The 57,671-nt window shown below is 55.9% G+C and carries 50 protein-coding genes and 1 pseudogene (2 of these 51 only partly in view); 24 read left to right on the top strand and 27 right to left on the bottom strand.

Annotated elements, in window-relative coordinates; translation table 11 throughout:
* Together araJ and ETG88_RS09470 are read right to left on the bottom strand one after the other, a co-directional pair.
* Positions 1-55, bottom strand: partial view of an MFS transporter AraJ gene (gene araJ, locus ETG88_RS09475; protein ID WP_100780105.1) — the 5' portion only. Its footprint begins 1,121 nt before the window's first position; the window shows 55 of its 1,176 coding nt (coding positions 1-55); its start codon is at positions 53-55; the stop codon falls past the left edge of the window.
* A 120-nt stretch (positions 56-175) separates the two neighbouring features.
* Positions 176-817 carry a Qnr family pentapeptide repeat protein gene (locus ETG88_RS09470; RefSeq protein ID WP_100780104.1) on the bottom strand — a complete coding sequence of 214 codons (642 nt, stop codon included), beginning with the start codon at positions 815-817 and terminating at the stop codon, positions 176-178.
* Between the two features lie 143 nt (positions 818-960).
* Here ETG88_RS09470 and ppk2 point away from each other — a divergent pair, with 143 nt between their 5' ends.
* The gene (gene ppk2 / locus ETG88_RS09465; RefSeq protein ID WP_129035276.1) at positions 961-1,779 is read left to right on the top strand and encodes a polyphosphate kinase 2; all 819 of its coding nucleotides are present in this window, start codon (positions 961-963) and stop codon (positions 1,777-1,779) included.
* A gap of 84 nt (positions 1,780-1,863) precedes the next feature.
* Here ppk2 and fdnI read toward each other — a convergent pair whose 3' ends face one another.
* Genes fdnI through fdnG form a run of 3 tightly spaced genes read right to left on the bottom strand, consistent with a single transcriptional unit; the run spans position 1,864 to position 6,456 of the window.
* Positions 1,864-2,520 (bottom strand): formate dehydrogenase-N subunit gamma, encoded by a 657-nt coding sequence (fdnI, locus tag ETG88_RS09460; RefSeq protein WP_100780102.1) that lies wholly within the window; start codon positions 2,518-2,520, stop codon positions 1,864-1,866.
* Positions 2,513-3,397, bottom strand: a complete 885-nt coding sequence (gene fdxH, locus ETG88_RS09455; protein ID WP_100780101.1) for a formate dehydrogenase subunit beta — start codon at positions 3,395-3,397, stop codon at positions 2,513-2,515. Before fdxH ends, fdnI begins: the two co-directional genes overlap by 8 nt.
* An 11-nt stretch (positions 3,398-3,408) precedes the next feature.
* Positions 3,409-6,456: a formate dehydrogenase-N subunit alpha gene (gene fdnG / locus ETG88_RS09450; RefSeq protein ID WP_149044971.1), complete on the bottom strand. Its 3,048-nt coding sequence runs from the start codon at positions 6,454-6,456 to the stop codon at positions 3,409-3,411.
* Positions 6,457-6,678: 222 nt separating this feature from the next.
* On the opposite strand from fdnG, the gene yddG reads away from it, so the two are divergent.
* From yddG to ETG88_RS09430, 3 genes are all read left to right on the top strand, one after another.
* Positions 6,679-7,557 (top strand): aromatic amino acid DMT transporter YddG, encoded by an 879-nt coding sequence (gene yddG, locus ETG88_RS09440; protein WP_129035274.1) that lies wholly within the window; start codon positions 6,679-6,681, stop codon positions 7,555-7,557.
* Between the two features lie 623 nt (positions 7,558-8,180).
* Entirely contained in the window at positions 8,181-9,254 is a 1,074-nt protein-coding gene (gene ompC / locus ETG88_RS09435; protein ID WP_100780096.1) for a porin OmpC, read from the top strand.
* A gap of 79 nt (positions 9,255-9,333) precedes the next feature.
* A complete protein-coding gene (locus ETG88_RS09430) occupies positions 9,334-9,774 on the top strand; it encodes a GFA family protein (RefSeq protein WP_100780095.1) in 441 nt (146 codons plus the stop codon).
* Here the strand turns inward: ETG88_RS09430 and ETG88_RS09425 are convergent.
* The gene (locus ETG88_RS09425) at positions 9,764-10,702 is read right to left on the bottom strand and encodes a LysR substrate-binding domain-containing protein (RefSeq protein WP_102103761.1); all 939 of its coding nucleotides are present in this window, start codon (positions 10,700-10,702) and stop codon (positions 9,764-9,766) included. The genes ETG88_RS09430 and ETG88_RS09425 overlap by 11 nt on opposite strands.
* A 171-nt stretch (positions 10,703-10,873) precedes the next feature.
* Here ETG88_RS09425 and ETG88_RS09420 point away from each other — a divergent pair, with 171 nt between their 5' ends.
* The 9 genes from ETG88_RS09420 (at position 10,874) to ETG88_RS09380 (ending at position 18,955) form a co-directional block, all read left to right on the top strand.
* Positions 10,874-11,824, top strand: coding sequence for a branched-chain amino acid ABC transporter permease (locus ETG88_RS09420; protein WP_129035273.1), 951 nt, complete (start codon positions 10,874-10,876; stop codon positions 11,822-11,824).
* A gap of 8 nt (positions 11,825-11,832) precedes the next feature.
* A complete protein-coding gene (locus ETG88_RS09415) occupies positions 11,833-12,939 on the top strand; it encodes a branched-chain amino acid ABC transporter permease (protein WP_129035272.1) in 1,107 nt (368 codons plus the stop codon).
* Positions 12,936-13,703, top strand: coding sequence for an ABC transporter ATP-binding protein (locus tag ETG88_RS09410; RefSeq protein WP_129035271.1), 768 nt, complete (start codon positions 12,936-12,938; stop codon positions 13,701-13,703). Before ETG88_RS09415 ends, ETG88_RS09410 begins: the two co-directional genes overlap by 4 nt.
* Positions 13,696-14,415 (top strand): ABC transporter ATP-binding protein, encoded by a 720-nt coding sequence (locus ETG88_RS09405; protein ID WP_129035270.1) that lies wholly within the window; start codon positions 13,696-13,698, stop codon positions 14,413-14,415. The genes ETG88_RS09410 and ETG88_RS09405 overlap by 8 nt, the downstream gene beginning before the upstream one ends.
* 27 nt (positions 14,416-14,442) lie before the next feature.
* Positions 14,443-15,600 carry a branched-chain amino acid ABC transporter substrate-binding protein gene (locus ETG88_RS09400; RefSeq protein ID WP_129035269.1) on the top strand — a complete coding sequence of 386 codons (1,158 nt, stop codon included), beginning with the start codon at positions 14,443-14,445 and terminating at the stop codon, positions 15,598-15,600.
* Positions 15,601-15,617: 17 nt separating this feature from the next.
* Positions 15,618-16,100 (top strand): L-2-amino-thiazoline-4-carboxylic acid hydrolase, encoded by a 483-nt coding sequence (locus ETG88_RS09395; RefSeq protein WP_100780087.1) that lies wholly within the window; start codon positions 15,618-15,620, stop codon positions 16,098-16,100.
* Positions 16,097-17,323: a Zn-dependent hydrolase gene (locus ETG88_RS09390; protein WP_129035268.1), complete on the top strand. Its 1,227-nt coding sequence runs from the start codon at positions 16,097-16,099 to the stop codon at positions 17,321-17,323. Before ETG88_RS09395 ends, ETG88_RS09390 begins: the two co-directional genes overlap by 4 nt.
* A gap of 257 nt (positions 17,324-17,580) precedes the next feature.
* Positions 17,581-18,066: an Hcp family type VI secretion system effector gene (locus tag ETG88_RS09385; protein ID WP_129035267.1), complete on the top strand. Its 486-nt coding sequence runs from the start codon at positions 17,581-17,583 to the stop codon at positions 18,064-18,066.
* 7 nt (positions 18,067-18,073) lie between these two features.
* The gene (locus ETG88_RS09380; RefSeq protein ID WP_129035266.1) at positions 18,074-18,955 is read left to right on the top strand and encodes a hypothetical protein; all 882 of its coding nucleotides are present in this window, start codon (positions 18,074-18,076) and stop codon (positions 18,953-18,955) included.
* Between the two features lie 1,631 nt (positions 18,956-20,586).
* Here the strand turns inward: ETG88_RS09380 and ETG88_RS09375 are convergent.
* The gene (locus ETG88_RS09375; RefSeq protein WP_129035265.1) at positions 20,587-22,074 is read right to left on the bottom strand and encodes an MFS transporter; all 1,488 of its coding nucleotides are present in this window, start codon (positions 22,072-22,074) and stop codon (positions 20,587-20,589) included.
* 115 nt (positions 22,075-22,189) lie between these two features.
* Here ETG88_RS09375 and ETG88_RS09370 point away from each other — a divergent pair, with 115 nt between their 5' ends.
* The 6 genes from ETG88_RS09370 (at position 22,190) to narI (ending at position 31,082) form a co-directional block, all read left to right on the top strand.
* Positions 22,190-22,756, top strand: coding sequence for a TetR family transcriptional regulator (locus ETG88_RS09370; RefSeq protein WP_107703521.1), 567 nt, complete (start codon positions 22,190-22,192; stop codon positions 22,754-22,756).
* Positions 22,757-22,967: 211 nt separating this feature from the next.
* A complete protein-coding gene (locus tag ETG88_RS09365; RefSeq protein ID WP_107703520.1) occupies positions 22,968-24,359 on the top strand; it encodes a NarK family nitrate/nitrite MFS transporter in 1,392 nt (463 codons plus the stop codon).
* Positions 24,360-24,428: 69 nt separating this feature from the next.
* A complete protein-coding gene (locus tag ETG88_RS09360) occupies positions 24,429-28,169 on the top strand; it encodes a nitrate reductase subunit alpha (protein ID WP_129035264.1) in 3,741 nt (1,246 codons plus the stop codon).
* Positions 28,166-29,710: a nitrate reductase subunit beta gene (gene narH, locus ETG88_RS09355; protein ID WP_129035263.1), complete on the top strand. Its 1,545-nt coding sequence runs from the start codon at positions 28,166-28,168 to the stop codon at positions 29,708-29,710. Before ETG88_RS09360 ends, narH begins: the two co-directional genes overlap by 4 nt.
* Complete coding sequence (gene narW, locus ETG88_RS09350) at positions 29,710-30,405, top strand: nitrate reductase molybdenum cofactor assembly chaperone (protein ID WP_129035262.1); 696 nt, start codon at positions 29,710-29,712, stop codon at positions 30,403-30,405. The genes narH and narW overlap by 1 nt, the downstream gene beginning before the upstream one ends.
* A complete protein-coding gene (gene narI / locus ETG88_RS09345) occupies positions 30,402-31,082 on the top strand; it encodes a respiratory nitrate reductase subunit gamma (RefSeq protein WP_129035261.1) in 681 nt (226 codons plus the stop codon). Before narW ends, narI begins: the two co-directional genes overlap by 4 nt.
* A gap of 37 nt (positions 31,083-31,119) precedes the next feature.
* Here the strand turns inward: narI and ETG88_RS09340 are convergent, their stop codons facing one another.
* The 7 genes from ETG88_RS09340 to ETG88_RS09315 all read right to left on the bottom strand — a co-directional run bounded on the left by ETG88_RS09340 (position 31,120) and on the right by ETG88_RS09315 (position 39,127).
* Positions 31,120-33,519, bottom strand: a complete 2,400-nt coding sequence (locus ETG88_RS09340) for an autotransporter family protein (protein WP_164971787.1) — start codon at positions 33,517-33,519, stop codon at positions 31,120-31,122.
* 101 nt (positions 33,520-33,620) lie between these two features.
* On the bottom strand, positions 33,621-34,322 hold the full coding sequence (locus ETG88_RS09335) for a LysR substrate-binding domain-containing protein (protein ID WP_252152563.1): 702 nt from the start codon (positions 34,320-34,322) through the stop codon (positions 33,621-33,623).
* Positions 34,323-34,329: 7 nt separating this feature from the next.
* The gene (locus tag ETG88_RS22445; RefSeq protein ID WP_252152562.1) at positions 34,330-34,533 is read right to left on the bottom strand and encodes a helix-turn-helix domain-containing protein; all 204 of its coding nucleotides are present in this window, start codon (positions 34,531-34,533) and stop codon (positions 34,330-34,332) included.
* A 323-nt stretch (positions 34,534-34,856) separates the two neighbouring features.
* On the bottom strand, positions 34,857-35,702 hold the full coding sequence (nhoA, locus tag ETG88_RS09330; protein ID WP_100780069.1) for an N-hydroxyarylamine O-acetyltransferase: 846 nt from the start codon (positions 35,700-35,702) through the stop codon (positions 34,857-34,859).
* Positions 35,703-35,774: 72 nt separating this feature from the next.
* Positions 35,775-37,430: an ABC transporter permease gene (locus ETG88_RS09325; protein WP_129035259.1), complete on the bottom strand. Its 1,656-nt coding sequence runs from the start codon at positions 37,428-37,430 to the stop codon at positions 35,775-35,777.
* 39 nt (positions 37,431-37,469) lie between these two features.
* The gene (locus ETG88_RS09320) at positions 37,470-38,438 is read right to left on the bottom strand and encodes an ABC transporter substrate-binding protein (protein ID WP_100780067.1); all 969 of its coding nucleotides are present in this window, start codon (positions 38,436-38,438) and stop codon (positions 37,470-37,472) included.
* A complete protein-coding gene (locus ETG88_RS09315) occupies positions 38,435-39,127 on the bottom strand; it encodes an ABC transporter ATP-binding protein (RefSeq protein WP_107703511.1) in 693 nt (230 codons plus the stop codon). The genes ETG88_RS09320 and ETG88_RS09315 overlap by 4 nt, the downstream gene beginning before the upstream one ends.
* A gap of 137 nt (positions 39,128-39,264) precedes the next feature.
* Between ETG88_RS09315 and ETG88_RS09310 the strand changes: the two genes are divergently transcribed.
* Positions 39,265-39,837 (top strand): flavin reductase family protein, encoded by a 573-nt coding sequence (locus tag ETG88_RS09310; RefSeq protein ID WP_129035258.1) that lies wholly within the window; start codon positions 39,265-39,267, stop codon positions 39,835-39,837.
* Positions 39,838-39,898: 61 nt separating this feature from the next.
* Here the strand turns inward: ETG88_RS09310 and fusA are convergent, their stop codons facing one another.
* The gene (gene fusA, locus ETG88_RS09305; protein ID WP_107703509.1) at positions 39,899-42,001 is read right to left on the bottom strand and encodes an elongation factor G; all 2,103 of its coding nucleotides are present in this window, start codon (positions 41,999-42,001) and stop codon (positions 39,899-39,901) included.
* Between the two features lie 160 nt (positions 42,002-42,161).
* Here fusA and ETG88_RS09300 point away from each other — a divergent pair, with 160 nt between their 5' ends.
* A complete protein-coding gene (locus ETG88_RS09300; RefSeq protein ID WP_123427826.1) occupies positions 42,162-42,464 on the top strand; it encodes an ArsR/SmtB family transcription factor in 303 nt (100 codons plus the stop codon).
* A gap of 42 nt (positions 42,465-42,506) precedes the next feature.
* Here ETG88_RS09300 and pptA read toward each other — a convergent pair whose 3' ends face one another.
* From pptA to ETG88_RS09250, 9 genes and pseudogenes are all read right to left on the bottom strand, one after another.
* Positions 42,507-42,737 (bottom strand): tautomerase PptA, encoded by a 231-nt coding sequence (gene pptA, locus ETG88_RS09295; protein ID WP_012017474.1) that lies wholly within the window; start codon positions 42,735-42,737, stop codon positions 42,507-42,509.
* 34 nt (positions 42,738-42,771) lie between these two features.
* Positions 42,772-43,389 (bottom strand): glutathione S-transferase family protein, encoded by a 618-nt coding sequence (locus ETG88_RS09290; RefSeq protein WP_123427822.1) that lies wholly within the window; start codon positions 43,387-43,389, stop codon positions 42,772-42,774.
* Between the two features lie 37 nt (positions 43,390-43,426).
* Positions 43,427-44,314, bottom strand: coding sequence for a transporter substrate-binding domain-containing protein (locus ETG88_RS09285; RefSeq protein WP_129035257.1), 888 nt, complete (start codon positions 44,312-44,314; stop codon positions 43,427-43,429).
* A gap of 9 nt (positions 44,315-44,323) precedes the next feature.
* Positions 44,324-45,097, bottom strand: a complete 774-nt coding sequence (locus ETG88_RS09280; RefSeq protein ID WP_100780060.1) for an amino acid ABC transporter ATP-binding protein — start codon at positions 45,095-45,097, stop codon at positions 44,324-44,326.
* Entirely contained in the window at positions 45,081-46,004 is a 924-nt protein-coding gene (locus ETG88_RS09275; RefSeq protein WP_129035256.1) for an amino acid ABC transporter permease, read from the bottom strand. The genes ETG88_RS09280 and ETG88_RS09275 overlap by 17 nt, the downstream gene beginning before the upstream one ends.
* Positions 46,005-46,013: 9 nt before the next feature.
* Complete coding sequence (locus ETG88_RS09270; protein ID WP_129035255.1) at positions 46,014-46,523, bottom strand: GNAT family N-acetyltransferase; 510 nt, start codon at positions 46,521-46,523, stop codon at positions 46,014-46,016.
* Positions 46,524-46,532: 9 nt separating this feature from the next.
* Positions 46,533-48,795 (bottom strand): annotated as a pseudogene (locus ETG88_RS22440) (NtaA/DmoA family FMN-dependent monooxygenase).
* Between the two features lie 16 nt (positions 48,796-48,811).
* Positions 48,812-49,933, bottom strand: coding sequence for a M20 peptidase aminoacylase family protein (locus ETG88_RS09255; protein ID WP_129035252.1), 1,122 nt, complete (start codon positions 49,931-49,933; stop codon positions 48,812-48,814).
* Positions 49,930-50,931, bottom strand: coding sequence for an LLM class flavin-dependent oxidoreductase (locus ETG88_RS09250; RefSeq protein WP_129035251.1), 1,002 nt, complete (start codon positions 50,929-50,931; stop codon positions 49,930-49,932). Before ETG88_RS09250 ends, ETG88_RS09255 begins: the two co-directional genes overlap by 4 nt.
* Positions 50,932-51,387: 456 nt before the next feature.
* Between ETG88_RS09250 and ETG88_RS09245 the strand changes: the two genes are divergently transcribed.
* Positions 51,388-52,923, top strand: a complete 1,536-nt coding sequence (locus tag ETG88_RS09245) for a methyl-accepting chemotaxis protein (protein WP_129035250.1) — start codon at positions 51,388-51,390, stop codon at positions 52,921-52,923.
* Here the strand turns inward: ETG88_RS09245 and ETG88_RS09240 are convergent.
* On the bottom strand, positions 52,920-53,318 hold the full coding sequence (locus tag ETG88_RS09240) for a (R)-mandelonitrile lyase (protein ID WP_129035249.1): 399 nt from the start codon (positions 53,316-53,318) through the stop codon (positions 52,920-52,922). The two genes, ETG88_RS09245 and ETG88_RS09240, sit on opposite strands and share 4 nt — an antisense overlap.
* 111 nt (positions 53,319-53,429) lie before the next feature.
* On the opposite strand from ETG88_RS09240, the gene ETG88_RS09235 reads away from it, so the two are divergent.
* Entirely contained in the window at positions 53,430-54,320 is an 891-nt protein-coding gene (locus ETG88_RS09235) for a LysR family transcriptional regulator (RefSeq protein WP_129035248.1), read from the top strand.
* Position 54,321: 1 nt separating this feature from the next.
* Here ETG88_RS09235 and ETG88_RS09230 read toward each other — a convergent pair whose 3' ends face one another.
* Complete coding sequence (locus ETG88_RS09230) at positions 54,322-55,305, bottom strand: aldo/keto reductase (protein ID WP_129035247.1); 984 nt, start codon at positions 55,303-55,305, stop codon at positions 54,322-54,324.
* Positions 55,306-55,734: 429 nt separating this feature from the next.
* On the opposite strand from ETG88_RS09230, the gene ansP reads away from it, so the two are divergent.
* Positions 55,735-57,231: an L-asparagine permease gene (gene ansP / locus ETG88_RS09225; protein WP_129035246.1), complete on the top strand. Its 1,497-nt coding sequence runs from the start codon at positions 55,735-55,737 to the stop codon at positions 57,229-57,231.
* A gap of 117 nt (positions 57,232-57,348) precedes the next feature.
* Here ansP and yncE read toward each other — a convergent pair whose 3' ends face one another.
* Positions 57,349-57,671, bottom strand: the end of a protein-coding gene (yncE, locus tag ETG88_RS09220) for a 7-bladed beta-propeller protein YncE (protein WP_102103788.1). The gene runs 739 nt beyond the window's last position; 323 of the gene's 1,062 nt are visible here — the last part of the coding sequence; its start codon lies off the right edge, out of view; the stop codon is at positions 57,349-57,351.

The following is a 57,671-nucleotide window of genomic DNA, read 5'->3' as shown; positions in this document are numbered from 1 at the left end:
CGGCCATGCCCAGTCCAAAAGTGCCCAGCGCCAGTGAAAAAACGGTTTTTTTCATACCACAGCCATTTGTTAAAAATTTGCAACAGCCATTATTGAACAAACTGGTATGGTGAGCCAGTTCCAATTGGCGCTCTGACACGTTAATCCATTCATTCGGTCTGGCTTGTGAATATCCTTAACCGATAATCGCGACGCCCAGGCGTTCCATAATTTGCGCAACCTGATAGCTGTCGAGCTTCACCCCTTGCAAATCGACGCCGCGCACGTCCAGATCGCCGAGTTCAGAATTGGTCAGATCGCAATGAGTGACGTTAACCGCCCGCCAGTCGAATGACGAAAACTCCCCGCCCGACAGATCGGAGCCGCTAAACGTTGCACCGAGGATCTGCGCGCCGTTCCAGCGGTTTTCCCACAGCTCGCATTTTTCGAGCACCACTTTGGAAAAGTTGGCGTAGCTGAGGTTGCTTTTGGTGATGTACGCGCTGCAAAACCAGCTGCGGGAGGTGATCATGTTCATAAAGCTGGTGCCGCGAAAGTCTGCGCCCTGCGCGCGGCACTCGCGGATTTCAATCCCCAGCGCGCTGGCGTTCCTGAAGTCTGCCATCGTTAAATCGCAATTTTTGAAAATGGCGTCTTTCAGCGTGGCGCGAGAAAAATTCCCGCCCTGCTGGCTTTCGCGATCGTAAAACTGACAGCCGATAAACTCCGTGCCGGTCAGATCGACGCCGGAAAAGTCGCAGTGGCGAAATGTCCCGTTCTCAATTTTCTCGCCCGTAAACTGGTTTTTGCCAATTCTTACCCCGTCCAGCGTCAACATTTTACGACCACCTGTGTTTATATACAGTAATGCCGTATTCTAACCCGATCCCATGGTGTTGTGTAAATAATTCCCGCGAGGATTTGCGAGCACGATTACACTTCAAAGTGTTCTTACCCTCCCTTCTGTCGAAGAGGATTGCCATGGGAAACATCAAGAAAGCAAAAAGCCCGGCGGAAAATGTGAAACGCGAACCGCTGAAAGAGAAGGAATACGAAAAGGAGCTGCGGCGTCTGCACGTTGAGCTGGTCAAGCTCCAGCAGTGGGTCGTCAGTAAAGGGCTAAAAGTCTGCGTGGTGTTTGAAGGCCGCGACGGTGCAGGCAAAGGCGGAACGATTAAAGCCATCACCGAGCGCGTCAGCCCCCGGGTGTTTCGCGTCGTTGCGCTGCCCGCGCCGACAGAGAAAGAGAAAAGTCAGCTCTATTTCCAGCGCTACGTGCCGCATCTTCCCTCGGCGGGAGAAATCGTGATTTTCGATCGCAGCTGGTACAACCGTGCGGGCGTTGAACGCGTCATGGGTTTTTGTACGCCTGAACAGGTGCAAAAGTTTCTGGATGGCACGCCGACCATGGAACGGGCGATGGTGGATGCGGGGATCATTCTGATCAAATACTGGCTCGAAGTGACGCCCAAAGAGCAGGAGCGCCGCCTGCGGGATCGTATTGATGACGGGCGCAAAACCTGGAAGCTGTCACCGATGGACATCAAATCGTTCAAACTGTGGGATAAATACACCGAAGCGCGCGATGCGATGTTTGCCGCCACCGATACCGCCTGGGCGCCGTGGTTTGTCGCTCGTTCTGAGGATAAAAAACGGGTGCGACTGAATGTCATCTCGCATTTGCTGTCGCAAATCCCCTACAAAACCCTGCCCGTTGAGCCGGTAAAACTGCCGAAGCGTAAAGTGGGTAAAGTAAAACCGACGGATTATCCGTTCCGCTATATTGCGGAGCGGTTCTGAAAAGCGCCCGGGGCAACCGATAAAACACCTGCCCCAGGACGGCACAAACCCAGCGCCGCCGGCAAATTCCGACGGCGCATGAGGTTACTTCATCCCTTCCGTGCTCTCTTTTTTCGCCTCCAGTCTTTCGACATCACGATACCAGCGCGGATGGTGTTTTTGCGCCCAGCGGCGGCTTACCTTCCCTTCGATCATCCCTTTAATCGATCCTTTCACCCAGAAAGCCATATACATATGAATCAGGATGGCATGGATCAGAATGATGGCGACGGTTGCATGGATCAGCAGGCTGTAGCGAATCACCTGAATCGGGAAATAATGGGCAAAATAGGGACGCCAGATAATCACCCCGGTCACCAGCAGCACAAAAATCATGCTCATGATGGTCCAGAACATCATTTTCTGTCCGGCGTTGTACTTGCCCACTTTCGCGACTTTGTGCTCGTTGCCTTTCAGCACTTCGACAATCCCTTTCACCCACGGAATATCCTGCTTATCCGGGATGTTGTGATGCACAAAGCGCACGAACATAAACATCAGCACCACGAAAATCAGCACGCCAAAGAACGGGTGCAGAATACGGCCCATCTGCGGCGTCCCGAAGGTTTCCGTCAGCCACTGCAGCGTCGGGAAGAAGAAAGAGATCCCGGACACCGCCACCAGAAAGAAGCAAATGACCACCGTCCAGTGACAGGCGCGGTCGACAAACTTGGTGCGCACAATCATCTTCGACTTACTCATGATGTTCATCCTCGTCGTCATCCACCTCTTTGTTTGGCCCGATACCGATGTAGTGATAAATCAAACCGGCAAAGGTGGCGATAAATCCGGCCGCCGCGAGCGGTTTGAGCGCCCCTTTCCACAGGTTGATGGAGGTATCAATCGCCGGATCTTTAGGCAGATTGTGATACAGCTCTGGCTGGTCGTTGTGATGCAGAACGTACATCACATGCGTCCCGCCGACGCCCTGCGGGTTGTAAATCCCCGCGTGGTCATATCCGCGTGCTTTGAGCTTATCGACGCGTTCCTGCGCCACCTCGAGCATCTCTTTCTTGGTACCGAAATGAATTGCCCCGGTCGGACAGGTTTTCACGCAGGCAGGCTCCTGCCCGACGCTGACCCGATCCACACAGAGGGTGCATTTGTATACCCGGTTATCCTCTTTGTTCAGACGCGGCACGTTGAACGGACAGCCGGCGATACAGTAGCCGCAGCCGATGCAGTTATCCTGCTGAAAATCGACGATCCCGTTGGCGTACTGAATAATCGCCCCGGCGGACGGGCATGCCTTCAGGCAGCCCGGGTCCTCGCAGTGCATACAGCCGTCTTTACGAATCAACCACTCCAGCTTGCCGTTCTGATCGGTTTCGCTAAAACGCATTACCGTCCAGGATTTGGCGCTGAGATCCGCCGGATTATCGTAAACGCCCACGCAGTGCCCGACGTCATCGCGGATGTCGTTCCACTCCGAACAGGCCACCTGGCAGGCTTTGCAGCCCACGCAGGAAGAGACATCAATCAGCTTGGCGACTTCCGCTTTATAGTCCCGCGCACGGGGCGCGGGAGTCATGCCGTTGGTCGCGGAGCGTTTGATAATGTCTTGTGTTTCCATAGCCATTGAATCGCTCCTTACGCTTTCTCGATGTTGACCAGAAACGCTTTATATTCCGGCGTTTGCGAGTTGGAATCGCCGACGTTTGGCGTCAGGGTGTTGGCGAGATAGCCTTTTTGCGCCACCCCCTCAAAGCCCCAGTGCAGCGGAATGCCCACGGTCTCGACCTGCTGGCCGTTGACGTGCAACGTCTGCAGACGACGCGTAACCACCGCCACCGCGCGAATAAAGCCGCGTTTGCTGCTCACCTTCACGCGATCGCCGTTGGTGATGCCTTTCGAGCGCGCCAGGGTTTCACTGATTTCGACAAACTGTTCCGGCTGCGCGATGGCGTTGAGCCGCGCGTGTTTGGTCCAGGTGTGGAAATGCTCGGTCAGACGATAGGTGGTCCCGACGTACGGGAACTTATCTTTCTTACCCAGGCGCAGCGCGTCGTCTTCATACAGGCGAACCACCGGGCTGGAAACCACGTTCGGATGCAGCGGGTTGGTGCCGAGCGGCGTCTCCATCGGCTCGTAGTGCTCCGGGAACGGCCCTTCTGCCAGCTTATCGAGCGCAAACAGACGCCCCAGCCCTTCTGGCTGCATGATAAACGGCCCGGTCGCACTGCCCGGCGGCGCGGTGTTGAAGTCCGGGATATCGTTCCCCGCCCACTTCGTGCCGTTCCACGCGATCAGCTTGCGTTTCGGATCCCACGGCTTGCCGTTGATATCCGCCGATGCACGGTTGTAAAGCACGCGACGGTTGAGCGGCCACGCCCAGGCCCAGCCGAGCGTATTGCCCAGTCCTGACGGATCGGCGTTATCGCGGTTGGCCATCTGGTTGCCCTGCTCGGTCCAGCTTCCTGTGTAGATCCAGCAGGAGGAGGCCGTTGAACCGTCATCGCGCAGCAGCGCAAAGCTGTTCAGCAGCTGACCTTTTTTCGCCAGCAGATTGCCGTTGGCGTCATACAGATCTTCCAGCGCATAACCGTTGTTCTCTTTCGCGACCTCTTCCGATTCCGGATGGTCCGGCTGCTTGTAATCCCAGCGCATTTTCAGCAGCGGTATCGCCCCTTTACCACCCATTTGGGCGTACATCTCGCGCAGACGATGGTAAATACCGGCCAGAATTTCGCCGTCATTACGCGCTTCGCCCGGTGCATCCTGGCCTTTCCAGTGCCACTGCAGCCAGCGGCCAGAGTTGGCGATGGAGCCATCTTCTTCCGCGAAACAGGTCGACGGCAGACGGAAGACTTCGGTCTGAATCGACGCGGTGTCAACGTCGTTCATCTCGCCGTGGTTCTGCCAGAAGTTGGAGGTTTCCGTCACCAGCGGATCGATCACCACCATGTACTTCAGCTTACTGAGGCTGCGCACGACCTTGTTTTTGTCCGGGAAAGAGGCCACCGGGTTAAAGCCCTGGCAGATGTAGCCTGTGACGTTGCCCTTATCCATCATGTTGAAATACTTGATGACGTCGTAGGCCTGGTCCCATTTCGGCAACCACTCAAAGCCCCAGTCGTTCTCTTTCTGCGCCGCATCCCCGTAGAAAGACTTCATCAGGCTGACGAAGAACTTCGGATAGTTGCTCCAGTAGTTCACCTGCTCCGGCAGTGTCGCTTTTGGCGTGTTGGCCGCGAGATAGGTCTGCAGATCGGTCTGTTTTTCCGACGGCAGCGTCAGATAGCCGCTCAGGCTGGTGGAGAGCAGCCCCAGATCGGTTAGCCCCTGAATATTGGAGTGTCCGCGCAAGGCATTCACGCCGCCGCCCGCCATCCCCATGTTGCCGAGCAACAGCTGGATCATCGCCATGGTACGGATGTTCTGCGCACCAACGGTGTGCTGCGTCCAGCCCAGCGCATACAGGAACGTGGTGGTGCGCTCGGCCGCACTGGTCGAGGCCAGCACTTCACACACTTTCAGGAAGTCCGCTTTCGGCGTTCCGCAGATGTTTTCCACCACGTCCGGCGTGTAGCGAGAAACGTGCTGTTTCAGCAAGTTCCACACGCAGCGCGGATCGGTCAGGGTTTCATCGCGTTTCGCAAAACCGTTTTCATCGAACTGATAGTTCCAGGAGGATTTGTCGTACTGACGTTTTTCTGCGTCATAGCCGCTGAAAAGCCCGTCATCAAAGGCAAAATCGTCCCGCACCAGCAGATTCGCGTTGGTGTAGTGTTTAACGTATTCGGCGTTGATCTTGTTGTTTTCAATCAGATACAGCAGCACGCCAGACAGGAACGTGATGTCCGTACCGGAACGAATCGGCGCATAGATATCCGCCACCGATGCCGTACGCGTAAAGCGCGGATCGACGACGATCAGCGTCGCATCATTGTTATTTTTCGCTTCCATCGCCCAGCGGAATCCCACTGGATGAGCTTCAGCGGCGTTACCGCCCATCACCACCACGACGTTGGCGTTTTTGATATCAACCCAGTGGTTGGTCATCGCACCGCGACCAAATGTTGGAGCAAGACTTGCTACCGTTGGTCCGTGTCAGACGCGCGCCTGGTTATCGACGGCCAGCATGCCAAGTGAGCGCACAAATTTTTGCGTCAGCATGCCGGTTTCATTACTTGCCGCAGATGCGCAGAGCATCCCGGTGGAGAGCCAGCGGTTCACGGTGACGCCCTGCTCGTTCTTTTCAACGAAATTGGCGTCACGGTCGTCTTTCATTAATTTGGCGATGCGGGTAAAGGCATCGTCCCAGGAGATGCGCTGCCATTTATCAGAGCCAGGCGCGCGGTATTCCGGGTAACGCAGGCGGTTGTCGCTGTGAACATAATCCAGCAGGCCTGCGCCTTTCGGGCAAAGTGCCCCACGGCTCACCGGATGATCCGGATCCCCTTCAATATGGTAAATCGCTTCTTTGGCGTTTTTCGCGCCATCGCCCAGGCTATACATCAATAGCCCGCATCCCACGGAGCAGTATGTGCAGGTGTTACGGATCTCTTTGGCGCGCAGCAGTTTATAGTTACGCGACTGAGCCAGCGCGAGTTTAGGCATAAAGCCCAACGCAGCAGCTGTTGTTCCGGCCATACCGCCCGCGCAGATTTTAAAAAACTTTCTGCGGCTGACGTCCATTGCTGTCCTCGTTATCTGTAGGAGACTTCGCGCCGCAAACTAGCAGCAAAGCCCCTGATTTTTTTGCGTCAAATCAATCTCCTCAATCTTCGCCCCCTAAATAGTCCGCTCTGGCGGCTTTGCTTAACCCTTTGGGATTAGCGGTTTGTAGATTGATTCGCGAAAACGCGGGAAACAGTGCTATAAATTTGCCCCTGAATTTCGTTGGCGTTTGGGAAAGCAATGGACAGAAAAAGAGCAACATTGATTGGGCTGGCCGCGATTGTGCTGTGGAGCACCATGGTGGGATTAATTCGCGGCGTGAGCGAAGGACTGGGGCCTGTCGGTGGTGCGGCAATGATCTACACCCTCAGCGGTTTACTCTGTTTAGTCACCGTGGGATTCCCGACTATCAGACGCTTCTCACCGCGCTATCTTATTGCCGGCAGCGTGCTGTTTGTGAGCTATGAAATATGTCTTGCCCTTTCGCTGGGCTACGCCAGTACCCGTCATCAGGCTATCGAAGTGGGGATGGTGAATTATCTCTGGCCGAGCCTGACGATTGTGTTTGCCATTTTGTTCAATGGGCAGAAATCGACTCTGTGGATTGTGCCGGGATTATTGCTGGCCTTGCTCGGTGTCTGCTGGGTATTAGGCGGTGAGAAGGGTCTGCATATCGACGAAATAACCGCCAATGTGATCTCTAACCCGCTGAGCTATGGGCTGGCGTTTGCCGGCGCGTTTATCTGGGCGGCATACTGCACTGTCACCAGCAAATACGCTAAAGGGCAGAACGGGATTACGCTGTTCGTGTTACTCACCGCGCTGGCGCTGTGGCTGAAATATCTGTTCAGCGATCAGCCGGAAATGATATTCAGCGTGCCGGTGCTGATCAAACTGCTCATGTGCGGAATTGCCCTCGGATTTGGCTATGCGGCGTGGAATATCGGCATTCTGCATGGCAATGTTTCTGTGCTCGCCACCGTCTCTTATTTCACCCCGGTGCTGTCCGCGGCGCTGGCGGCTGTTCTGCTTAACGCCCCGCTCTCTTTTTCCTTCTGGCAAGGGGCGCTGATGGTCTGCGCAGGCTCGCTGCTGTGCTGGTACGCCACCCGAAAATAATTCCATTCAGGGGGAAATCTCCCCCTTCTGTTTTATCTGCATAAATAAAATGTGATCTTGCGTCAGAATATCTATTTTTCACATAGTGTTTACATTTAAACTCTGTTTATATTCCCCGCGCTCGTAACGTCTTCTTACATTCTTATTGACATAAACTGACACCCACCCGGGATTAATAAATGCCTATTAATCGCCCAGGATATAGCCGAACACGCAATAGTTTATGACTGAATATTTCAGTAATGCTCGCCTGTTCTCACAGCAAATGCCTCGTAACTGTTTGATTCTTCGTTATCACCCTTCATTAAATTGCGGTAATTCATCTATAATTACGGTTAATTCCGCAATGAAATTAAAACCATAGATAATTATATTGGCAATAACTATAAATATTAGAAAATACTCAATTACCGAATAATAAATAATCAAATCTGCGGAATATTGGCCGTTTTATCAGACACCGGTCACACTAATTGAAATTATCAGCAATAAATTGAAACTTATTATTGAAATGCGGCTACAACATTTCTAAAAATAGCATGCCATTGACGAACGACCTCGTTTAGAAATCGTTTATTAATGGCTCAGGAAATGCCCAAAAGAAAATTATAAGGATTATTAAAATGAAACTTAAATTAGTTGCAGTGGCAGTGACTACTCTGTTGGCAGCAGGCGCGGTAAACGCGGCTGAAGTCTTTAACAAAGACGGTAACAAACTGGATCTGTACGGTAAAGTAACAGGTCTGCACTACTTCTCTGACGACGCTGGCAACGACGGCGACAAAACTTACGTGCGTCTGGGCTTCAAAGGCGAAACTCAGATCAACGACCAGATGACGGGTTACGGTCAGTGGGAATATGAGTTCAAAGGCAACAACGACGAATCCAACGGCGACAAAGGCAACAAAACTCGTCTGGCGTTCGCGGGCCTGAAATTCAACGAATTTGGTTCTTTCGACTACGGTCGTAACTACGGCGTAGCCTACGACATCGGCGCATGGACCGACGTTCTGCCAGAATACGGCGGAGACACCTGGACTCAGACTGACGGCTTCATGACTGGCCGTACTACCGGTGTTGCAACCTACCGTAACGCAGACTTCTTCGGTCTGGTTGATGGTCTGAACTTTGCTGCACAGTACCAGGGTAAAAACGACGACCGTGATATCACCACCGCGAACGGCGATGGCTGGGGTCTGTCTTCTACCTATGAAATCGACGGTTTCGGCGTGGGTGCGACCTATGCGAAATCTGACCGTACTGACAACCAGGTTCGCGCTGCAAGCAACCTGAACGCAGGCGGCGAAAACGCAGAAGTTTGGGCTGCTGGCCTGAAATACGATGCGAACAACATCTACCTGGCAACCACCTACTCTGAAACCCGCAACATGACCAACTTCGGTGACGGTTACATTGCGAACAAAACTCAGAACTTCGAAGCGGTTGCTCAGTACCAGTTCGACTTCGGTCTGCGTCCTTCCCTGGCATACCTGCAGTCCAAAGGTAAGGACATCGGTTCTTACGGTGACCAGGATCTGGTGAAATACATTGAAGTGGGTACCGTTTACTACTTCAACAAAAACATGTCCACCTACGTTGACTACAAAATCAACCTGGTTGACGACAATGCCTTCACCAAAGCTGCTGGTGTGAGCACTGACAACATCGTTGCACTGGGTCTGACTTACCAGTTCTAAGTGTTTGTCTGTTAAAAAAGCCAGCCCTCGTGGCTGGCTTTTTTTATCGCAGTCCACTGGCGTGATAAAGGAGTACGCCATGCACCTCTATACCGGACGCTGCCTGTGTGGAATGAGCCACTTTAGCGTCAACATCGAGGCCCTCGACGTCTATGCCTGTCACTGTACGATGTGTCAGAAATGGTCGGGGGGCATCGCGATGTATCTGGAAACTCAGGGCGAACCCATCGTGGAAGACGGTTCGATCTCCCCTTCGCACTTCTCGTCGTCTGTGCGCGGCGAACGCTGGTTCTGCCCCGGCTGCGGCTGCCCGCTGTGGTTTGAGCTTACCCCCACTGGCCGCTATTTTGTCCCCTGGACGCTGCTTGAGCTGAGTGAAGATGAACGCCGTCGCCTGGTTCTGGCCGCCGAGATCTACACCGAAACGCAGCCTGCATTCTGGCGTCTCACCGGACAATACGCCCGATTCAGTGGCACCGAGATCGAAGCGCTGGACAAAAACTGCTCGTTTACACCGTAGCGCTGACCGCCGCGCGCCTGAGCCAGGCTTGCAGCAACTTGCCATCTTCGGTCATATCCGAATCCTGACGGACGCACAGGTAATAATCGCGCCCGTCATCGATTGGCGCATCAAAGATTTTCACCAGCTCGCCGCTCTCAAGATAGGGCGCGATCAGCGGCTCGCGCATCAATGCGCAGCCCAGTCCGGCCTGCACACCCGCCAGCGTCAGTAAGCCATCTTCAAACAGCGGGCCGCTCTTGCGCGCAGGCCGTTTAACGCCCTGCTGGATAAACCACTGCTGCCAGGTGCTGCGCTCTTCATCGTGCAGCAGGGGCATCTGGAGCAGCTGTTCCGGCGTATCCATATGGCCGTGAACGCGTAAAAACGCCCGGCTGCACACCGGCACCATCTGGCCTGAAATCAGTTTTTCACTCTGATACCCCGCCCACTGGCCGTTACCAAAACGAATCGACATATCCGACGCATCGCTCAGATAGTTGCGATGGTTGGCATACACCACGTTAATTTCCGTCTGCGGATTGGCGCGCATAAACGCAGGCAGGCGCGGAATAAACCAGCCCATGCCGAACAGCGGAATCAGGCTGATGGTCACCTGACGGGTCTGGGCCTGCTCAACCAGGTGCTCCGTCGCCTGACGCAGCACGTTGAACGCCGCACGAATAGAGCGGTAATAGTCGCGTCCCTGCTGGCTCAGGACCAGCCTGCGCCCCTGGCGCTCTGTGAGCGGCATTTGCAGATACCCTTCCAGCACCTTGAGCTGATGGCTAACGGCAGACGGCGAGATCGCCATCTCCTGCGCGGCCAGCGTCACGCTCCCCAGCCGGGCAATCGCCTCAAAGGCCCGCACGGCACGCAGGGGTGGATCGTTCGCCAGACGGCTTTCGGCATAAGCTGGCAGCAGCAGTGATTGTTCTGTTTTATTCATATGATGATTTTAGGGCCGTAATTTCGCTCAGATGACGTTTCACTATTCTCTTTAAAATCATCGCGATAAATCAATCTCGAATTATCATAAGAAATAATATATGCGTATTTTACAATTTAATTCAATTATTGGATGTTACCCGCTGAAAGAGCAATCTGTCGGGTAATAACGTTGGACACACTGATACAACAACTGATTAATGGCGTGATGCTGGGCAGCATCTACGCGCTGATCGCGCTGGGCTATACCATGGTGTATGGCATTTTGCGCATCATTAACTTTGCCCACGGCGACATTTTGATGGTCGGCGCGCTTACCACGCTGTCGGCCCTGAACGCGCTGAACAGCACCTTCCCGCATATGCCACAGCTGCTACAGCTCGGATTCGCGCTGGTTGTCGCCATGGCGGTCTGCGCCATGCTGGCGATGGCTGTGGAGCGCTTCGCCTATCGACGCCTGCGCAACGCGCCGCGTCTGGCACCGCTGATCTCCGGGATCGGCGTTTCGGTGTTGCTGCAAACCGTGGCGATGATTATCTGGAGCCGCAACCCGCTGATGTTCCCGCAAATTCTGCCGATGGACGCGATTGCCATCACCTCCGGCAGTGCGAACCATCCCCCGGCGATCATTACCGTCACCGGCATTGTCACGGTATCGCTGGCACTGGCGGTGATGATCGGCCTGTGGCTGCTTGTGGAATACACCCGTCTCGGGCGCGGAATGCGCGCGGTGGCGGAAAACCCGCGCGTGGCCACGCTGATGGGGGTCAATCCCAACGCCATTATCACGCTGACTTTCGCCATCGGCGGCATCTTCGCCGCGCTCGCAGGTGTAATGATGGCGAGCAACTACGGCAACGCCAGTTTCTCGATGGGCTTTTTGCCCGGCATTAAAGCGTTCACCGCCGCTGTTCTGGGCGGAATCGGCAATATTCGCGGTGCGATGATCGGCGGGATCCTGCTTGGGATCATTGAATCGCTGGGCGCGGGCTATCTGGGTGAACTCACCCACGGCGTGTTTGGCAGTAACTACCAGGACGTCTTTGCGTTCATCGTGCTGATTCTGGTGCTGGTGTTCCGCCCGGCGGGTCTGCTGGGCGAACGCGTGGCGCACAGGGCGTAGGGAAAACTATGACAACAACATCATTACAGGCACCCGCCTCGCAGCGCCGCTTCTGGTCCGGCATGACCCTGTTCGTCCTCGCCCTGCTGATTGCCCCCGTGGTGGCAAGCCAGCTCGGCGGCAACTACTGGGTGCGCGTTATCGACTTCGCTCTGCTGTACATCATGCTGGCGCTCGGGCTGAACATCGTCGTGGGCTACACCGGCCTGCTGGACATGGGCTTCATCGCGTTTTATGCCGTCGGCGCCTATCTTGCAGCACTACTGGCGTCCCCGCATCTGCTGGAGACGTTCCCCCTTCTCGCCGTCTGGTTCCCGGACGGGATGCACACCTCTTACCTGCTGATTATTCCGCTGGCGGCGCTGGTCGCGGCGGTGTGCGGGATTATTCTGGGCGCTCCCACGCTCAAATTGCGCGGCGATTATCTGGCGATTGTCACCCTCGGTTTTGGAGAGATCATCCGTATTCTGATGCGTAACCTTGACCGCCCGGTGAACATCACCAACGGCGCAAAAGGCATTACCGGCGTCGATACGCTCAATCTGTTTGGCCTGAAGTTCAGCGGCGTATACCACTGGTTTGGCATGAAAGTCCCGGCCCTGTGGCTGTGGTATTACCTGCTGATGCTGGTGATCGTGCTGATCATTTTTGTCTGCCTGCGCCTGCAACATTCGCGCATTGGCCGAGCATGGCACGCCATTCGTGAAGACGAAGACGTGGCCCGCGCGATGGGCATCAACGTGCGTAACTACAAACTGCTGGCCTTTGCGATGGGGGCCTCTTTTGGCGGCGTGGCGGGAGCGCTGTTTGGCGCGTTCCAGGGCTTCGTGTCGCCGGAATCCTTCACCCTTCAGGAATCCATTGCCGTGCTGGCGATGGTGGTGCTCGGCGGGATGGGCCACATCCCTGGCGTGATCCTCGGCGCAGTGCTGCTCACCGCCCTGCCGGAGATCCTCCGCAGCCAGGCCGCGCCCGTTCAGCAGGCGCTGTTCGGCACCGTACTGATCGACCCGGAAATCCTGCGTCAGCTGTTCTACGGCCTGGCGCTGGTGCTGGTGATGCTGCTGCGCCCGTCCGGGATCTGGCCGGTTCGCCACAAGGAGGTTAAAGCATGAGCCTGCTCACCGTTCGCAATATGTCTAAACGCTTTGGCGGCCTGACCGCCGTGGACGATGTTTCGCTCTCCATCAATCAGGGCGAAATCTACGGTTTGATTGGCCCTAACGGCGCAGGGAAAACCACCTGTTTTAACCTCATTACCGGTCTGTATCCGGCGGACAGCGGCGAGTTTTCGATTGCCGATAAGCCCTATTTCCCGAAGCAGATCGACAAAGTAACGGCTGCCGGGATCGCCCGCACGTTCCAGAACGTGCGCCTGTTTAATGAGATGTCGGTACTGGAAAACGTGATGGTCGGGCGCCATGTGCGCACCCGCAACGGCTTGTGGGCCGCGCTTTCGCATCACAAACGGGCACGCGCCGAAGAAGCGCAAACCCGCGAGCTGGCCTGGCACTGGCTGGAGTACACCGGCATCGCCAGATTCGCCCATTATCGCGCCTGCGATCTGGCCTACGGGCATCAGCGTCGGCTGGAAATCGCCCGCGCGCTGGCGACCGATCCACTGCTGCTGGCCCTCGACGAACCGGCTGCTGGCATGAATGCGGCTGAAAAAAATGCCCTCGGCGAACTGCTCATCCGCATTCGTGACGATGGCAAAACCCTGCTGATGATTGAGCACGACGTGAAGCTGGTGATGGGCATCTGCGATCGCCTGACGGTGCTTGATTACGGCAAAACGCTGGCCGTCGGCACACCCGACACCGTTCGGCGTGACCCGGCGGTGATCGCCGCCTGGCTTGGAGGCAACGCCCATGTCTGAGTTACTAAAAGTCGAACGTCTGGACGTGCATTACGGCGGGATTCAGGCGGTACGCGATGTGTCGTTCACCCTGCAAGAGGGCGAACAAGCGACGCTGATTGGCGCTAACGGTGCGGGAAAAAGCTCAACCGTACGCGCCATCACCGGGCTGGAAAACTTCGACGGCACTATTGCGTTTAACGGCCAGCCAGTGCGTAAACGCAAAGCCGAAGCACTGCTTCGCGACGGGCTGGTGATGGTTCCGGAAGGTCGCGGCATCTTTGCGCGCATGACGGTGCTGGAGAATTTACAGATGGGAGCCTGGCTGCGGCGCGACACGGCCAATGTGAAAGCCGAAATGGACGAGATTTTCGACCGTTTCCCGCGCCTCGGTGAGCGTCAACATCAGCTCGCCGGGCTGCTTTCGGGCGGTGAACAGCAGCTGCTGGCGCTGAACCGCGCCCTGCTCAGCCAGCCGCGCCTGCTGATTCTCGATGAGCCGTCTATGGGGCTGGCACCGAAGATGGTCGAGAACATTTTTCAGGTTATTAAAGGGCTGCGTGAGCGCGGCGTGGCCCTGCTGCTGATCGAACAAAACGCCCGGCTGGCGCTGGAAGTGACGGATAGCGCCTGGGTGATGGACAGCGGCAGCATTGTGCATCACGGCGACTCGAAAGCGATGCTCAATGACGATCAGATTGCACAGATTTATTTGGGCGAAATGCCCGTTTAACACACCAACCAACACCAGGGAAATATAATGAAAACCGTAAAAATCAGTGCGCTCAGCGCCGCTCTTCTGCTCAGTGGTTTTGCCTCTTCCGCGTCATGGGCGGCGGAAAGCGAAACCGTAGTCATCGGCCTTGCAGGCCCGCTCACCGGCCCGTCGGCACGTATCGGCAAAGATCTGGAGAACGGCGCGCAGCTGGCGATTGACGATATCAACAAACAGCATCCAACCATCGGCGGCAAAGCAGTGACCTTCAAACTGCAGTCCGAAGATGACCAGTCCGATCCGCGCACCGCGGTGGCTGTCGCTCAGCGTCTGGTCGATAGCGGCGTCGCGGGCGTAGTCGGCCACTGGAATACCGGTACCAGTATTCCCGCAGCGCGGGTGTATCACGATGCCGGTATCGCCCAGGTAGCGCCCGTCGCCACCGGTCACGCATATACCAAACAGGGTTTTGACACCAGTTTCCGCGTGATGGGCCACGACGATGACGGTGGTCAGTTCGCAGGCGAATACGCGGTGAACACACTGAAAGCCAAACGCATTGCGGTGATCGACGACCGTACCGCGTTCGGCCAGGGGCTGGCGGATGAATTTATTAAATCGCTGGACGCGCAGGGTGTGAAGATCGTCGACCGCCAGTACGTTGACGACAAAACCGTGGACTTTAGCGCCGTTTTAACCGCCATTCGCAGCAAAAATGCCGATCTGGTGTTCTTCGGCGGTGTCGATAGCCAGGCCGCTCCGCTGGCGCGTCGTATCAAACAGCTGGGCATGAACGCCACGCTGATGGGCGCAGGCGGTTTTGTCAGCCAGACGTTCCTGCAGCTGGCACAGAAAGAAGGCGAAGGTGTTGTCGCGCTGGAGCCGGGTCTGCCGGTCGATCAGATGCCGGGCGGTAAAGCCTTTGAGCAGGCGTATCAGTCGCGCTACCACACCCATATCGAACTGCATGCGCCGTTCGCCTATGACGCCACCCGCGTGCTGGTTGCCGCCATGGAAAAAGCCAACTCTGTCGATCCGGCTGAATATCTGCCCGCCCTGCGTGCCATCAGCTATTCCGGCGTCACCGGACAGATCGCCTTTGACGCACAGGGCAATCTGAAATCCCCGTCCTTTACCGTCTACAAAGTGGTCGATGGCAAATGGCAGCCGCAAACCGTTCTGGGCGGCGCAAAAACGAAGTAACGCAGTGAGGCAATGTGATGAGTGATAACAATGAGCTGGGCATTCTCGCCCGCCGCAAAATAGAAGCAGAAATTATTAAACCTATTTACGAAATCCTGGTGCGCGAGATAGGGAAAGCCCGCGCCCAGGCGGTAATTGGGGAAGCCATCGAACAGGCGGCGATTGACGCAGGGGCACATTTTGCCCGTCAGGAGCCGAACGGCGCGGATGTGAAGAGTTTTATCGCCCTGCAATATCTCTGGGAGAAAGACAACGCGCTGGACGTGAAAGTGATCGACGCCGATGACCAGCAGTACAACTATAACGTCACCCGCTGTCGTTATGCCGAGATGTATCACGAAATGGGGCTGGGCGAGATCGGTCACTTGCTGTCGTGCGCCCGCGATGAGAAATTCATCGTCGGCTACGCGCCAGACGTCGAACTGACGCGCACCACCACCATCATGCAGGGCGGAAAATGCTGTGATTTCCGCTACCACACAAAGAAGGACAAAGCATGATCCACATCGATGCGCAGCGGCTTTGGTCCACGCTCGGGATGATGGCACAGATCGGCGGCACGCCCGCCGGTGGCGTAACGCGTCTGGCGCTGAGCGACGAAGATCGCATTGCCCGCAACCTGCTGCGCGACTGGGCGCGGGAAGCGGGTTTTACCTGCGACGTCGACAGCATGGGCAACATGTTTATTCGCCGCGCCGGGAAAAACCGCGCCCTGCCACCGGTGATGACCGGCTCGCATGTGGATTCCCAGCCGCTGGGCGGAAATTACGACGGGATCTACGGCGTGCTGGCCGGGCTGGAAGTTCTGCGCACCCTCAACGATCATCATGTGGAAACCGAGCGCGACATCGTGCTGGTGAACTGGACGAACGAAGAAGGCGCGCGTTTCGCCCCGGCGATGCTGGCATCCGGCGTCTGGTCCGGGCAATTTAGCGAAGAATACGCCCTCGCCCGTACGGATAACGCTGGAATAACCGTAGGCGAAGCGCTGGAAGCTATCGGCTATCGCGGCACCCTGCCTGCGCGCGCGTTTCCGGTTCACGCCTGCTACGAGCTGCATATCGAACAGGGACCGATTCTGGAAGATGAGGCTATCGATATCGGGCTGGTGCGCGCCGCGATGGGCCAGCGATGGTTTACCCTGACGCTGGACGGTTTTGCCGCGCACGCAGGGACGACGCCGATGCACAGCCGTCGCGATGCGTTAACCGCCTTCGCTGAACTGGCGCTGATGGTTGAAGAGATTGGTTATCAGCACAAACCGGACGGCCGTGCGACCATCGGCATGGCGCAGATAACCCCAAATTCGCGCAACGTCGTGCCGTCGCGCGTGGTGTGCAGCGTAGAGTTCCGCCATCCGCAAAGCGACGTGCTGGAAGCGATGGAAGCCGCGCTGCGTGAAGCGGCGCAAGGACTGGCCACACGAGGGGTTACGGCAAAGGTCGAACGAATCTTCGACTACGCGCCTATCGCCTTCGATGAGCAGTGCCTTATGCGCAGTGAAAAAGCGGTCGAAGCCCTCGGCTATTCATCAAAAGCGATGGTCTCCGGCGCCGGGCACGACACCTGCTATATCAGCAAAATCGCCCCGGCCAGCATGATCTTTATTCCCTGCGAAAAAGGCATCAGCCACAACGAAGCGGAAAACATTCTGCCGGATTGGTCTGAGAAAGGGGCGAATGTCCTGTTGCACAGTGTACTGAGTGCGGCACAGGAGAAATAATTCGTGAAAAAAACGCCCGGTAAGCGCAACGCTACCGGGTGTTTTTTATGCCTGCTCCACCCTCTTCTTCTCTATTCCAGCGAAACGCCTCATAACGGTCGCTTTTGATTATGAATGCGGTAGATAAAACTCCCCTCTCATTTATTCTTATTTTATATTGCCTGCCAATAATGAACGGTGAATAATCGCGCAACGTTTCGCTAAAATATACGTAGTGAAACATCTATAAATGGAATGAATATAAAGGGATGAATCATATGGCCGGATTAGTTTATCTGTCGCTTGTCGGCGAAATGCAGGGATTAATTTCTTCAGGATGTTTGAGTCATGCATCTGTCGGTAATAAAGCGCAAGTTGCGCACAGCGATCAAATTCTTATTTATTCTCTCTCCCATGCCCTTTCTCGTGAAAGAAACGTTAATCATCATCATGTCAGTATCGTTAAGCCACTTGATAAATCCTCGCCACTGCTGGCCAAAGCCATCACGGATAATGAGTCTCTCAGCTGTGTTTTCGATTTTTACCGTACCGATAAAGCAGGCCGTATGGAGTGTTATTACCAGTTAAAGCTGACAGATGCGCGCATAACTGAGCTGGACTTACATATCCCCCACTCAGTCACTCAGAGCGAAAAAGAAGCCCAGGAGACAATCTCATTTAGCTATAAATCTATTGGCTGGGAACATATCAATGCTGGGACCAGTACGTACAGCCTTTGGGAAGAAAACATATTCCAGGGATAGCAGTTATATGAACAGTTACGATTCATCAAGAGATACCGGCTGGTCTGGTTACGTGGGAGAACTGCTGCGGGGACAACAACCGATTAATCAGTTGCTCCCCACTCATCCCTATATCGATACCCTACCCCAAATGGAAAAGGTGCTGGAGAAAAACACCCAATACTTCATGTTGCTGACCATAGAGGAAGCGCGAGGTGTATTGAGCGACCTTATAGGTCAGACGGATAATTTTCTTTCATATAAAATCGGTGCTGGCAGTTTCAAAGACATCTGGGACGGAGCATACAATAGCAGTAGATTCTCAACTTACCTGAATGAAGCTAACCAGTTACGCTTTAATCTCAAGAGCATAGGGATCAGAGCTAAAACCTGTCGATACGGTGGTGTCACCTATATAAAAATCACTGGATACCCGAGCCTGCGTCGCATCCTGAACGGTACCCGCTATCGCGCGAATAATCTGCAACTGCTGGAACTGGGTATTGGTTGGCGAGGTTTAGGGTATAACTTGTATCAGGGTGCTAAGTTTTGTGTTTATTTCTCACTTGCTTTCAGGGCAGTAGAGTTAATATTCAAAAACGAATATACGCTGGTGGATTTCTTTGGTGATATTATTGCAGATGCTGCTAAAACTTTGATCTCAATTGTTGTGGCGGGTGTTGCTGGGTTAATATTGCTTGGTGCACCTGTTATCTTAACCACAATTGCACTTATCATTATTGGCTTAGCGACTAACTCTACTCTTAATAAATACGACGAACTACATGGATGGTCTGTTGAGTTAAAAAATAGGATTAAGGAAGCATTTTACGAAGAACAACGTATCAATGAGTGGAATAATATCCATACGAGCACGGGGATGCTACCACCGGGTAGTTTTAATTATTAAAATGGTATCAACAATGGTTAATATTTTAATTAAAGCATGGTCTATTATAAGATGTATTATTGTTTTCGCGATATCTGTCGTTATCATTTCATACTCTACTGATATACCTTTTCATGATTTTATGCTATTTTTCGGGAGGAGTAATTACTTTTGGTTCGATGGGCGGCACCTTTCACTCATATCTTCCATACCAGCTTTTATTTACCTTAGTATAATGATGGCTACAGTTCCATTCACGAAGGATAACCAGATACCAAAATCGTTTTATTATTGGGGAAATGTACTGGGACTAATCTCACTCGTAATATTTATGTTGTTTAGCATATTATCATTGATGACTTATTTTTATATTGGCTATTTCACTCCTTACCAGTTATGTAAGGAACCATCCACGTATTCTCATTACTTTGCCAAAGATCCAGCAATCTGCAAAACCATCGTAAACCGTGAGTTAAATTAACATATTTTTATTACATAGACTACACTTGGCAATCCTGTTACCGGGTGTAGTCTTGCCTGTGCACTCACTAGCGAGAACTATACCGGACACATTTATCACCAGTATTACTCTGCCGAGACTAAATACGCGCAAGGGAAGTGATGATTAGAAACCTGGCTAAGTTTTTAATTCGATCCATCTATAACTTGTATAACCTCAACAAAAAATCTCTTTGATGATTAATGCGGAATATTTATTATATTACATACTTTCGATTCATTAATATTGCCAAATAAAAACTCATAATGAATAATCCCAAGATGGGATAGCAGAAATATTATTAACTAAAAATATATAGATCTTGTGAATGGATAAGGATGCATTATATGACATAGAGCATCCTTTTGCGATAGTCAGTAATAACTTTTTGTGGCATGAAAAATACCGGGGAAATAAATATGAACAATTACGATTCATCACGAGACACTACATGGTCTGGCTTCGTAGGAGAACTGCAATGGGGACAATTGCCCATTAGCCAGTTGCTCCCCTATCATCCTTGTATCACTACTTACCTTCCCGCAAATAGAAGAATTGCTGGAGTCAACCACCAATGATTGGATGTAGTGATCTATACCTTAATAAAGATTAAGGCTATTAACATTTTATGAATTATTAAATAGGCTTCTCATGATCGTTAAAATATTAAATAAAATAGCATTTACTATAATTTCAATTCTTCTTATTATAATACTAAGCTTCCTTTTTCATTTCTCTATTAATATACCCTATCATGACTTCATATTGTTTTTTAGCAATAGCGATTTTTTTTGGTTTGATGGGCGACATCTGGCAATGATATCATGCACTCCGTGCCTGATATATGCCATTATAATGATTTCATGTGTTCCATTTACTAAAGATAATAAGGTACCCATGGCTTTCAATTATTCAGGCAATCTGCTTGCTTTGGTGTCGATAATGCTCTTGGTTCTATTTAATATATTGTCACTATTGATTTATTTGTACATTTCCTTATTCACCCCTTATCAAATATGCAAGGAGCCTCCAGTGTTATCCCACTATTTTGCAACTGATCCCGCTATCTGCAAGACCATCGTAAATCATGATTTAAGTTAATATAAAATATCTAACACAGAAAAACCCGGTAACTCTGTTACCGGGTTTAATGTTACTTCTGCTCCACCCTCGCCAGACTAAACCATATCCCGCACGCCAATATCATCAGCATGGCACCGGCGCTGCCAAGGGCGACGCTGTGCGAGGTGATAAACGCGGCTTTAGCGGCTTCAATCGTCGCGTCTGCAAGCGTCGGCGTGAGTTCTTGCGCAACTTTGACCGCTTCACCAATCGACGAAGAGGCTTTGTCGGCAAGCGTGGCGCTCAGTCCTTGCGGCAGTTGGATGGAGGCCGAGAAGCTGCGAGTGAGCATCAGGCCAAAAATCGCGATCCCAAGACCCGCGCCTAACTCGTAGGACATCGTTTCGATGGCCCCTGCCGCGGCCGCTTTTTCCTTCGGTGCGGCGGCCATGATCGCGGAAGTCGATGCCAGCAGCGCACTCGCGGCGCTGAAACCGAGCAGCACCATCAGGCTCCATGCCTGCCACTGCTGAGTGCTGAAATCGAGCATCGACAGACCAATAAAGCTCACCGCGCTTAGCCCCATGCCGCCTGCCGCGACCAGTCGCAACCCGAGTTTTCCGACCAGCACGCCCGCAATCGGCCCGCTGAAACCGCTGGCGACCATCAGCGGCAGCATAAACTTGCCCGCCTCAAACGGCGTAAAACCGTGCACAAACTGCAGCTCCTGCGCCATCAGCAGTTCAAAGCCCACCAGCGCGATCATTGCGGTCATCGCCATCACCACGCCGCTCAAAATAATGCGATGGCAGAACAGGCGCATGTCGATCATCGGTTTGCTGGCTCGCAGCTGAATACGCACGAAGATGAACAGCATCACCGCACCGGTGAGCAACGTTGTCGCCACGATAGCCGGTGAAAGTGTGCCTTTCAGCGCTGTTTTCGCGCTGTAAACCAGCAGCAGAATTGCCACGATCAGCATTAACGCGTGCGAAATGTTCAGCGTCTGCTCCGGGCGTCCCTGCTGTTTCGGCACAAAACGCGCCGCCAGTGCCACCACGACCACCACGATCGGCACGTTGATTAAAAATACCGATCCCCAGTAGAAGTGCTCCAGCAGCAGGCCGCCCACCAGCGGGCCAAAGGCCGCTCCGCCGGAACCGACCGCAGCCCAGACACCTAACGCGATATTACGATGACGCGCCTCGACAAACAGCGTGCGGATCCCCGCAAGCGTCGCCGGAATAATCATCGCCGCACCAATCGCCAGCGTCGCCCGGGCCGCAATCAGCCAGGCCGCGGACGGGGCAAACGCAGCCGCCAGTGACGACAGTCCGAACAGGATACTGCCGAGCATCAGCAGCTTTTTAAAGCCGATACGATCCCCGAGCGCGCCCATCGGCAGCACCATGCCCGCCATCACCAGCGAGTAAATATCAATAATCCACAGCAATTCGTTACCGCTGGCCCCGAGCGTCATACTCAGCGTTGGCGCGGCCACATGCAGTACCGTTGCGTCAATCGCGACCGGAATATACACCAGCACGATAATCACTAACGCTAACCACCTTTGAAACATAAATTTCCCTTTCACACTAATCTGGACACGTGTCCAGGATGCGATCCTACGTAAAGTTGAACGCGTGTCCAGCTTTTTGTTACACTCGTTTCGTCGCCATTGAGAGTGAGAGAACATGAGCTATTTGAGCAAGGATGAACGGCGGGAAGATATCCTGCAGGCCGCGATGCGCGTCGCCTTAAACGAAGGGTTCAGCGCCATGACGGTGCGGCGCATTGCGGGCGAAGCGGGTATTGCCTCCGGCCAGGTACATCACCATTTCGCCAGCGCCGGAGAGCTGAAAGCATTGGCCTTCGTGCGTCTGATCCGTGAACTGCTCGATGCCGAGGTGGTGGGCGACTGTCGCCATCGTCTGCGCGCCATGCTCGGCAGCGATGAGGGTGTGTTCGAGCCTTATATTCGTCTATGGCGGGAAGCGCAGATCCTCGCGAGCCGCGATCCGGACATTAAAAGCGCCTATGTGATGACCATGGAAATGTGGCATCAGGATACCGTCGCCATTATCCGTCAGGGCGCCGAAGAAAAGGTATTTACACTCTCAGACCGCCCCGAAAATATCGCCTGGCGATTGATAGGTTTAGTCTGCGGACTGGACGGTATCTACGTGTTAAATATGCCCGAAATGGATGACGACGCATTTAATAAACATCTTGATAAATTAATTTCTCTGGAATTGTTTTGATACTCCTAATTGAGTATTTAAAACCGCGATTTTTTACAATTAGTAACACATAAAGCGAATCATCTCTCCTCTCGTAAACTCAGGGATTCGCTTTCTTATCTATCCTTTCAGAAGCATCTGAATAATTCCAAAAACCTTAATCGTATAACGTCAGCCATCTGACTGTTTTCACTTCTCTTTTCTGTTTTTTACGGGTAAGTACGAGGGCGATATGTCACAACAAAGTGAGAAGAATAATCATTATCTTTTAAATAACTGGAAACCGGAAAACGCGGCATTTTGGGAGAATAAAGGAAAACACATCGCGCGACGGAATCTTTGTATATCCGTCGCTTGTCTGCTACTGGCCTTCTGCGTCTGGATGTTATTCAGCGCGGTTGCGGTAAATCTCAATAAAGTCGGCTTTAATTTCACCACCGATCAGCTTTTCATGTTAACCGCATTACCTTCTCTTTCTGGCGCAATATTACGCGTGCCCTATTCCTTTATGGTGCCGATATTTGGCGGACGTTACTGGACAATATTAAGCACCGTTATCCTAATTATTCCCTGCGTGTGGCTGGGGATCGCCGTGCAGAATAGCGCCACGCCCTACTGGGTGTTTATCATCATCGCCCTGCTGTGCGGATTTGCCGGTGCGAACTTTGCCTCCAGCATGGGCAACATCAGCTTTTTCTTCCCGAAAGCTAAACAAGGCAGCGCGCTGGGCATTAACGGGGGGCTGGGTAATCTCGGCGTCAGCGTGATGCAGATGGTGGCTCCGGCGGTGATCTTCCTGCCGATGTTTGCGTTTCTCGGCGTCCATGGCGTACCGCAGGATGACGGTTCTGTGCTGTCGCTGGCTAACGCCGCGTGGATCTGGGTGCCGCTACTGATTATTGCCACTCTCGCCGCCTTTTTCGGCATGAATGATATTGCCAGCTCGAAAGCCTCGATTGCCAGCCAGTTGCCGGTGCTGAAACAGCCTCACCTGTGGTTGCTAAGCCTGCTCTATCTGGCGACGTTTGGCTCTTTTATCGGTTTTTCCGCAGGCTTTGCGATGCTCGCCAAAACCCAGTTTCCAGATGTGAACATTCTCCACCTCGCCTTCTTTGGCCCGTTGATCGGAGCGCTGGCGCGATCGGCGGGTGGCGTGGTGTCGGACAAACTCGGCGGTGTGCGCGTGACTCTGGTGAACTTTATCCTGATGGCCGCCTTCAGCGCCCTGCTGTTCCTGACGCTCCCCGGCTCCGGTTCCGGCAATTTCACCGCCTTCTATCTGGTGTTTATGGGCCTGTTCCTGACCGCCGGTTTAGGCAGCGGCTCTACCTTCCAGATGATCGCGGTGATCTTCCGCCAGATCACAATTTATAACGTCAAACTGCGCGGTGGCACGGAAGAACAGGCCCAGCAGGAAGCGGTGTCTGATACCGCGGCGGCGCTCGGGTTTATCTCCGCTATCGGCGCGGTCGGCGGCTTTTTCATTCCTAAAGCCTTCGGTACCTCGCTGGCGATGACCGGTTCCCCCGTCGGCGCGATGAAGGTCTTTTTGGTGTTCTATATCGTCTGCGTGTTTGTCACCTGGCTGGTGTATGGCCGTCGGCAGAAACACGTCAAATCATAACTATTCCGTTCAACACTTTTGTGAGCAGTGTAACCACGGGGTGGGCGTCGCCCCGTCAGGAGAAACGTCATGAGTAAATTGTTGGATCGCTTTCGTTATTTCAAACAAAAAGGCGACACCTTCGCCGACGGCCATGGGCAGGTGATGCATACCAACCGCGACTGGGAGGACAGCTATCGCCAGCGCTGGCAATTCGACAAAATCGTGCGATCCACCCACGGCGTTAACTGTACCGGCTCCTGCAGCTGGAAAATCTATGTCAAAAACGGCCTGGTGACCTGGGAAACTCAGCAGACCGACTACCCCCGCACCCGCCCTGACCTGCCCAACCATGAACCCCGCGGCTGCCCGCGCGGCGCGAGTTACTCCTGGTATCTCTACAGCGCCAACCGCCTGAAATACCCGCTGGTGCGCCGGAAATTGATCGAACTGTGGCGCGAAGCGCTGGGCCAGCACAGCGACCCGGTGCTGGCGTGGAATGCCATCATGAGCGATCCGCAAAAGACCAGCAGCTACAAAAAAGCGCGCGGCCACGGCGGTTTTATCCGCTCTAACTGGAAAGAACTCAACCAGCTGATCGCCGCCGCGAACGTCTGGACAATCAAACATTACGGCCCGGATCGCGTCGCCGGATTCTCGCCGATCCCGGCGATGTCGATGGTCTCTTACGCCGCCGGTACGCGCTATCTTTCGCTCCTCGGCGGCACCTGCCTGAGTTTTTACGACTGGTACTGCGATTTGCCGCCCGCCTCGCCAATGACCTGGGGCGAGCAGACCGATGTGCCGGAGTCGGCCGACTGGTACAACTCCAGCTACATCATCGCCTGGGGATCGAACGTGCCGCAGACGCGCACACCGGACGCTCACTTCTTCACCGAAGTGCGTTACAAAGGCACCAAAACCATCGCCATTACCCCTGACTTCTCGGAAGTCGCCAAGCTGAGCGATCAGTGGCTGGCACCGAAGCAAGGCACCGACAGTGCTCTGGCAATGGCGATGGGCCATGTGATCCTCAAAGAGTTCCACCTCGATAACCCGAGCGAATATTTCCTCAACTACTGCCGCCGCTACACCGACATGCCGATGCTGGTGATGCTGGATGCGCGGGACGACGGCAGCCTGGTCCCTGGCCGGATGCTGCGGGCCTCGGATCTGGCCGACGGGCTGGGTGAGGAAAACAACCCGGAATGGAAAACCGTCGCCTTTGATATCGCCGGTGGCCTGGTAGCGCCTAACGGCTCGATTGGTTTCCGCTGGGGTGAAAAAGGCAAATGGAACCTGGAGCCGCTGGCTGCCGGTCAGGAGACCGAGCTGACGCTCTCGCTGCTTATCACCCACGATCAGGTCGCGAATGTGGCGTTCCCCTATTTAGGCGGCAATGAAAACCCGCACTTCCGCAGTGTGAAACAGGACCCGGTGCTGATCCGCAAAGTGCCGTCGAAAACCCTCACCCTCGCCGATGGCCGTCAGCAACAGGTCGCCAGCGTTTACGATCTGATTCTGGCGAACTATGGACTGGATCGCGGCCTGGAAGATGACAACGCCGTAAAAGATTACGCCGAAATCAAAGCTTACTCCCCGGCCTGGGGCGAGCAGATCACTGGTGTGCCGCGTCGCCATATTGAACAGATCGCCCGTGAATTCGCCGATACCGCCCATAAAACCCATGGACGGTCGATGATCATTCTCGGTGCGGGCGTGAACCACTGGTATCACATGGACATGAACTACCGTGGGATGATCAATATGCTGGTCTTCTGCGGCTGTGTCGGCAAAAGCGGCGGCGGCTGGTCGCACTATGTCGGCCAGGAGAAGCTGCGTCCGCAAACCGGCTGGCTGCCGCTGGCGTTTGCCCTCGACTGGAACCGCCCACCGCGTCAGATGAACAGCACCTCCTTCTTCTACAACCACGCCAGCCAGTGGCGCTATGAAAAACTCACCGCTCAGGAATTGCTCTCGCCGCTGGCGGATAGCGCCAAATTCACCGGCCACCTGATCGACTTTAACGTTCGCGCCGAACGAATGGGCTGGCTGCCCTCTGCGCCGCAGCTTTCGCTTAACCCGTTGCACATCAAAGCGCGCGCCGATGCCGCCGGGATGTCGGCGCAGGATTACACCGTTCAGGCGCTGAAATCGGGCGATCTGCGCTTTGCCTGCGAACAGCCGGACAACGGTAAAAACCATCCACGCAATTTGTTTGTCTGGCGCTCGAACCTGCTCGGCTCCTCCGGGAAAGGTCATGAGTACATGCTCAAGTACCTGCTCGGCACGGAAAGCGGGATTCAGGGCGACGATCTTGGCTCCACGGACGACGTTAAACCGGAGGAGGTGGAGTGGCAAACGGCCGCCATCGAAGGCAAGCTCGACCTGCTGGTGACCCTCGATTTCCGGATGTCCAGCACCTGTCTTTTCTCGGATATCGTCCTGCCGACCGCCACCTGGTATGAAAAAGACGACATGAATACGTCGGATATGCATCCGTTTATTCATCCACTTTCTGCCGCCGTCGATCCGGCGTGGGAGTCCCGCAGCGACTGGGAAATATACAAAGGGATCGCCAAAGTCTTTTCCGACGTCTGCGTCGGGCATCTGGGCACCGAAACCGACGTGGTGTTGCAGCCTCTGCAGCACGACTCCCCGGCGGAGCTGTCCCAGCCCTTTGATATTCAGGACTGGCGCAAAGGCGAATGCGATCTGATTCCCGGCAAAACCGCGCCGAATATCGCCGTCATTGAGCGCAACTATCCGGAAACCTACGAACGCTTTACGTCGCTGGGGCCATTGATGGACAAACTCGGCAACGGCGGAAAAGGCATTTCGTGGAACACTCAGGATGAAGTCGATTTCCTCGGCAAGCTGAACTACGTCAAGCTCGATGGCCCGGCCAAAGGGCGACCGCTGATTGATACGGCCATTGACGCCTCGGAGGTGATCCTCGCGCTGGCCCCGGAAACCAACGGCCACGTGGCGGTGAAAGCCTGGAAAGCCCTCGGCGAATTTACCGGGCGCACTCACACTCATCTGGCGATCAACAAAGAAGACGAGAAAATTCGTTTTCGCGATATCCAGGCTCAGCCGCGCAAAATCATCTCCAGCCCCACCTGGTCTGGCATTGAGAGCGAACACGTCTCCTACAATGCCGGGTACACCAACGTTCACGAGCTGATCCCGTGGCGCACCCTCTCTGGTCGCCAGCAGCTGTATCAGGATCATCAGTGGATGCGCGCCTTTGGTGAAAGCCTGGTGGCCTACCGTCCGCCGATTGATACCCGTAGCGTGACCCACATGCGAGAAATTCCGCCAAACGGCTTCCCGGAAAAAGCGCTGAACTTCCTGACGCCGCACCAGAAATGGGGCATCCACTCCACCTACAGCGAAAATCTGCTGATGCAGACCCTGTCTCGCGGCGGGCCGATCGTCTGGATCAGCGAAACGGACGCCAGAGAGTTAGGCATTGAAGACAACGACTGGATCGAAGCCTTCAACGCCAACGGCGCCCTCACCGCCCGCGCGGTGGTGAGCCAGCGCGTGCCGCCAGGGATGACCATGATGTATCACGCCCAGGAGCGCATTCTGAACATACCGGGATCGGAAGTGACCGGACGTCGCGGCGGCATTCACAACTCCGTCACCCGCGTCTGCCCAAAACCCACGCACATGATTGGCGGCTACGCACAGCTGGCCTACGGCTTTAACTACTACGGCACCGTCGGCTCGAACCGCGACGAATTCATCATGATCCGTAAGATGAAAAACATTAACTGGCTGGATGGCGAAGGTCGGGATCAGGTACAGGAGGCGAAAAAATGAAAATACGCTCACAGGTCGGCATGGTACTGAATCTCGACAAGTGCATTGGCTGTCATACCTGCTCGGTGACGTGCAAAAACGTCTGGACCGGGCGCGAAGGGATGGAGTACGCGTGGTTTAACAACGTCGAAACCAAACCGGGCATTGGCTATCCGAAAAACTGGGAAGATCAGGAGGAGTGGCAAGGCGGCTGGGTGCGTGGCATCACCGGAAAACTCACGCCGCGCCTCGGTGGGCGCGTGGGCGTGCTGTCGAAAATCTTCGCCAACCCGTCGCTGCCGGGCATTGACGACTATTACGAACCCTTCACCTTTGACTATCAGGATCTGCACCGCGCGCCGGAGGGCGATCATCTCCCTACCGCTCGCCCGCGCTCACTGATCAGCGGCAAACGGATGGACAAAATCGTCGGCGGCCCGAACTGGGAGGAGCTGCTCGGCGGCGAATTCGAGAAACGCGCCCGCGACCGTAACTTCGATAAGATGCAAAAGGAGATGTACGGCCAGTTCGAAAACACCTTCATGATGTACCTCCCGCGCCTGTGCGAACACTGCCTCAACCCGAGCTGTGTCGCCACCTGTCCGAGCGGCGCCATCTACAAGCGCGAAGAGGACGGCATCGTCCTGATCGACCAGGACAAATGCCGCGGCTGGCGCATGTGCATCAGCGGCTGTCCGTACAAAAAAATCTATTTCAACTGGAAGAGCGGCAAGTCTGAAAAATGCATCTTCTGCTACCCGCGTATCGAATCCGGCCAACCGACCGTGTGCTCGGAAACCTGCGTCGGGCGCATTCGTTATCTTGGCGTGCTGCTGTACGACGCGGACCGCATCGAAGAAGCGGCGAGCACCGAGCACGAAACGGATCTTTACGAGCGTCAGTGCGAGGTGTTCCTGAACCCGAACGACCCGGCAGTGATTGAGGAAGCGCTGAAACAGGGCATTCCGCAGAACGTGATCGACGCGGCGCAGCGCTCGCCGGTCTACAAAATGGCGATGGACTGGAAGCTGGCCCTGCCGCTGCACCCGGAATACCGTACCCTGCCGATGGTCTGGTATGTGCCGCCGCTGTCACCGATTCAGTCCTACGCCGATGCGGGGGGTCTGCCACAGACCGACAGCATTCTGCCTGCCGTCGAAAGCCTGCGTATTCCGGTGCAGTATCTGGCGAATATGCTGAGCGCCGGCGATACCGGCCCGGTGCTTCGCGCCCTGAAACGCATGATGGCGATGCGCCACTACAAACGCTCGCAAACCGTTGAAGGGGTGACCGATACGCGCGCCATCGACGAAGTGGGCCTGAGCGTGGAACAGGTAGAAGAGATGTACCGCTACCTGGCGATTGCCAACTACGAAGACCGCTTCGTGATCCCGACCAGCCACCGTGAAATGGCGCGTGACGCCTTCCCGGAGAAAAACGGCTGCGGCTTTACCTTCGGCGACGGCTGTCACGGCTCCGACACCAAATTCAACCTGTTCAACAGCCAGCGCATCGACGCCATTAATATCTCCGAGGTGCGTGAACACGGGGAGGGAGAGTAATGCGAATTCTTAAAATTATCGCCCTGCTCATTGAATATCCCGACGAGGCGCTATGGGAGAGCCGCGATGAAGCCCTTTCTCTGATCGCACAAGATGCCCCGCCGCTGCTGCCGTTTGCGCAGCAGCATCTTGGCGCGGCGCTGCTGGATAAACAGGCCCAGTGGTGTGAAGTGTTTGAGCGCGGACGGGCCACCTCGCTGCTGCTGTTCGAGCATGTTCACGCCGAATCCCGCGATCGCGGTCAGGCGATGGTTGATCTAATGAGCCAGTACGAGAAAGCCGGTTTACAGCTCGACTGCCGCGAACTGCCGGATTATCTGCCGCTCTATCTGGAGTATCTGAGTCTTATTCCTGACGATGAGGCGCGCGAGGGGCTGCAAAACGTTGCGCCGATTCTGGCCCTGATCGGCGGGCGGCTAAAACAGCGCGATGTCCCGCAGTATCAGCTTTTCGACGCCCTGCTTCAGCTCGCCGCCAGCAAGCTAACAAGTGACAGTGTCACTAAGCAGGTGGCAACAGAACAACGCGATGACACCCGCCAGGCGCTGGATGCCGTGTGGGAAGAGGAACAGGTGAAATTTATTGAGGACAACGCCACGGCGTGCGACAGCTCGCCGATGCAGCAATATCAACGACGCTTTAGCCAGGACGTCGCGCCTCAGTACGTGGACGTCAGCGCCGGAGGCCCGAAATGATGCACTTTCTGAACGTCTTCTTTTACGATATCTACCCGTATCTGTGCGGGACGGTGTTCCTGCTGGGAAGCTGGCTGCGCTACGACTACGGGCAGTACACCTGGCGCGCGTCATCCAGCCAGATGCTCGATAAGCGCGGCATGGTGCTGTGGTCGAATCTGTTCCATATCGGCATTCTGGGGATCTTTTTCGGCCACGCCTTCGGGATGCTGACGCCGCACTGGGTCTATTCGTGGTTCCTGCCGATGTCGCAAAAACAGCTGATGGCGATGATCCTCGGCGGCGTCTGCGGCGTGCTGACGCTGATCGGCGGCGCGGGACTGCTGGTGCGACGCCTCACCAATCCGCGTATCCGCGCGACCTCGTCCACGGCAGATATCCTGATCCTCTGCGTGCTGCTGGTGCAGTGTATTCTCGGTCTGGCGACGATTCCGTTCTCCGCACAACACCCCGACGGCAGCGAAATGCTGAAACTGGTCGACTGGGCGCAGGCGGTCGTCACCTTCCACGGCGGTGCTTCCGCGAATCTCGACGGCGTGGCCTACATTTTCCGCGTCCATCTGGTGCTTGGGATGACCATCTTCCTTCTGTTCCCGTTCACCCGGCTGGTTCACGTCTGGAGCGCGCCGGTGGAGTACCTTACGCGGCGCTATCAGGTGGTGAGATCGCGCCGCTGAGTAAACTAAACCCTCCCCGTCACTCCAGGCGGGGACGTTACCATTTGACGCGCACCCCGATATTCCCGCCTGCCCCGTAGTTATCGGATGGATTATGCGGACTCGCCTGAACGCCCAGGTTGCCGTACACCTCATAGCGCCCGTCATTCCACGCCAGCGTGCCGCCAACGCCCGTCGCAATTTGTGTCCGCGCATCGCGCGATGCGAAGTTGACCTCGGCGACATCCACAGAGCGGCCATCGCCCAGCTCCTGATACACATCGAGCGTAACTTGCAGCAGCGAGCGTGTCCGGGTTTTGTCCTGCGCCTGCCATTCGTCGCGACGATCGCCGCTGACACCCAGACGCGCAAGCAGACTGTTCCCCTCGCTGAGTGACACCTTGCTGTCGAACCTGTCTTCAAAACTGTCGAAATCCACGCGCGACCAGATCAGCTGTGCCTGCGGCGTAACCGCAAAACCGGTGCCGGAATCGAGACGCCAGCCCGTTTCGACGGAGCCTGCATAGCCGTTCCCTTTATTGGACGATGTCAGGGGTTTGCCGACCGTATCGGAATCCAGATCGCTGTCGAAAAACATCATTTGCAGCTGCCCGTCGACATAAAAACCATTATTGCCGTACCAGGTCAGCGTCAGCCCAGGGCCGTAACCGGTGGTGTTGATACTGCCTTTGCCAGAGTAAGCGCGAATATCCGCATCCGCCCGGCCATAGCTAAAGTTCACGCCGCCCGTCAGTAATCCGTGCGCGTTTTCATGCACTGGAACATCCAGCCCGGCCTGTAGCTTCCAGAGCGTGGTTGTTCGCTGAGCGTCGGTCGTGGATGAGACCGGCTCACTGTGCGTACGCGTACCTTCAATACGCGCCCAGGAACCAGGCGCACTTTCTGTTTGCGGCGCAACGCCGTCCACCCAGTAGCGATCCCCCACGCGCTGTTGCAGGGTAGGAACGCGATTCAGTTCCGCGAGGATCTGCGGATACTGTTCATAGAGGGCCGCCCCAGGATGGTAACGCTGCGGCACATTTTCATCCGGCGTTTCAGGGATGACAGGGAACACCGGCAAACCCGGCGTGACCGGATTGGGCACAGGGGTTTCGGGATCGGGCACTTCAGGCACCGGCGCGACAGGTGACTGCGGATCGGCAAGATCCGAGGTCAAATACCACCAGCGCCCCTGCCCATACTCCAGCGTGCGAAACGTGTAGGCATACGCGCCATGCACCACCGCCTGCTCACCGTCGGTCGTGGTGAAATCACCGTGAAGCGTAAACGCCTCGCCGTCCGATTGCTGCGCGGCAAAAATCAGGGGAATACCGTTTTCCGTGAATCCCCCTTCGCCACCGAGATTCACGATCTCAACCGTGGTATTGCCCGACGCGCTGCCGGTAATCAGCAGCCGATCTGCGGGGGAATCATCGCCGCCGAGGACACTTTCCATCAGCACTCTGCCACCGTCTCCGTGATAATCCCCGTCAATGGTCAGGGTGCCGATGGAGTTGCCCGGCGAAATCGTTCCTGCATTGGTGGTACTCCCGACACGCCCGATGCCCTCCAGCGTGCCGCCCGACAGCAGGGACACGGTCGCACCAGACATATCGCCGTTGACGCTCATCACGCCATTTTCCTGAGCCTGTAGCAGCCCGGTAAAATCACCGTGATCGCGGTTAAACAGCGTTCTGCCGTTAACAGCGTCGATCGAGATATTTCCGACCAACCCGGTGCCCGCGCCTTCAGCATTATCCAGCCCATCATTCAGGGTGCTGTCGAATACGTAGTCCGTGGCGTTATGATTAAGAATAATGTGGCCGGAACCCTCTCCGGCAGTAATCCGCTCCCCGACAACGCTACCCGGCGCGCGCGAGGCCTCTCCTCCGATAATCAGCACCCCGCTTGACCCCGCGTTTTGTCCAAGCGTGACCGTGCGGGCATTAACGACGCCCCCATCAGCGACGATCAAGGTACCCGCCCCGTCGCGGCCAATCCCCAGGCTATTAACGGTATTCCAGGTGGAGCCCGGCCCGGTGACTTCTACCGTGCCCGATGACAAAGCATTAAAACCGATAAAGCCGGTGGAGAGATTCGTTACCAAACCGCCATCACGAATGAGCAAGGTTCCGTTACCCGTATGTCCGACGTAGAGGAAACTGGTGTTATCCCAGTGAGAACCGTCGCCCGTCACCACCACATGGCTTTCCGAATCCGCAGTTGACGCCACAAAGCCGCTATAGCTTTGTACGATACCCGTTTCACCCCCGCTCACGCCTATATTTAACGTTCCGTTAATATGAAAATTAAGCGCCGTCGCCGGTGAACCTGCATCGCCAGGAACAGTAATAATTTGCCCTTCAGTAATATTATCAATCGCCTGAACAGAAACCGATATCGGAATAATAATAAGCAGGAGAAGCAGGTTTATCGAAAAAGATAAAAGAGTCGGCATGCGCGAAGCAGCATTAACCCACCGCGGACGGGAAAAATAGATAAACATAATCTGACCTTTAGTGTGCTGGTGTAAAACACCAGCAGGAGGAGTAATTATAGCTAACCAGGGAAATATTTTATAAATGTGTGACGGATATCATTCATCAGTAATTTTGCAACGGGTGTGAGCGTTTGTTGTTGGCGGTAGATCAAACTGTATTTTCCGTCGGGCAGGATCTCCTCGACATTTATCTGACATAACTTATCTTTCAGCCACGGAAGCGCCAGCATGGCCTGCGGGCCCACGGAAAGATAGCCCTCGCTCAAAATAAGCTGTTCGGCAATAGTGGTGGAATCGCCATACAGAACAGAGGCTTCAGGGCCTTTGCCATCAGGAAAAACCACGCTCTCAATGGCGCTAAAAAAACCGGCGCTGGCAATGGGGAGATACCATTTCGCATTGCGCAGTTCTGCAAGCGACCGCGCCTGTGACAAGGGATGATCCTTGTGGGCAAAAACACAAAATTTCGCCCTACCCAGCAGCTCTTCGCTGAACTCCTGCAGGGCAATATCCGGTGTGACGATACCGAGAAAAAAGTCCATCCGCCCCAGACGCAGCGATGCCAACAGCTCAGACAGCTGCCCTTCGATCACCGTTAATGTCGCCTGCGGGTAACGGGCCTGAAATCGCTCAATGATACCCGGCATGATCCCGAAGGCTGGCAGATGTGAGCAGCCAAACATCACCACGCCCTGGGCCGCACTCTCCTGCTGGCGAAGCTCATCAACGGCGCGTTCCAGCTCGTTGAGCACGAGGTTCATTCGCGGTTCAAAAATGCGGCCAGCCTCGGTAAGCAAAGCGCCGCGCGCGTCTGTCCAGCAGAACCACACCCAGGGTTTTTTCCAGCTCCTGTATGCTACGGGTCATCGCAGATTGTGTCTGATGATTCGCCTCCGCTGCCGAACGTATGCTCCCGTGCTGAATAACCGCACGAAGATTTTTTAGCTGATTAATTTTCGGCAGATGACGCATCTGAATCCTCAGCAAAGCAACGGATAAGCGTTAAATTATAGCAGTGGATGTATGGTGCTATAGGCTGTCACATCACCGTTAAATTCACGCCCTTGCATTGAGTGGGGATATTATTTTAATTCTGCGACAGTGTAAATTGCACAGGTGATGGTTTTTTTGCATCGCAATGGCATAAAAGACATACCTTTATTTTATTTTTAATCCAACACACTAAAGTCATTTAAAAATAAATATGGGTGCTTGATCATACAGAAATATTATTCGGATAATCGAATAGCGTTCGCCGTCAATTAAAACAAAAGGGGCTTTCGCCCCTTTTAACTCTATTTCCCCGCATCGGGATGGGTATCAAACCCGGCCATCACCGCCGTCAGTTCGGTCAATGAAAAACCGTGTTTCGGATCATCCACGCCCAGCCCAAATCGCTCCTGCATCAGCGTATACAGCGCCTTGGCGTCCGGCAGGTTAATCTGCTCCGCCACGCGCGTACCCTGCCAGTGGGTAAAGTGGTAATTGGTCAAAGTCAGTTTACCGCCGTCCGGCAGGTGTCGGCACATCAGCAGGTGGTGGCGGAAGTGCGACTGCGGCCAGTGAGCAGACCAGAAATTGCCCATCACGTAATCGGTGAAATACTGCGTCGCAAGGTCAAAATGGTACATCGACTGCCAGTGCTCATGATGGCGGAACTGTAACACCCAGTCGTTGTTCTCGTTCATCAGGCGATAGACGCCGTGTGGCGTGGCCTGCTCTTCTGCGGCAATCAGGCGAATCGGCGCCGTCAGCGTCTGTCCACCGAATCCGACGTCCGCAATCCAGCGCTCGCCGTTGAGTTCAACCAGCAGCAGACGGTGGGTGCGCGGCGGCATCTGCGGCGGATTCGCCAGCACCACGCGGCCCAGCACGCTGCGCACCTCAAAACCGACCTCGCGCAGCACGCGCTCGAACAGCCCGTTCTGCTCAAAGCAGTACCCGCCGCGCCGCGCCGAAACGAGTTTGTCTGCGACGCTCTGATCGTCGAGCTGGATTTCACGCGGCATGACCACGTCAATATTTTCAAACGGGATCGCGCAGTTGTGACTCAAATGCAGCGCCCGCAGGGTGTCGATATCCACGGAAACCGGCTGCTGCCAGCCGATACGGGCAAAATAGGCGCTCAGAAATGGGGACATAGTGAAGTTCCTTGTAGAGATATTCCCTGTTTATAAACTATTTTTGCCCGCCCACTGGTGCAAAAGTGCTTTTTATCGGGCCGCGCCGCGCTGCATGATGCGAAGCGCCGTGAGCATCAGCACCAGCCCGGTCACTAGCGTCAGTGTCGCCATCGCCATCCCTTGCCCCACGGAACCCTGTTCAAACTGACGCCAGATAAACACCGAGACGGTTTGCGTACCGGCTGGCGCAAGCAGTAGCGACGTTACCAGCTCCCGCGAGGCAATGGCGAAGACCATCAGCATCGCCGCCAGCAGCGCCGGGGAGACCAGCGGCAGCACGATAAAGCGCAGCGCCTGAAACGCCGATGCACCATGCACGCGCGCAGCGGATTCAAGATTGCCGCCCAGCTGGCGCAGCGCGCTCCCGACATAGCGCACCGGCCACGGCAGAAGTAAACAGCAGTAGGAGAGCAACAGGATCGCCCAGCTGTTGTAGGGTGAAATTACCCAGAACGGCTGGTTCCACAGCAGGATCAATCCGACACCGACCACCACACCGGGCAGCGCCGCAGGCATCAGAGAGAGCGCATCGATTAGGCCACGCCCGGTGATCTTCTGTACTACCACCAGCCACGACGCCAACAAGCCAAGCAGCCCGGTGATGCAGGCCGCGCCGAACGCCAGGGAGAGGCTGGTTCCCAGCGCCGCCAGGGCGTCACCCTGCTGGCTAAACAGCGCGGCATAGTGTGACAACGTCACGTTAGAAAGCGTCACGCCGCCCGATAACGTGCCCAACATCCCCGATAACACCATCGATGCGCCGGGCAACACCACCGCAATTATTCCTACCAGCGTCATGAATGCCACCATCGGCAGCGTCCAGCGCCCCGCCTCCGCGCCCATATTTTCCGTCGGTTTACCGGTGATACTGGTGACATCATGCTGACCGGTCAGCTTTTTCTGCACTCCCCAGGCGCACAGGGCGATGGCGACTAATACCACCGACAGCATCGACGCCCCCGAAAGATCGATTGGCCAGTCGGCCAGTTTTTTCTCGATGTCGGTAGTCAGCATCACTACGCCCGCGCGCGTTCCCAGCGCCGCCGGAACGCCAAACTCCTCAATCGCCAGGGTAAAAGCCAGCAGCATTCCGGCTGCCAGGGACGGGGAAAGCATCGGCAGAGTGATGTGCCAGAACGCCCTGCTCGCGCTGGCGCCATGAACGCGGGCGACCCGCGCCAGACGCTGCCCGCTGGCGAGCAGACTGCGCGAAACGGCGAAGTAAACCACCGGGAAAATATTCAGCGCCATCACCAGCACAATCCCGGTTTTACTGAACAGCAGATCGTTCAGGGAAATCCCGGTGAGTTGCTGCAAATAGCCGTTGGTCTGAAGCACCAGCATCCACGACAGCGCCGCGATATAGGGCGGCGTTAAAAAAGGGATCAGAAACAGCAAATCCCACAGGCGCGGCAGCGGCAGATTAAACAGCCCGCGCGCCACGCCGAGGGGAAAGCCGATCAGCGCGCTCACCAGCGCCACGCCGAGCGCAATCTGCAGCGTGCCACCGAGCATGCCGGGGAGCTGCGGCTCAGCTAACAGCTCCTTGACCCCGCCAAACGCGCCGGAAAACGATCCGGCACTGAACTGCGGAAATACCGCCTGAAGGAGAATAAACGCGAGCGGAAACGCCACCAGAATCACCAGCAGCGCCAGCGTCATCACGGATAAAAATCGTTGATTCACGAGACAATCCTGAAGACGGGGTTGCCCCCGTCGAATGAATTACAGGGAGAAAAGCGTGTTGAAGCGCTTGAGAATATCGCTGCGCTCGCTGCTACCCTCGCTTTTGGTCGGCAGAATTTTCAGCTCATTGAGCAGCGGGCGTTTAGCCTGAACATCGTCGCGCGCGGGCATCAGCCAGGCATCGGCCACCATCGTCTGGCCTTCCGGCGACAACACGTAATCGACGAACGCTTTGGCATCGTCGGCATGGGCGGTGGATTTAAGGATCATCATCGGACGCGGCGCGATCACCGTGCCGCTGGACGGGAAAATGACTTTAAGCGATTCGCCCTGATTGATATTGCCGTAAGAGACATAGTCAACCGCACCAAATACCGCCGCTTTCGCCCCCTGCATCACCGGCGTCACCGCCTGCGCGTTCGGGCCGCTGACCACCATGCCGTTCTTTTTCAGCTTATCAAACAGCGTCCAGGCGTTGTCGCCCATGCCGTTTTGCAGCCCGATCAGCAGGTCGAGCGACGCGCCTGACAGCGCCGGATCGGGCGTGGTGACTTTATCTTTGAACGCATCGGTGGTCAGATCCTGCCACTCTTTTGGCTCCGGGGTACCGCTTTTGGTGTTCCAGACGATGCCAAGCGCCGACACGCCCTGGGCGACATAATCCGTGGATTTCAGAGTAGCCGGAACGTGCTGCGCGTTCGCGCTCTGGTACGGTAACAGCCAGCCGCGCTGGTGAAGATCTTCCGCTGTATCCCAGGACGCGGAGATCAAAATATCCGCCTGCGGGTTGGCCTGTTCGGCCTCCAGACGCGCCATGACTTTGCCGGTGGTCGCCTGGAAAATATCCACTTTCACCCCGGTTTTCTTTTCAAACCCGGTTGCCAGATTCTTGGCCAGCGATCCTGGCCCTGCAGTGTAGACGGTCAGCGCGTGGGCGCTGGACATCATGACGGAAGATAGCGCCATGGCGAGAAAAACTCCTTTAGTAACGGCAAATGACCTTTTCATGCGAACTCCCCTGAGGATGAAATCAAACGATCCGCTGCGACGCTGCCTGCAGATAAATGCACGATGCGATCGGCCAGAAGTTCAGCCTCCCGGCGGTCGTGGGTAACATAGATGGCCGTCGTCCCGAGCTGGCGCAGAAGCGTTGCCATCTCATGACACAGTGATTCGCGCAGTTCGCTATCGAGATTGGAGAGCGGTTCGTCGAACAACAGCACGCGCGGCTCGGCGACGATCGCCCGGGCGAGTGCCACCCGCTGCTGCTGGCCGCCGGATAACCCCGCCGGTTTACGGTCGGCAAAATCGCTTAAGCCAACCCGTGCCAGCGCCTGCGCCACGCGCGTGCCGATGTCACGGCGCGGGATGTGGCGCATTTTCAGAGGGAAGGCCACGTTTTGTGCCACCGTCATGTGCGGCCAGAGGGCGTAATCCTGGAAGACCATGCCGATGTCACGGGCCTCCGGCGGCAGCGACCAGCCTGCTTTCGCCACCCGTCGGTCACCAAAGAAGATTTCGCCCTGTGCGGGCTGTGCAAGCCCGGCGAGCAGTCGCAGCAGTGTGCTTTTCCCACAGCCAGACGGGCCGAGCAGCGCGACGACGCTACCCGCATCAATATGCAGATCGAGTTGATTTAACACGGTGTTCGCACCAAACGCGTACGACACGCCGTTGAGCGTGATAGTGCTGTACATCTTGTTATCCTCTTTGGGATTTCGTGTTCGCCACTGTAGGGAGCCTGTATGACGAACGCATGACACGCATGTTGCAGCTTGATTTCACCTGCGTTTCAGCCGTTTAATGCCGTATTGCCCCTGTATGAGGAGTTCCTGTGAACCATTTCCGTCCCGTTGAATTAAAACATGCGAGCCGCCTTCTCAATCACGGCCCGACGGTGCTTATCACCAGCCGCGATGAGCAACTCGACAGACGCAACGTGATGGCCGCGGCCTGGTCGATGCCCGTCGAATTCGAACCACCGCGCATTGCGATTGTGGTGGATAAAAGCGCGTGGTCGCGCGAACTGATCGAGCGCAGCGGCATGTTTGGTATCGTCATTCCGGGGGTCGCCGCCGCAAACTGGACCTACGCCGTGGGCAGCGTCAGCGGTCGCGATGAGGATAAATTTAACGCCTACGGCATTCCGGCAGTCAGCGGCCCGGTGCTGGGCCTGCCTGTGATAGAGGAGCGGTGTCTGGCGTGGATGGAGTGTCGCTTACTCCCTGCGACCTCAGCGGCGGAAAAATACGATACGCTGTTTGGCGAAGTGGTGGCTGCGGCAGCGGATTCACGCGCGTTTGTCGCCGGACGCTGGCAGTTTGATGAGGATAAGCTCAATACGCTGCATCACCTGGGCGCGGGAACCTTTGTGACGAGCGGGAAGATCGTAAAAGCGCCGGAATAAATTCCGGCGCTTATTTTATAGGCCCGGTTTACCGGGCATTTTTCCTGCTTAACGGGCTGCGCTAGCCTTTCGCGCGACTGGCAATAATGTCATCGGCCACGTTGCGCGGCGCTTCGGCGTAATGGTGAAACTCCATACTGTAGGTTGCACGCCCTTGCGACATCGATCGCAGGGTGGTCGCGTAACCAAACATCTCGGCCAGCGGGACGTCAGCGCGAATAATCTGGCTGCCGAACCGCTCTTCCATGCCCTGCACCATCCCGCGACGGGAAGAGAGATCGCCCATGATATTCCCGGCGTACTCTTCTGGCGTCTCCACCTCCACGTGCATCACCGGCTCCAGAATCGCCGGGTCCGCTTTGCGCGCGCCCTCTTTAAAGCCAAAGATCGCCGCCATGCGGAAGGCCATTTCCGAGGAGTCGACATCATGGTACGAACCAAAAGTCAGGGTCGCTTTCACGTCTACCACCGGATAACCCGCCAGCACGCCGCTGTTCATGGCTTCACGCAAGCCTTTTTCCACGGACGGAATGTACTCGCGCGGTACCACGCCGCCTTTGGTGGCGTCTTCAAATTTAAAGCCGCTGCCTGGCTCAAGCGGTTCAAGGCTTAGCACGACGTGGCCGTACTGCCCTTTACCGCCGGACTGACGGACAAATTTGCCCTCGATCTCTTTCACCGCTTTACGCAAGGTTTCGCGGTAGGTGACCTGTGGACGGCCAATGTTCGCTTCGACGCCAAACTCGCGTTTCATGCGGTCGACGATAATTTCCAGGTGCAACTCGCCCATCCCGGAGATAATCGTCTGCCCGGATTCTTCGTCCGTGTGCAGGCGGAACGACGGATCTTCAGCCGCCAGGCGCTGCAGCGCGATCCCCATTTTCTCCTGATCGGCCTTGGTTTTCGGCTCAATCGCCAGAGAAATCACCGGGTCCGGGAACTCCATACGCTCCAGGGTGATCAGATGATCCGGATCGCTCAGGGTGTCGCCCGTCGTGACATCTTTCAGCCCCACGCAAGCGGCGATATCGCCCGCGCGCAGTTCATCGACTTCATGACGGTCGTTGGCATGCATCTGCACAATACGCCCGATACGCTCTTTCTTCCCTTTCACCGGGTTGTATACCGCATCGCCTTTTCTCAGCACGCCGGAATAGACACGGATAAAGGTCAGCTGGCCGACGTACGGGTCGGTCATCAGTTTGAACGCCAGCGCCGAGAAGGGTTCGTCGTCGCTCGGGTGACGCTCCGCCGGTTGCCCTTTATCATCCACGCCATCAATAGCCGGTACGTCGAGGGGCGATGGCATCAGTTCGATCACCGCGTCGAGCATGCGCTGTACCCCTTTATTTTTAAAGGCACTGCCGCACAGCATCGGCTGGATTTCACCTTTGACCGTGCGTATACGCAGCCCGTCGATGATTTCCGCTTCATCCAGATCGCCCGTTTCCAGGTATTTATCCATCAGCGCATCGCTGGCTTCCGCGGCGGCCGAGACCATTTTTTCCCGCCAGATTTTGGCGGTGCTCAGCAAATCGTCCGGGACCGGCGCATAGCTGAAGGTCATGCCCTGGGTGGCGTCGTCCCACAAAATGGCGCGCATTTTGATGAGATCGACCACCCCGCTGAAGTGCTCTTCAGCGCCAACAGGGATGACAATCGGCACCGGGTTGGCCTTCAGGCGATCAATCATCATCTGCACCACGCGGAAGAAATCGGCTCCCGGACGGTCCATTTTGTTGACGAACGCCAGGCGCGGGACGTGGTATTTGTTCGCCTGGCGCCAGACGGTTTCCGACTGCGGCTGGACGCCACCGACGGAGTCATAAACCATCACCGCACCGTCGAGCACGCGCATGGATCGTTCCACTTCAATGGTGAAATCCACGTGCCCTGGGGTGTCGATAATGTTGATCCGGTGCGGTTCAAAATTACGATCCATACCGGGCCAGAAGCAGCTCACCGCCGCGGACGTAATGGTGATCCCGCGCTCTTGCTCCTGCGCCATCCAGTCAGTTGTTGCCGCGCCATCGTGGACTTCACCCAGTTTGTGGCTCATTCCGGTGTAAAACAGAATGCGCTCGGTGGTGGTCGTTTTACCGGCATCGATATGCGCGGAGATACCGATGTTGCGATAACGCTCAAGAGGGATGGGTCGGGGCATGATAAATCCTTAGTCAGTTTGACTTGAGTAGAACGACCGGAATGGTCGTCTGTGTGTTCGTCTGCTATAATAGTCCTATTGTACGAGTATATACGAACTATTTTTTTAAGGATGGGCCTATCATTAAGATAGCTCACCTTCCCGCTAACCCAGGAAGTCTATGATCGCCAACCACCCCGAACCTGAACAAATCACGCTGGAAAATGTGCTGTTAGCCCTCGGTAACCCGCTGCGACTGGAGGTCCTCCGCCTGCTCGCCGATGGCAGTGAACTGAGCTGCAACGCCCTGCGCCCGGAAGACATTGCCAAATCGACCATGACCCACCACTGGCGCGTGCTGCGCGATAGCGGCGTGATCTGGCAACGCCCGCAGGGGCGCGAGAATATGATTTCGCTTCGAAGAGAAGATCTGGATGCCCGCTTTCCGGGGCTGCTGGATACGTTGTTGCGGGTGATGGGGTAGCGTTTTATGCCGGGTAAGCGCAGACGCCACCCGGCCTAAATCTTACATCGAATATCCAGGCTTTTTGATGAGTTCATCCAGCTTCGGTCCGATTTCCGTATCCCAGACCTGCGCTTTCCAGTCTTCCTGCTGCACCTGATTCAGGGCAACAGAGACTGAACTGTCTTTACTGTTAAAATGACGAATAATCACCTCCGCGATATCCGCCGCCAGGGCGGTTTTTTGTTCATCGTTCAAATCGCGGGGAAAACATTTGATATCAACGTGTGGCATTGCAGGCTCCTGTTGTTGTGAGCATTTCAACTTATCAGATAATTTCGTTCGCCTTTAACACCTTGTGCAGTTCTGGCCGCTGACAGACAGCATCGGCAATGGCGGTGATACGCGGCGTATTGGCGGCAAACCACGCGTGGCGCGGGCCCCAGGTGCGCATCACCGCAACATAGACGTCAATCAGCGTGAGCTGCTCGCCGAGCGCATAGGGCGCGGCTTTAAGATGATTATCCAGCCACAGGTAGAGCGACTTACGCCAGGCGATACAATTTTCGCGCAGCTGTTCCGGTGCGTCCGGCGCCCAACGTTCAGGGTAATCGGCGTAGGTAAACGTAGGATAGACATTGGCCACCAGCCAGATCAGCAGGCGTTGAAACTGCGCCCGGTCGGGATGGCCCACGGGTGGGGCGAGTTCCGGGCAACGGTCCAGAATCATCAGGCCGATGGCGGCCGTTTCACTCATCACTGCGCCATTTTCCAGCTCCAGCGTCGGCACCTGGCACAAAGGATTGAGTTTCTCCAGCAGAGCGCGCTGCGGGCCTGGCGAATCAAACCCTTCGACGTTGATAAAACGATAGGGAATATCGGCCAGGGTCAGCATCACTTCGCTGATTGCCGATCCCCAGCCGGGTACGCCATACACGTTAATCATACTGCCCCCACTCAGAACAAATTCTAAGTGTAGAACATCAGTAGGTGATGCCCGGCGGATTGACTTCGGAGCGCGCGACGCCTTCGCCCTGCTCACCCCAGCGCGCCAGCACCTGCTGATACTCCCCACGCTGAATCGCCCCATCGAGCGCGGCCTGCAGGGCATACACCAGTTCGTTGCCCTTTTTGGTGGTGGTCGCAACATAGGCTTTTTTCGGCCCAAGCCCCACTACCCGGGTTTTGCCCGTCAGCGCCGCTTTATAGGCGGAAACCGACTGCGGGCCGAAAAACACATCCGCGCGCCCGGACTGAATATACAAATTGCCGGAAGCGTCATCCGTCAGATAGACCGGCAGCGCCGTCTCACGCCCGGCCTTTTTGTTCTCTTCATTCCAGCCGAGAAGAATGCGCTCCTGATTGGTGCCGGAGCCGACAATCACCTTTTTACCCGCCAGATCTTCGGCATTTTTAATTGTCTGCACGTCGCTGGTGGATTTCACCGAAAACGCCAGTGAATCGACGCGATAGGTGGCAAAATCAAACTTCTCTTTACGCTGCTCGGTCACCGCAATGTTCACCAGCGCCACGTCGTAACGCCCGGAGCTGATCCCAAGCGGCCAGTCTTCCCAGGCGGTCGGTACCAGTTTCAGTTTTAACCCCAGACTCCCCGCCAGCAGCCGGGCGATATCCGGATCGCTGCCAATACGGGTGCGATTATCGCTGGCAAGCAGCGCCAGCGGCGGCGAATTAAGGGCAGAGATGGCGACCGTCAGCGTACCCGGCTCGACAAATTTATAGCCCTGCGGGATCTTCGCGATCGCCGCCTGATCCACCGTCACCGGCAGCGGCTGTTCGTTAGCCTTTAAATCAATGCTGGCCTGGCTCACTGAAACGACGCCCAGCAGCGCCAGCAATCCGTATTTCATACCCTCTCCTTACAGCACTTTCGACAGGAACTGACGCGTTCGGGCGTGCGACGGACGGTTTAATACCTCGTCGCTGCTGCCCTGCTCGACAATTTTGCCATCAACCATGAACACCACCTGATCCGCCACTTCGCGGGCAAAACCGATCTCATGCGTCACCACCACCAGCGTGGTGCCGGATCGGGCCAATTTTTTAATCACGTCCAGCACTTCTCCCACCAGTTCCGGGTCGAGAGCCGACGTCGGCTCATCAAACAGCATCACCCGCGGGCGCAGGGCAAGCGCACGGGCAATGGCGATGCGCTGCTGCTGGCCGCCGGAAAGATGACGCGACCAGGCGTCGGCTTTTTCACGTAGACCGACCACATCCAGCAGGCCGTACGCCCGCTCTACCGCCGCTTTACGGCTCAGCTGCTTATGCGCGATCGGCGCTTCAATCAGGTTTTCCAGCACCGTGAGATGCGGGAAGAGATTAAAGTTCTGGAACACGTAGCCGACGTTGACGCGCTGCTTGAGGATCTCTTTCTCTTTCAGCTCATAGAGTTTGTCGCCCTGACGGCGATAGCCGATGTAATCCCCGTCAATCTGGATGAAGCCTTCATCGACGCGCTCCAGGTGGTTAATGGTGCGTAACAGCGTCGATTTACCGGAGCCGGATGGGCCGAGGATCACCGTCACCGAACCGGGCGGAATCTCAAGCGACACGTTATCCAGCGCCTTATGGCGACCAAAGAATTTACTGACGCCGGTAATCGAAATATGTCCTTCAGGAGAGGCTGGCATGGATAGGCTCCTGTGATGGGGTAACGGAACGGGTGCGCTGACTGGCGCGAGACTGATTCACCGCCGAGCGGCGTTCGCTGCGGGCAAGACCGCGCTCCACCACATGCTGAATGACCGACAGCACAGTGGTGATCACCAGATACCAGGCCGCGCCAACCATCAGCAGCGGGATCACCTCCTGCGTGCGGTTGTAGATCATCTGAATGGTGTAGAACAGCTCCGGCATGGCCAGGACGTACACCATGGCGGTGCCTTTGGCGAGGCTGATAATCTCATTAAACCCGGACGGCAAAATGGTGCGAAGCGCCTGCGGCAGAATAATGCGCACCGTGCGGCGCCAGGCCGGCAGGCCCAGCGCGGCAGCCGCTTCGTACTGGCCGTGATCGACGCCTAAAAAGCCACCGCGAATGATTTCGGCGGTGTAAGCGCTCTGCACCAGTGTCAGACCTACCACGGCGGTTGAAAACTGCCCCAGCACGTTGATGGTCTCAAATGTGCCCCAGGTTATCTGAGTAAAAGGCACGCCGAGGGAGAGCGTGTCGTACAGATACGAGAAGTTGTAGAGAATGATCAGCACCACAATCAGCGGCAGCGAGCGGAACAGCCAGATGTAGCCAAACGCCAGGGTGCTTAAGAGCCACGACGAAGAGAGTCGCGCCAGCGCTAACATGCCGCCCAGCACCACGCTCAACGCTGTGCCGATTAAGGTCAGCAGCAGCGTTTGCCCCACCCCTTCCAGAATCACCGGATCGAAGAACCAGCGTGCAAACACGCCCCACTCCCAGCGCGGATTAAAGGCCACCGACTGAACGACGACCGCCAGCACAAACAGCGCAGCAATCGCTCCGACGGTGCGCCAGGGATAGCGCGCCGGGACCACTTTGATGGTTTCAACGTTGTTGTTCATCGTCGTTCCTCATGCGGATTTACTGAACGCTTCGCGAACCAGCGTTTTGGTGAAGCGCAGACGCCCGTCAAAGGGGGGCTGGCTGTACTCTTCCGGATCGCGCTCGAGATCGAACTGCGGCGCGTAGCCCTGGCTCAGATAGAGCCTCACCGCCTCCGGCTGACGAAAACCGGTAGTGAGGTAGATACCGCTGTAACCCGCCAGCACCGCCCTGCGCTCCAGCTCCTGCACCACGCGCGCGGCCAGCCCCTGCTGGCGCAGCGTTTTGTTTGTCCAGATGCGTTTGATCTCGGCGGTGTGCGAGTCAAAGGGTTTGTACGCACCGGTGGCGATGATCTCGCCGTCACGCTCCAGCACGATAAACAGCCCCTGCGGCGGCAGATACCACTCGGTCAGTTCGATTTCCGCGTCTTTGGAAAAGTAGTCGCCGTAACGGGCGGCGTACTCTCCGAACAGCCCGTCAATGATGGGCTGAAGATCGGCATCTTCCGGCGAAACGTCGCGAAAAAGATCGCTCATGTGGCCTCCTTAGTCGCCCAGCCCGGCCGGGTTCACTTCTGAGTTCGGAATACGCTCGACACCTTCGCCCCAGCGGTTGAGCACCTTGTCGTAATCCCCGTTTTTAATCACACCGTTGAGCGCCGTTTGCACCGGTTCAACCAGCCCGGAGCCTTTTTTCAGCGTCACGGCGATGTGCGCCGCTTTCGGCCAGCCGCCATCCACGCTGCCCACCAGTTTGGTTTTGCCGGTCAGGGCCGCTTTCCACGCGCCAATCACATTCGGCCCGAAGAACGCATCAGCCCGCCCGGACTGCAACGCCAGCGTTTGCGCCGCGTCGTCTTTGGTGTAGACCGGAGTGAACGGCTTCAGCCCTTTTTTGAGGTTTTCCGCGTTCCACGCCAGCAGAATCGCTTCCTGATTGGTACCAGAGCCGACAATAATGCGCAGCCCGGCGATGTCTTCAGCCTTCTCAAGGGATTTAATCGGGCTGGTCGATTTGACGTAGAAACCGAGGGAGTCTTTTCGATAGGTAGCAAAATCGAACTTCTCTTTGCGTTCTTTGGTCACCGTGATGTTGCTGATCGCCGCGTCATATTTTCCGGATGCCACGCCGAGCGGCCAGTCCTCCCAGGAGGTCGGCACCACGTTCAGCTCCAGCCCGAGGCTGTCGGCCACCAGACGCGCAACGTCCACTTCGCTACCCAGCAGGGTTTTGTTGTCATCGGAGAACACGGTAAGCGGCGGCTGGTTCAGCCCCGCCACGGCGACGGTGAACTTCCCCGGCACCGCAAAGCGATAATCTTTCGGCAGTTGCGCCACGGCATCGCCGTTTTTGACGGTGTTCACCGGCGTTTTATTGGCCTCAATGCTCACACCGGTGCCGTTAATGTTCACATTTTCTGCCCAGACGGCAGGGGTAAAGGCCAGCGCGAGCGCCAGAACGAGCGAGGTTTTCTGCATAGCGTGTCTTCTCTTATTGTTGTGTGAACTGATTTTTTGGCTGGTCTAACCCCAGGCTTTCGCGAAGCGTGGTGCCCGGATAGTCGGTGCGGAACAGTCCGCGAGCCTGCAGGAGCGGCACCACCTGATCGACAAAGCGCGGGAAGGTGTCTGGCGTACCGCCCTGAATGATGAAACCGTCTGCGGCGTAGGCGTCGAACCACTGCTGCAGGCCATCGGCCACCTCTTCCGCAGTGCCGGAAAAACGCGGGCGCGGGGATGCCGCTTCCAGCGCCACCTGGCGCAGCGTCAGGTTCCGCTCGCGGGCGTTACGTTTGATCTCATCGGTGGTACTGCGGAAACTGTTTTGCCCTAACTCGCCGATATCCGGGAAAGGTTCGTCGAGAGGATACTGGCTAAAATCGTGATGCTCGAAATAACGTCCGAGGTAATTCAGTGCGTCGTTTATCGACACCAGCGCGGCGGTGGTTTGATACTGCTCTTCCACGTCTGCGGCATCTTTTCCGACAATCACACTCACGCCCTGGAAAATATGCAGTTCATCAGCGCGGCGGCCGTTTAATTCCAGCTGAGATTTCACGTCACGATAAAAGGCTTTGGCTTCGTCTAAGGTTTCGTGATGCGTAAATATGGCGTCGGCATGTTTCGCCGCCAGTTTTTTGCCGTCTTCCGAGGCCCCCGCCTGAAACACAATCGGGCGGCCCTGCGGTGTGCGGCCAATATTCAGCGGCCCGGCGACCTGGAAGAAATCACCGTGGTGATCCAGCGTGTGTAATTTCTGCGGATTAAAGAATTGCCCGCTCGCTTTATTGCGCACAAAGGCGTCCTCTTCCCAGGAGTCCCACAGCCCTTTCACGACGTCGAGATACTCATCGGCGATGCGATAGCGCAGAGCGTGCTCGGGATGTTTTTCGCGAGAGAAGTTTTTCGCTGAGCCTTCCAGCGGCGAGGTGACCACGTTCCAGCCCGCACGCCCGTTGCTCAGATGGTCAAGGCTGGCAAACTGTCGCGCGACGGAAAACGGCTCGCTGTAAGAGGTCGACAGCGTTCCGACCAACCCCAGACGCGAAGTGATGCTCGCCAGGGCGGATAAAACAGTTAACGGCTCAAAGCGATTCAGAAAATGCGGGATCGACTTTTCATTAATATAAAGTCCATCGGCGACGAATAAAAAATCGAGTTTCCCCTCTTCCGCTTTTAACGCCGTCTCTTTGACGAAATTAAAATTAATGCTGGCATCAGCCACGGCTGCCGGATGACGCCAGGCGGACATATTTCCCGATGCGCCATGCAATATGGTTCCAAGACGCAATTGTCGTGTTGCAGACATAGTCACCCCTTACTGGTTAAATTTGATGTAATGCTTTTTCTGCAAGCTGCGAGAAATAGTGCGCGGCGGGTTCGATTAAGGCCTCGTCCGGATTAAAACCCGGATGGTGCAAACCGAAAGGACTGTTGCTGCCAATGCTGACGAACGCGCCGGGAATGTGCTGTAAATAGACGGCAAAATCTTCACCGCCCATATGCAGCTCTGCGTGCTGTGTTTCGTAACCCGTTTCGCGCGCTACAGAGGTGGCGAAATCGGCCCAGCGTTCATCGTTCACCAGCGCGGTCGGACCGGCGTACCAGGTGATATCAATCTGCGCGTTAAAGGCGCTGGCAAAACCGGCAGCGATTTCGCCGACACGGGCTTTGACGTTCTGCTGCACTTCAATGCGATGGGTGCGCAGCGTCCCTTCCAGCTCCACGCTCTCCGGCAGTACGTTCCAGGTGTTGCCGCCTTCGATGCGCGTCACGCTCAGCACCACGGAATCCAGCGTATTGACGTTACGGCTGGCGACACTTTGCAGGGCGGTGACGAGCTGACTGGCGAGCAGAATAGCGTCGGAGCCTTCGTGCGGACGGGCGGCGTGCGCCCCTTTACCGGTCACGCGGATCACAAAGCGGTCGACGTTGGCGTAAAACGGCCCGCCGCGCGTGGCGAAGGCCCCTACCGGCAAACCGGGTTCGTTGTGCATGCCGAAAATCGCGCTGATATCCTGAAGCGCACCGGCGCGGACCAGGCTTTTCGCACCGCCAAAATTCTCTTCGGCGGGCTGGAACAGAATGCGCACCCGCCCCGGCAGCGTGGCTTCGCGAGCTTTGAGCTGCAACGCTGCGCCCAGAATCACGCTGGTGTGAATATCGTGACCGCAGGCATGCATTACGCCCGGATTCTGCGAGCTAAATTCCACACCGCTGCGCTCCTCAATCGGCAGCGCGTCGATGTCTGCGCGCAGGGCAATCTGTTTCTGGCCCTGACCAATTTCGGCGACGATCCCGGTCTGGAGATCGTACGGCAGCACGGTGATCCCGGCCCCCGACAGCCACTGGCGCAGACGGGCGGTGGTTTCGACTTCCTGCCCTGACAGTTCAGGATGGCGGTGCAGTTCACGGCGCCAGTCGATCAGCTGTTGTCCGAGGCTCATACCAGCACCTCCCCGGCAAATTTGGCCTGCGCCAGTAAGCGCAGGGATTGTGTGCGGGCGAGTCCGTCCGCCACGGGCGTATCAATAATAAATTCGTCGATGCCCCAGGTCTGGTGCAGGTTTTCCAGTTCATTGAGCACCGATTCCGGCGTGCCTTTGATCAGCGACTGGGCGCGACGGGCAATGCGCAGCGGTTCGCTTTCGGCCTGTCGCGCAAAGGCGTAGGCCTGCTCTTCACTGGCGACCGTTACCCGCTGGCCGTTCGCCAGCTCAACGCCCCACACTTCCACTTTTTCCGCCAGCGCATCGGCCTGCACCTGAGTCGGTGCGACGATGGCCTGAACCGCCACGATGGCGTTAAGCGCGCTGTGAGTGCGCCAGGTTTCCAGCACGTCGCGCAGGAGATTCACATCCCCGTTGAGATGGGCGGCAAAGACAAAATTCCAGCCGAGTTTCGCCGCCAGTTGCGCGCTTTCAATGCTTGCGCCGAGCAGGAATTTCTCCGCGGGCGCAGAGGGCAATGGCGTGGCTTTGACGCTGTCGTCCTGCACGTCAGTTGATGGGGTAAGCCAGCGATCGAGCTGGGTCAGTTGATCGGCAAAACTCCCCTTTTCGTCCTGATGCAGCCCCTGTTGCAGGGCACGTGTGGAGAGCGGCAAACCGCCGGGCGCTTTCCCGACGCCCAAATCGACGCGGCCAGGGGCAATCGACGCCAGCACGTTGAAGTTTTCCGCCACTTTGTACGGGCTGTAATGTTGCAGCATCACGCCACCAGAGCCGACGCGGATGTGTTTGGTTTGTCCCAGAATCCAGGCAATGAGTAGCTCAGGCGAGGGGCTGGCCAGCTGCGCGGTATTGTGATGTTCGGCAATCCAGAAGCGGTGAAAACCCAGCGCTTCGGCCTGTTTTGCCAGACTCAGGGTACGCGCCAGCGCGTCGGCGGCCGTTTCGTTAACCGCCACAGGGCTTTTATCCAGAATGCTGATTCGCCAGGACATGTTGTGCTCTCGTTTGACTTAACATGTCGCCATTATTAAAGGCGGATTTCACCTCTGAGAAACAATTAATTTACATTTAGTTTGCCGGAAATCAGAAATGCATCCCCCTTCTCTTCATAAGCCTATCGCGCAGAACAGATTAGCCGCCGCGATCTGTCCATGTTAACGAAAGTGTATTTCGGGAGTTCAATTTCCGTGGTTTATTCATATTTCACTTAATATTTAACTTAAGGAGAGAATTTCATTCGCCATTAAAAATGGCGGCACTCTTTTTTTGCAAATTCATTACATAAGCAATATTTAATAGATAAAAAATAGTTAATTCAGGTGCTTTCTTGTTCACCCTGTTTTGTGGAAGAATGCGCAGGCCGTAATAAACACAACAATAACTTTTGTCTTGCCTGAATATTTTTCGGGCGGCTTTTATGTTTTTTTGACATCACCATGGAGTTTTTCATGAGAAATAACACTCCTGTTACACAAAGCGAGTATTTACTTAACGAAGGGTCGACGCTGATGTCGACCACCAATACGCAGAGCCATATTACCTATGCCAACTCTGCGTTTATTGAAGCCAGCGGCTATAAAGAAGAACATCTTATTGGCGAGCCGCACAATGTCATTCGCCACCCGGATATGCCGCCTGACGCCTTTGGGGATATGTGGTTTACGCTCCAGCAGGGCCAGAGCTGGACTGGGCTGGTCAAGAACCGCCGCCATAACGGCGATCACTACTGGGTGCGTGCCAACGTCACGCCGGTGTATCAAAACGAAACGCTGACCGGTTATATTTCCGTGCGAAATATCCCCCCGCGCGATGAGATAGACGCCGCTGAACATCTCTATCAGCGGGTCAGAAATAACCAGCTTACCCGCCATCGTTTTTATAAAGGCTTACTGGTTCGTCGCGGGTTATTCTCTTTTATTTCTCTCTTTAAAAAAATAAGCACGGCGAAAAGAGTCAATTACGGTATTGCCGTTACCGCTCTGCTTGCGTTACTGGTATCCCTTTTATTACCGAAAGGTGTGATGCAAATCGCCGGGCTGATGGCGCTCTTTATTGCGCTGGGTTTATATCTGAATGCACAGGTTTGCCGCCCTCTTAAAAAGATTGTCCGCCAGATGCAACAGGTCGTTTCCGGGCGAAAACCCGCTTATTTTCATTTTGATCGTGTCGATGACGTGGGCATGATGATGCGCCTGGTCAATCAGTCGGGGCTGAATTTAAATTCTCTGGTCGATGACGTCGGTACGCAAATTGCCGGGATCAGCACCATCAGCCAGCAGGTGGCGAAAGAAGGTGCAGCGTTACAGGCGCGCTCTGAAGAGATGGCTGATGATTTGCAGCAAACCGCTGCCGCCGTGGAGGAGATCGCCAGCGCCGTAGAGCAAACCGCGCAAACCGCCGGGGAAGCAATCCATATGGCCGACCGCACCAGCAGCAGCGCCCACAGCGGCGAAACCGCCATGAAGCAGACCATCGGCATGATGCAGTCGGTCTCAAAAGATAACAGTCAGATTGTCGATATTATTGGCGTGATCGACCGAATCGCCTTCCAGACCAATATTCTGGCGCTCAACGCCGCCGTAGAAGCGGCGCGCGCGGGCGAAGCGGGCCGTGGTTTTGCGGTCGTGGCTGCCGAAGTGCGCAACCTGGCGCAGCACTCGGCCTCGGCGGCGAAAGAGATCAAAACGCTGATCGAGAAGAACGTCGCCAGCGTTAATGCCGGTGTGGCAATGGTCGAACAGACCGAAACCCACCTTACGGCGATGATTGGCAATGTGTTACAGGTGACGTCGCTGATCAAAGAGATCGGCCATGCGACGCAGGAACAGACGCTGGCCCTGACGCTCATCAACGAGTCTATTTCCCGAATCGGCGTGATGACCCACAACAATACGGGGATGGTCGATAACGTTACCCGCGCCGCTAATCACCTGACGGAGCGCACCACACGGCTGCAACAGGCGATTGCGGTATTTGGCGGTTAACGCCCCTGATACTCCTCGTCGCTCACTTTTTCCAGCCACTCCACCGGGCTGCCGTTCACGGATTCGGCGATGGCGATATGCGTCATCGCAGTCTGTGAACTGGCCCCGTGCCAGTGTTTTACGCCAGGCGGTATCCAGGCGATATCGCCCTGGTTCAGCGCCTCGGCGTCTTTGCCCCACTCCTGTAACCAGCCGCGTCCCTGCGTCACAATCAGAGTTTGTCCCAGCGGATGGGTGTGCCAGGCGGTGCGCGCACCCGGCTCGAAAGTCACCGTCGCGCCGCCGACGGACGCAGGTTCCGTTGCCTGAAACGGCGCATCGACGCGCACGGTTCCGCTAAACCACGCTTCCGGGCCACGGGCTGAGGGTAACGAACCACTTCGGATAATTTTCATGTTGTCTCCTGTTTTGCTGATGCGTTAACAGTAGCGCAAACCTGGGAGCAGCATTAGACTGCATAATCAGAAAGGAACCATGAGCCAAATTCATATATCGGGAGCCTCGCCGTGCTGAAAGACAATTTCAACGATCTGCTGTCGTTTATGGTAGTCGCTCGCGAGCGGAGTTTTACCCGCGCCGCTGCCCAGCTTGGCGTGTCGCAGTCGGCACTGAGCCACGCAATGCGCAATCTTGAAGCGCGTCTGGATATGCGCCTGCTCACGCGCACCACCCGCAGCGTGGCCCCGACCGAAGCCGGCGAGCAGCTTTTTATGCGCTTAAGCCCACACCTGCTGGAGATCGAACAGGAACTGACGGCCCTGCGCGAGATGCGTGACAAACCCGCCGGGAACATTCGCATTACCGCCGGGGAGCACGCTATGTCGGCGGTGCTGTGGCCGGTGCTGAAACCCTTTATGCTGCAATACCCGGATATTCACGTTGAGGTCACCGTCGACAACGGTCTGACGGATATCGTTGATGGTCGTTTTGATGCGGGCGTGCGCCTGGGTGAACAGATCGCCAAAGATATGATTGCGGTGCGCATCGCGCCGGATATGCGGATGACAGTGGTGGGATCGGCGGACTATTTTGCGCGCCACGGCATGCCCGAAACGCCGGAGCAGCTGGCAAACCATACATGCATCAATATGCGCCTGCCTACCCTCGGTGGCCTGTATGCCTGGGAATTTGAAAAAGACGGGCGAGAGATACGCGTGCGGGTGGAGGGTCAGTTGACGTTAAATAACCTGCCGCAGCGGATTGATGCCGCCGAGGCAGGTCTGGGGCTGGCGTATGTGCCGGAAGATACGGTGCAGGATGCCATTGCGAAGGGCCGCCTGATCCCGGCCCTGCAGGCATGGTGCCCGTATTTCGACGGGTACCACCTTTACTACCCGAGCCGCCGCCAGCACACCACCGCGTTTTCGCTGCTGGTCGACGCCCTGCGTAAGACCTAAATTACTTGCCGACGCGCGCCTGCAAATGCTGCGGGTAGCGATCGCCGACCACATCAATGCTCGCCAGCGCCTGATTAATACGGGCGAGCGCTTCAGGTGACAGTGTCACGTTCACGCTCCCCAGGTTCTCCTCCAGACGATGCAATTTGGTGGTACCCGGAATCGGCACAATCCACGGCGCTTTCGCCAGTAACCACGCCAGCGCGATTTGCGCCGCTGTCACGCCCTGCTCGGCAGCCAGGCGCTGCACCAGATCCACCAGCTGCTGGTTGGCCTGCCGTGAGGCTTCGCTAAAGCGCGGCACCACGTTGCGGAAATCGCTGCTGTCGAAGGTGGTTTGGGCGTTGATCGCCCCTGTCAGGAAGCCTTTACCCAGCGGGCTGAACGGAACAAAACCGATGTTTAACTCCTCCAGCAGGGGTAGAATTGCCTGCTCGGGCTCGCGCCACCACAGGGAATATTCGCTTTGCAGCGCGGTGACCGGGCAGACCGCATGCGCGCGGCGAATGGTGTCGACGCCCGCTTCTGACAGGCCAAAGTGTTTTACTTTACCTTCGGCAATCAGATCGGCAATCGTTCCCGCGACCTCTTCCACCGGCACGTCCGGATCGACGCGGTGCTGATAATAGAGGTCAATCACCTCTGTTTTCAGACGTTTTAACGATCCTTCAATCGCCGCGCGAATATGTTCAGGGCGGCTGTTAAGTACCTGGCCCGGCTGATCGCAGTCAAAACCAAATTTGGTCGCAATGACCACTTTGTCGCGCACCGGTGCCAGCGCTTCGCCGACCACCTCTTCGTTGATATACGGGCCATAAACTTCGGCGGTATCGAAAAAGGTGACGCCGCGTTCTACCGCTGCGCGGATGAGGGAAATGGCCTGCGCCTTGTCCGTCGCCGGGCCGTAACCGAAGCTTAAGCCCATACACCCCAGCCCCAGTGCGGAAACCGTTAAACCGTTTTGTCCGAGTTGTCGCTGTTGCATCTTTTTTCCTCATGGGTTTTCGTGATTAACGCTTTTACTGTAGAGGGATTGGTTCATGAGCACTACAGCGCAGAAAAGCTTGTGCTTATGAATTCAGTTCATCAATGCCATTGCGCAACTATTAAGCACTCCTGATGATTAAAGCAGCAGTTAACGGGTCATTTTCTCTGCAAACTGGTCACTATTCAGCATGTTGTGATCCCCATCTGCTCTGACCACACCATTTCATTCGATCCGTATCACTTTCAGACCGGTTATATTTTGCGTCGCTTATGGATTGCGGGTAGGATGCTTCGCCATGTTTTGCCTTATCCATACGCAGAATGACTGGAAAGGCGACATCTGGCTGCGCAGAAGCAATCGTTTGGTCTGCTGACAGCCATGTACGGGCATCCCTAAGATGATTCAGACAGGTAAACAGGTATCTCAATGAAAACAAGCAATAAAAACGCAGCCGATCATCACGCTGCGAAACGTCGCTGGTTGAACTCTCACGAAGAGGGCTATCACAAGGCGATGGGCAACCGTCAGGTACAGATGATCGCCATCGGCGGCGCTATCGGTACGGGGCTGTTTCTCGGTGCAGGCGCGCGCCTGCAAATGGCTGGCCCGGCTCTCGCACTGGTCTATCTGGTGTGCGGTATTTTCTCCTTCTTTATTCTGCGTGCGCTCGGCGAGCTGGTATTGCACCGCCCTTCCAGCGGCAGCTTTGTCTCCTATGCCCGTGAGTTTCTCGGCGAAAAGGCAGCCTATGTGGCGGGCTGGATGTATTTCGTCAACTGGGCGATGACCGGGATCGTGGATATCACCGCGGTCGCGCTGTATATGCACTACTGGGGTGCGTTTGGCGATGTGCCGCAGTGGGTGTTTGCCCTTGGCGCGCTGGCGATTGTCGGCACCATGAACATGATTGGCGTGAAGTGGTTCGCCGAGATGGAGTTCTGGTTCGCGCTGGTGAAAGTCCTCGCGATTGTGATCTTCCTGGTGGTCGGTACGGTGTTCCTCGGCAGCGGTAAACCGCTCGACGGCGGCGCAACCGGCTTCCATCTGATAACCGATAACGGCGGCTTCTTCCCGCACGGCCTGCTGCCTGCGCTGGTGCTGGTCCAGGGCGTCGTGTTTGCCTTCGCCTCTATCGAACTGGTCGGGACCGCCGCGGGTGAATGTAAAGATCCGCAGACTATGGTGCCAAAAGCGATCAACAGCGTCATCTGGCGTATCGGTCTGTTCTATGTAGGCTCGGTGGTACTGCTGGTGCTGTTACTGCCGTGGAATGCTTATCAGGCGGGTCAAAGCCCGTTCGTGACCTTCTTCTCGAAGCTCGGCGTGCCTTACGTGGGCAGCATCATGAATATCGTGGTACTGACCGCCGCGCTTTCGAGCCTGAACTCCGGTTTGTACTCCACGGGCCGTATCCTGCGCTCCATGTCGATGGGCGGTTCTGCGCCTAAGTTCATGTCGAAAATGAGCAAACAGCAGGTGCCGTACGCGGGGATTCTGGCAACGCTGGTGGTGTATGTCTTTGGCGTGTTCCTGAACTATCTGGTGCCGTCTCAGGTGTTTGAGATCGTACTGAACGTCGCGGCAATCGGCATTATCGCCTCCTGGGCGTTTATCGTGGTGTGCCAGATGCGCCTGCGCAAAGCGATCAAGGAAGGTAAAGCGGCGGATGTGAGCTTCAAGATGCCGGGCGCACCGGTGACCTCGTGGTTGACCCTGCTGTTCCTGTTGAGCGTGCTGGCGCTGATGGCGTTTGACTATCCAAACGGCACCTACACCATCGCCACCATTCCGCTGCTGGCGGTGCTGCTGGTTGCTGGCTGGTTTGGCGTGCGTAAGCGTGTAAACGAAATCCACAGCACCGCGCCGGTACTGGCGGATGATGTTCAGCACGACGCGCCGTTGATCGAAGAGACGTCGCGTTAAGATTTTACAGGCCGTGCCAGGCGACACCGCTCCCCGGCAACAATAAAAAAAGGAAGGCCTGGGCCTTCCTTTTTTTTACCCATAGCGCCAGATTTGCGCAGGGCTAACACACTCGCTTTACAGTGCGATACGGATCACGTCGTCAGGCTGGGTGGCTTCCTGCTGACGGGTAGATTTCTGTTTCACCGTCACATACAGCGTTTTGCCGTCAGCGGAGAGCGCCAGGCTGTTCGGGAAGGTTGGCGTATCGATGGTTTTCGTGACTTTGTAGGTTTTCGCGTCGATCACGCTGACTTTGCCCGCTTCGCGATGCGTCACGTAAGCTTCGTTGCGCGTCGGGTTAAACAGCACCGCCAGCGATTCCGGCGCAGCGATTTTCTCAATCACGCTTGCGTCCTTCAGGTTCACCACCAGCACTTCCGGTTGTTTGGAGTCGGTCA

Source organism: Lelliottia nimipressuralis (assembly GCF_004115925.1).
Lineage (GTDB): Bacteria > Pseudomonadota > Gammaproteobacteria > Enterobacterales > Enterobacteriaceae > Enterobacter > Enterobacter nimipressuralis.
This window is presented reverse-complemented; position numbering and strand designations above follow the sequence as displayed.

Coding starts and splice junctions, on each gene's coding strand:
- ETG88_RS09400 (WP_129035269.1), top strand. CDS start 14,443: ATGAAAACCGTAAAAATCAGTGCGCTCAGCGCCGCTCTTCTGCTCAGT.
- ETG88_RS09300 (WP_123427826.1), top strand. CDS start 42,162: ATGATCGCCAACCACCCCGAACCTGAACAAATCACGCTGGAAAATGTG.
- ETG88_RS09245 (WP_129035250.1), top strand. CDS start 51,388: ATGAGAAATAACACTCCTGTTACACAAAGCGAGTATTTACTTAACGAA.
- ETG88_RS09430 (WP_100780095.1), top strand. CDS start 9,334: ATGCACCTCTATACCGGACGCTGCCTGTGTGGAATGAGCCACTTTAGC.
- ETG88_RS09405 (WP_129035270.1), top strand. CDS start 13,696: ATGTCTGAGTTACTAAAAGTCGAACGTCTGGACGTGCATTACGGCGGG.
- ETG88_RS09390 (WP_129035268.1), top strand. CDS start 16,097: ATGATCCACATCGATGCGCAGCGGCTTTGGTCCACGCTCGGGATGATG.
- ETG88_RS22445 (WP_252152562.1), bottom strand. CDS start 34,533: ATGCGTCATCTGCCGAAAATTAATCAGCTAAAAAATCTTCGTGCGGTT.
- ETG88_RS09385 (WP_129035267.1), top strand. CDS start 17,581: ATGGCCGGATTAGTTTATCTGTCGCTTGTCGGCGAAATGCAGGGATTA.
- ppk2 (WP_129035276.1), top strand. CDS start 961: ATGGGAAACATCAAGAAAGCAAAAAGCCCGGCGGAAAATGTGAAACGC.
- ETG88_RS09275 (WP_129035256.1), bottom strand. CDS start 46,004: ATGAACAACAACGTTGAAACCATCAAAGTGGTCCCGGCGCGCTATCCC.
- ETG88_RS09315 (WP_107703511.1), bottom strand. CDS start 39,127: ATGTACAGCACTATCACGCTCAACGGCGTGTCGTACGCGTTTGGTGCG.
- fdxH (WP_100780101.1), bottom strand. CDS start 3,397: ATGGCTATGGAAACACAAGACATTATCAAACGCTCCGCGACCAACGGC.
- ETG88_RS09285 (WP_129035257.1), bottom strand. CDS start 44,314: ATGAAATACGGATTGCTGGCGCTGCTGGGCGTCGTTTCAGTGAGCCAG.
- ETG88_RS09425 (WP_102103761.1), bottom strand. CDS start 10,702: ATGAATAAAACAGAACAATCACTGCTGCTGCCAGCTTATGCCGAAAGC.
- ansP (WP_129035246.1), top strand. CDS start 55,735: ATGAAAACAAGCAATAAAAACGCAGCCGATCATCACGCTGCGAAACGT.
- fusA (WP_107703509.1), bottom strand. CDS start 42,001: ATGCCCCGACCCATCCCTCTTGAGCGTTATCGCAACATCGGTATCTCC.
- ETG88_RS09360 (WP_129035264.1), top strand. CDS start 24,429: ATGAGTAAATTGTTGGATCGCTTTCGTTATTTCAAACAAAAAGGCGAC.
- ETG88_RS09240 (WP_129035249.1), bottom strand. CDS start 53,318: ATGAAAATTATCCGAAGTGGTTCGTTACCCTCAGCCCGTGGCCCGGAA.
- narI (WP_129035261.1), top strand. CDS start 30,402: ATGATGCACTTTCTGAACGTCTTCTTTTACGATATCTACCCGTATCTG.
- ETG88_RS09375 (WP_129035265.1), bottom strand. CDS start 22,074: ATGTTTCAAAGGTGGTTAGCGTTAGTGATTATCGTGCTGGTGTATATT.
- ETG88_RS09280 (WP_100780060.1), bottom strand. CDS start 45,097: ATGCCAGCCTCTCCTGAAGGACATATTTCGATTACCGGCGTCAGTAAA.
- ETG88_RS09335 (WP_252152563.1), bottom strand. CDS start 34,322: ATGAACCTCGTGCTCAACGAGCTGGAACGCGCCGTTGATGAGCTTCGC.
- ETG88_RS09365 (WP_107703520.1), top strand. CDS start 22,968: ATGTCACAACAAAGTGAGAAGAATAATCATTATCTTTTAAATAACTGG.
- pptA (WP_012017474.1), bottom strand. CDS start 42,737: ATGCCACACGTTGATATCAAATGTTTTCCCCGCGATTTGAACGATGAA.
- ETG88_RS09470 (WP_100780104.1), bottom strand. CDS start 817: ATGTTGACGCTGGACGGGGTAAGAATTGGCAAAAACCAGTTTACGGGC.
- ETG88_RS09340 (WP_164971787.1), bottom strand. CDS start 33,519: ATGCCGACTCTTTTATCTTTTTCGATAAACCTGCTTCTCCTGCTTATT.
- ETG88_RS09370 (WP_107703521.1), top strand. CDS start 22,190: ATGAGCTATTTGAGCAAGGATGAACGGCGGGAAGATATCCTGCAGGCC.
- ETG88_RS09255 (WP_129035252.1), bottom strand. CDS start 49,933: ATGAGCCTCGGACAACAGCTGATCGACTGGCGCCGTGAACTGCACCGC.
- ETG88_RS09380 (WP_129035266.1), top strand. CDS start 18,074: ATGAACAGTTACGATTCATCAAGAGATACCGGCTGGTCTGGTTACGTG.
- ETG88_RS09415 (WP_129035272.1), top strand. CDS start 11,833: ATGACAACAACATCATTACAGGCACCCGCCTCGCAGCGCCGCTTCTGG.
- ompC (WP_100780096.1), top strand. CDS start 8,181: ATGAAACTTAAATTAGTTGCAGTGGCAGTGACTACTCTGTTGGCAGCA.
- narW (WP_129035262.1), top strand. CDS start 29,710: ATGCGAATTCTTAAAATTATCGCCCTGCTCATTGAATATCCCGACGAG.
- fdnI (WP_100780102.1), bottom strand. CDS start 2,520: ATGAGTAAGTCGAAGATGATTGTGCGCACCAAGTTTGTCGACCGCGCC.
- yddG (WP_129035274.1), top strand. CDS start 6,679: ATGGACAGAAAAAGAGCAACATTGATTGGGCTGGCCGCGATTGTGCTG.
- ETG88_RS09395 (WP_100780087.1), top strand. CDS start 15,618: ATGAGTGATAACAATGAGCTGGGCATTCTCGCCCGCCGCAAAATAGAA.
- ETG88_RS09320 (WP_100780067.1), bottom strand. CDS start 38,438: ATGAAAAGGTCATTTGCCGTTACTAAAGGAGTTTTTCTCGCCATGGCG.
- nhoA (WP_100780069.1), bottom strand. CDS start 35,702: ATGTCCCCATTTCTGAGCGCCTATTTTGCCCGTATCGGCTGGCAGCAG.
- ETG88_RS09250 (WP_129035251.1), bottom strand. CDS start 50,931: ATGTCCTGGCGAATCAGCATTCTGGATAAAAGCCCTGTGGCGGTTAAC.
- ETG88_RS09290 (WP_123427822.1), bottom strand. CDS start 43,389: ATGATTAACGTGTATGGCGTACCCGGCTGGGGATCGGCAATCAGCGAA.
- ETG88_RS09270 (WP_129035255.1), bottom strand. CDS start 46,523: ATGAGCGATCTTTTTCGCGACGTTTCGCCGGAAGATGCCGATCTTCAG.
- ETG88_RS09230 (WP_129035247.1), bottom strand. CDS start 55,305: ATGCAACAGCGACAACTCGGACAAAACGGTTTAACGGTTTCCGCACTG.
- ETG88_RS09410 (WP_129035271.1), top strand. CDS start 12,936: ATGAGCCTGCTCACCGTTCGCAATATGTCTAAACGCTTTGGCGGCCTG.
- narH (WP_129035263.1), top strand. CDS start 28,166: ATGAAAATACGCTCACAGGTCGGCATGGTACTGAATCTCGACAAGTGC.